Origin of the sequence: Xylanibacter rodentium, assembly GCF_013166575.1 — a bacterium.
GTDB classification, from domain to species: Bacteria; Bacteroidota; Bacteroidia; order Bacteroidales; family Bacteroidaceae; genus Prevotella; species Prevotella rodentium.
The window spans coordinates 1-57,671 of sequence record NZ_JABKKE010000002.1 but is presented as its reverse complement, the minus strand read 5'-3'; the positions used below and the strand labels follow the sequence as shown (position 1 = coordinate 57,671).

Annotated in this window: 48 protein-coding genes and 1 tRNA gene (1 of these 49 running past the window's edge); 35 read left to right on the top strand and 14 right to left on the bottom strand. The window is 45.4% G+C overall.

The window, feature by feature from the left end; genetic code table 11:
* The 17 genes from HPS55_RS01960 to HPS55_RS01890 form a co-directional block, all read left to right on the top strand.
* Positions 1 to 797, top strand: the 3' portion of a protein-coding gene (locus HPS55_RS01960) for a tyrosine-type recombinase/integrase (RefSeq protein ID WP_172176664.1). 532 nt of this gene lie to the left of the window's left edge; the window shows 797 of its 1,329 coding nt (coding positions 533–1,329); the start codon falls outside the window, past its left edge; it ends in the stop codon at positions 795 to 797.
* Positions 798 to 926: 129 nt separating this feature from the next.
* Complete coding sequence (locus HPS55_RS01955; protein ID WP_172176662.1) at positions 927 to 1,544, top strand: DUF6088 family protein; 618 nt, start codon at positions 927 to 929, stop codon at positions 1,542 to 1,544.
* Positions 1,541 to 2,554, top strand: coding sequence for a nucleotidyl transferase AbiEii/AbiGii toxin family protein (locus HPS55_RS01950; RefSeq protein WP_172176660.1), 1,014 nt, complete (start codon positions 1,541 to 1,543; stop codon positions 2,552 to 2,554). Before HPS55_RS01955 ends, HPS55_RS01950 begins: the two co-directional genes overlap by 4 nt.
* The gene (locus tag HPS55_RS01945; protein WP_172176658.1) at positions 2,551 to 3,360 is read left to right on the top strand and encodes a hypothetical protein; all 810 of its coding nucleotides are present in this window, start codon (positions 2,551 to 2,553) and stop codon (positions 3,358 to 3,360) included. Before HPS55_RS01950 ends, HPS55_RS01945 begins: the two co-directional genes overlap by 4 nt.
* 284 nt (positions 3,361 to 3,644) lie before the next feature.
* The gene (locus tag HPS55_RS01940; protein WP_172176656.1) at positions 3,645 to 4,052 is read left to right on the top strand and encodes a helix-turn-helix domain-containing protein; all 408 of its coding nucleotides are present in this window, start codon (positions 3,645 to 3,647) and stop codon (positions 4,050 to 4,052) included.
* Complete coding sequence (locus HPS55_RS01935; RefSeq protein ID WP_172323493.1) at positions 4,049 to 4,558, top strand: helix-turn-helix domain-containing protein; 510 nt, start codon at positions 4,049 to 4,051, stop codon at positions 4,556 to 4,558. Before HPS55_RS01940 ends, HPS55_RS01935 begins: the two co-directional genes overlap by 4 nt.
* Positions 4,479 to 5,195, top strand: coding sequence for a P-loop NTPase family protein (locus HPS55_RS01930; protein WP_253945832.1), 717 nt, complete (start codon positions 4,479 to 4,481; stop codon positions 5,193 to 5,195). Before HPS55_RS01935 ends, HPS55_RS01930 begins: the two co-directional genes overlap by 80 nt.
* 185 nt (positions 5,196 to 5,380) lie before the next feature.
* Positions 5,381 to 6,463 (top strand): MobV family relaxase, encoded by a 1,083-nt coding sequence (mobV, locus tag HPS55_RS14170; protein WP_253945831.1) that lies wholly within the window; start codon positions 5,381 to 5,383, stop codon positions 6,461 to 6,463.
* 132 nt (positions 6,464 to 6,595) lie between these two features.
* The gene (locus HPS55_RS14165; protein WP_253945830.1) at positions 6,596 to 6,973 is read left to right on the top strand and encodes a hypothetical protein; all 378 of its coding nucleotides are present in this window, start codon (positions 6,596 to 6,598) and stop codon (positions 6,971 to 6,973) included.
* Complete coding sequence (locus HPS55_RS14160) at positions 6,882 to 7,418, top strand: hypothetical protein (protein ID WP_253945829.1); 537 nt, start codon at positions 6,882 to 6,884, stop codon at positions 7,416 to 7,418. The genes HPS55_RS14165 and HPS55_RS14160 overlap by 92 nt, the downstream gene beginning before the upstream one ends.
* 368 nt (positions 7,419 to 7,786) lie before the next feature.
* Positions 7,787 to 11,125, top strand: coding sequence for a WG repeat-containing protein (locus HPS55_RS01920; RefSeq protein WP_172176904.1), 3,339 nt, complete (start codon positions 7,787 to 7,789; stop codon positions 11,123 to 11,125).
* Between the two features lie 11 nt (positions 11,126 to 11,136).
* Positions 11,137 to 11,925 (top strand): phospholipase D-like domain-containing protein, encoded by a 789-nt coding sequence (locus tag HPS55_RS01915; protein ID WP_172176654.1) that lies wholly within the window; start codon positions 11,137 to 11,139, stop codon positions 11,923 to 11,925.
* A 49-nt stretch (positions 11,926 to 11,974) separates the two neighbouring features.
* Positions 11,975 to 13,531, top strand: a complete 1,557-nt coding sequence (locus tag HPS55_RS01910) for an RNA-binding domain-containing protein (protein ID WP_172176652.1) — start codon at positions 11,975 to 11,977, stop codon at positions 13,529 to 13,531.
* Between the two features lie 7 nt (positions 13,532 to 13,538).
* Positions 13,539 to 13,832 carry a helix-turn-helix domain-containing protein gene (locus HPS55_RS01905; RefSeq protein WP_172176650.1) on the top strand — a complete coding sequence of 98 codons (294 nt, stop codon included), beginning with the start codon at positions 13,539 to 13,541 and terminating at the stop codon, positions 13,830 to 13,832.
* 661 nt (positions 13,833 to 14,493) lie between these two features.
* Positions 14,494 to 15,324 (top strand): IS5 family transposase, encoded by an 831-nt coding sequence (locus HPS55_RS01900; protein WP_172176648.1) that lies wholly within the window; start codon positions 14,494 to 14,496, stop codon positions 15,322 to 15,324.
* A 261-nt stretch (positions 15,325 to 15,585) separates the two neighbouring features.
* Positions 15,586 to 17,607, top strand: a complete 2,022-nt coding sequence (locus HPS55_RS01895; protein ID WP_172176646.1) for a beta-galactosidase — start codon at positions 15,586 to 15,588, stop codon at positions 17,605 to 17,607.
* A complete protein-coding gene (locus tag HPS55_RS01890; RefSeq protein ID WP_172176644.1) occupies positions 17,607 to 20,444 on the top strand; it encodes a sugar-binding domain-containing protein in 2,838 nt (945 codons plus the stop codon). Before HPS55_RS01895 ends, HPS55_RS01890 begins: the two co-directional genes overlap by 1 nt.
* Positions 20,445 to 20,540: 96 nt before the next feature.
* On the opposite strand, the gene HPS55_RS01885 is transcribed toward HPS55_RS01890, so the two are convergent.
* The 5 genes from HPS55_RS01885 to HPS55_RS01865 all read right to left on the bottom strand — a co-directional run bounded on the left by HPS55_RS01885 (position 20,541) and on the right by HPS55_RS01865 (position 30,067).
* Positions 20,541 to 24,233 carry an Omp28-related outer membrane protein gene (locus HPS55_RS01885; RefSeq protein ID WP_172176642.1) on the bottom strand — a complete coding sequence of 1,231 codons (3,693 nt, stop codon included), beginning with the start codon at positions 24,231 to 24,233 and terminating at the stop codon, positions 20,541 to 20,543.
* 93 nt (positions 24,234 to 24,326) lie between these two features.
* On the bottom strand, positions 24,327 to 27,410 hold the full coding sequence (locus HPS55_RS01880; protein ID WP_172176640.1) for a hypothetical protein: 3,084 nt from the start codon (positions 27,408 to 27,410) through the stop codon (positions 24,327 to 24,329).
* Positions 27,411 to 27,773: 363 nt separating this feature from the next.
* Complete coding sequence (locus tag HPS55_RS01875) at positions 27,774 to 28,772, bottom strand: M48 family metallopeptidase (protein ID WP_172176638.1); 999 nt, start codon at positions 28,770 to 28,772, stop codon at positions 27,774 to 27,776.
* A 30-nt stretch (positions 28,773 to 28,802) separates the two neighbouring features.
* Positions 28,803 to 29,366, bottom strand: coding sequence for a LemA family protein (locus tag HPS55_RS01870; protein WP_172176636.1), 564 nt, complete (start codon positions 29,364 to 29,366; stop codon positions 28,803 to 28,805).
* Between the two features lie 260 nt (positions 29,367 to 29,626).
* On the bottom strand, positions 29,627 to 30,067 hold the full coding sequence (locus tag HPS55_RS01865; protein WP_172176634.1) for a lytic transglycosylase domain-containing protein: 441 nt from the start codon (positions 30,065 to 30,067) through the stop codon (positions 29,627 to 29,629).
* Positions 30,068 to 30,646: 579 nt separating this feature from the next.
* On the opposite strand from HPS55_RS01865, the gene HPS55_RS01860 reads away from it, so the two are divergent.
* Complete coding sequence (locus HPS55_RS01860; protein ID WP_172176632.1) at positions 30,647 to 31,192, top strand: hypothetical protein; 546 nt, start codon at positions 30,647 to 30,649, stop codon at positions 31,190 to 31,192.
* A gap of 51 nt (positions 31,193 to 31,243) precedes the next feature.
* Here the strand turns inward: HPS55_RS01860 and HPS55_RS01855 are convergent, their stop codons facing one another.
* Both HPS55_RS01855 and HPS55_RS01850 read right to left on the bottom strand, forming a co-directional pair.
* Positions 31,244 to 33,772 carry a glycosyl hydrolase 115 family protein gene (locus HPS55_RS01855; protein WP_172176630.1) on the bottom strand — a complete coding sequence of 843 codons (2,529 nt, stop codon included), beginning with the start codon at positions 33,770 to 33,772 and terminating at the stop codon, positions 31,244 to 31,246.
* Between the two features lie 314 nt (positions 33,773 to 34,086).
* Positions 34,087 to 34,159, bottom strand: a tRNA-Phe gene (locus HPS55_RS01850).
* A gap of 818 nt (positions 34,160 to 34,977) precedes the next feature.
* Here HPS55_RS01850 and HPS55_RS01845 point away from each other — a divergent pair.
* The 11 genes from HPS55_RS01845 to HPS55_RS01795 all read left to right on the top strand — a co-directional run bounded on the left by HPS55_RS01845 (position 34,978) and on the right by HPS55_RS01795 (position 46,621).
* Positions 34,978 to 35,328, top strand: a complete 351-nt coding sequence (locus HPS55_RS01845) for an NADH-quinone oxidoreductase subunit A (protein ID WP_172176628.1) — start codon at positions 34,978 to 34,980, stop codon at positions 35,326 to 35,328.
* On the top strand, positions 35,319 to 35,933 hold the full coding sequence (locus HPS55_RS01840) for an NADH-quinone oxidoreductase subunit B (RefSeq protein WP_172176626.1): 615 nt from the start codon (positions 35,319 to 35,321) through the stop codon (positions 35,931 to 35,933). The genes HPS55_RS01845 and HPS55_RS01840 overlap by 10 nt, the downstream gene beginning before the upstream one ends.
* A gap of 18 nt (positions 35,934 to 35,951) precedes the next feature.
* Positions 35,952 to 37,520, top strand: coding sequence for an NADH-quinone oxidoreductase subunit D (locus tag HPS55_RS01835; RefSeq protein ID WP_172176624.1), 1,569 nt, complete (start codon positions 35,952 to 35,954; stop codon positions 37,518 to 37,520).
* A gap of 6 nt (positions 37,521 to 37,526) precedes the next feature.
* A complete protein-coding gene (gene nuoH, locus HPS55_RS01830; RefSeq protein ID WP_172176622.1) occupies positions 37,527 to 38,615 on the top strand; it encodes an NADH-quinone oxidoreductase subunit NuoH in 1,089 nt (362 codons plus the stop codon).
* Positions 38,616 to 38,648: 33 nt separating this feature from the next.
* Positions 38,649 to 39,176, top strand: coding sequence for a NuoI/complex I 23 kDa subunit family protein (locus tag HPS55_RS01825; RefSeq protein WP_172176620.1), 528 nt, complete (start codon positions 38,649 to 38,651; stop codon positions 39,174 to 39,176).
* A 17-nt stretch (positions 39,177 to 39,193) separates the two neighbouring features.
* Positions 39,194 to 39,718, top strand: coding sequence for an NADH-quinone oxidoreductase subunit J family protein (locus HPS55_RS01820; RefSeq protein ID WP_172176618.1), 525 nt, complete (start codon positions 39,194 to 39,196; stop codon positions 39,716 to 39,718).
* 3 nt (positions 39,719 to 39,721) lie between these two features.
* Positions 39,722 to 40,030 carry an NADH-quinone oxidoreductase subunit NuoK gene (gene nuoK / locus HPS55_RS01815; RefSeq protein ID WP_172176616.1) on the top strand — a complete coding sequence of 103 codons (309 nt, stop codon included), beginning with the start codon at positions 39,722 to 39,724 and terminating at the stop codon, positions 40,028 to 40,030.
* Between the two features lie 8 nt (positions 40,031 to 40,038).
* Complete coding sequence (nuoL, locus tag HPS55_RS01810) at positions 40,039 to 42,030, top strand: NADH-quinone oxidoreductase subunit L (protein ID WP_172176614.1); 1,992 nt, start codon at positions 40,039 to 40,041, stop codon at positions 42,028 to 42,030.
* A gap of 9 nt (positions 42,031 to 42,039) precedes the next feature.
* Positions 42,040 to 43,530, top strand: coding sequence for a complex I subunit 4 family protein (locus HPS55_RS01805; protein WP_172176612.1), 1,491 nt, complete (start codon positions 42,040 to 42,042; stop codon positions 43,528 to 43,530).
* A gap of 14 nt (positions 43,531 to 43,544) precedes the next feature.
* Positions 43,545 to 44,975, top strand: a complete 1,431-nt coding sequence (locus HPS55_RS01800) for an NADH-quinone oxidoreductase subunit N (protein ID WP_172176610.1) — start codon at positions 43,545 to 43,547, stop codon at positions 44,973 to 44,975.
* Positions 44,976 to 45,088: 113 nt separating this feature from the next.
* Positions 45,089 to 46,621: a ComEC/Rec2 family competence protein gene (locus HPS55_RS01795; protein WP_172176608.1), complete on the top strand. Its 1,533-nt coding sequence runs from the start codon at positions 45,089 to 45,091 to the stop codon at positions 46,619 to 46,621.
* A gap of 36 nt (positions 46,622 to 46,657) precedes the next feature.
* Here the strand turns inward: HPS55_RS01795 and HPS55_RS01790 are convergent, their stop codons facing one another.
* Positions 46,658 to 47,083, bottom strand: a complete 426-nt coding sequence (locus tag HPS55_RS01790; protein WP_172176606.1) for a GNAT family N-acetyltransferase — start codon at positions 47,081 to 47,083, stop codon at positions 46,658 to 46,660.
* A gap of 457 nt (positions 47,084 to 47,540) precedes the next feature.
* On the opposite strand from HPS55_RS01790, the gene HPS55_RS01785 reads away from it, so the two are divergent.
* The 3 genes from HPS55_RS01785 to HPS55_RS01775 all read left to right on the top strand — a co-directional run bounded on the left by HPS55_RS01785 (position 47,541) and on the right by HPS55_RS01775 (position 49,937).
* On the top strand, positions 47,541 to 48,221 hold the full coding sequence (locus HPS55_RS01785; protein ID WP_172176604.1) for a zinc ribbon domain-containing protein: 681 nt from the start codon (positions 47,541 to 47,543) through the stop codon (positions 48,219 to 48,221).
* Positions 48,222 to 48,320: 99 nt separating this feature from the next.
* On the top strand, positions 48,321 to 48,926 hold the full coding sequence (locus HPS55_RS01780; RefSeq protein WP_172176602.1) for a DJ-1/PfpI family protein: 606 nt from the start codon (positions 48,321 to 48,323) through the stop codon (positions 48,924 to 48,926).
* Between the two features lie 441 nt (positions 48,927 to 49,367).
* Positions 49,368 to 49,937: a YdeI/OmpD-associated family protein gene (locus HPS55_RS01775; RefSeq protein WP_172176600.1), complete on the top strand. Its 570-nt coding sequence runs from the start codon at positions 49,368 to 49,370 to the stop codon at positions 49,935 to 49,937.
* A 15-nt stretch (positions 49,938 to 49,952) separates the two neighbouring features.
* Here the strand turns inward: HPS55_RS01775 and HPS55_RS01770 are convergent, their stop codons facing one another.
* Entirely contained in the window at positions 49,953 to 50,318 is a 366-nt protein-coding gene (locus HPS55_RS01770; RefSeq protein ID WP_172176598.1) for a winged helix-turn-helix transcriptional regulator, read from the bottom strand.
* A gap of 136 nt (positions 50,319 to 50,454) precedes the next feature.
* Between HPS55_RS01770 and HPS55_RS01765 the strand changes: the two genes are divergently transcribed.
* The gene (locus tag HPS55_RS01765; RefSeq protein ID WP_172176596.1) at positions 50,455 to 51,348 is read left to right on the top strand and encodes a radical SAM protein; all 894 of its coding nucleotides are present in this window, start codon (positions 50,455 to 50,457) and stop codon (positions 51,346 to 51,348) included.
* 99 nt (positions 51,349 to 51,447) lie between these two features.
* On the opposite strand, the gene HPS55_RS01760 is transcribed toward HPS55_RS01765, so the two are convergent.
* Both HPS55_RS01760 and HPS55_RS01755 read right to left on the bottom strand, forming a co-directional pair.
* On the bottom strand, positions 51,448 to 53,529 hold the full coding sequence (locus HPS55_RS01760) for a DUF262 domain-containing protein (RefSeq protein WP_172176594.1): 2,082 nt from the start codon (positions 53,527 to 53,529) through the stop codon (positions 51,448 to 51,450).
* A 369-nt stretch (positions 53,530 to 53,898) separates the two neighbouring features.
* Positions 53,899 to 54,348 (bottom strand): cupin domain-containing protein, encoded by a 450-nt coding sequence (locus HPS55_RS01755; RefSeq protein ID WP_172176592.1) that lies wholly within the window; start codon positions 54,346 to 54,348, stop codon positions 53,899 to 53,901.
* Between the two features lie 232 nt (positions 54,349 to 54,580).
* Here HPS55_RS01755 and HPS55_RS01750 point away from each other — a divergent pair, with 232 nt between their 5' ends.
* Together HPS55_RS01750 and HPS55_RS01745 are read left to right on the top strand one after the other, a co-directional pair.
* Positions 54,581 to 54,964: a winged helix-turn-helix transcriptional regulator gene (locus HPS55_RS01750; protein ID WP_172176903.1), complete on the top strand. Its 384-nt coding sequence runs from the start codon at positions 54,581 to 54,583 to the stop codon at positions 54,962 to 54,964.
* 22 nt (positions 54,965 to 54,986) lie between these two features.
* Positions 54,987 to 55,676, top strand: coding sequence for an SIMPL domain-containing protein (locus HPS55_RS01745; protein WP_172176590.1), 690 nt, complete (start codon positions 54,987 to 54,989; stop codon positions 55,674 to 55,676).
* 20 nt (positions 55,677 to 55,696) lie between these two features.
* Here the strand turns inward: HPS55_RS01745 and HPS55_RS01740 are convergent, their stop codons facing one another.
* The 3 genes from HPS55_RS01740 to HPS55_RS01730 form a co-directional block, all read right to left on the bottom strand.
* Positions 55,697 to 56,023 carry a DMT family transporter gene (locus HPS55_RS01740; protein ID WP_172176588.1) on the bottom strand — a complete coding sequence of 109 codons (327 nt, stop codon included), beginning with the start codon at positions 56,021 to 56,023 and terminating at the stop codon, positions 55,697 to 55,699.
* Positions 56,024 to 56,041: 18 nt separating this feature from the next.
* Positions 56,042 to 56,746, bottom strand: coding sequence for a DUF4893 domain-containing protein (locus HPS55_RS01735; protein ID WP_172176586.1), 705 nt, complete (start codon positions 56,744 to 56,746; stop codon positions 56,042 to 56,044).
* Between the two features lie 281 nt (positions 56,747 to 57,027).
* Positions 57,028 to 57,671, bottom strand: a 644-nt coding sequence (locus tag HPS55_RS01730; RefSeq protein WP_172324649.1) for a transposase, incomplete at its 5' end; no start/stop codon positions are given.

Sequence of the window (57,671 nt, the reverse complement as noted above, 5' to 3'; positions counted from 1 at the left end):
AATATCTGGTAAACGAGGCTGAATATTATGAGCATTACCCTCAAATCTTCGATGACATAGAGGAGCGTTTCAAGCCACGCCAACTAACGGAAAACTCCATCAATACTATATTCAGAAGAATACGCACGGTCGTGAACTGGTGTTTGAAGCATAATATCACGACAAACGACCCTTTCGCCACCTTTGAGATGCCTAAGGTGCTGGACAGCCCTCCATTCTATCTGACACTTGAAGAGCGTGACAAAGTCTACTATGCCGACCTCAGTAACGAAACGCCATCCACACAAGTATATCGTGACATATTCATGTTTCATTGTCTCATCGGCTGCCGTGTGGGAGACCTTGAAAAGATGACACGTGCCAACATCGTTGATGGTGCAGTGGAATACATTGCGGAAAAGACAAAGAACCACAAACCACGCACCATCCGAGTACCGCTCAATGACAAGGCGAAAGCAATTCTCGCCAAATATGCCGACCTTGAAACGAGGCTATTGCCGAAGATAAACCAGAACATATACAACCGTCAGATTAAGAAAATTCTGAAACTGCTCGGCATTGACCGCATGGTGACTGTTATTGACAACAAGACGCGTGAGCCTATACAGAAACCAATCTGCGATATTGCGACAAGCCACACTGCAAGAAAGACGTTCATCGGCAACCTATACAAGAAGGTGAAAGATTCAAATCTTGTTGCATCTCTTTCGGGACACACAGATGGCAGTCGAGCCTTTGCACGTTACAGAGAAATCGACAACGAGATGAAACGTGAGCTGGTGAAATTGATAGACTGACCTATTGCGAGTTTGCCAAAATTGCGTTTCAAAAACGGATACTCAATAAAAACGTTGGCGTTTAGAAGAAAATACTATACCTTTGCAGACGAACAAGAACCAAAAATATAATAAAAAGGTTTCAAAAATATGGTACAGACATCAAGCCAAAGCACTGTAAATAAGATAGAAATGAGGCTTAGAGGAAAAGGACGTGGTTCGATAGTCTTCCAACAAGACTATGCAGACTGCGGAACACCATCAGCCGTGAAGTCAACATTCCATCGAATGTACACCGACGGAATGTTGGTGCGGTTGGCTCATGGCATTTATTATTACCCCAAAGAGGACAAGGAATATGGACTTGGCATTATCTATCCATCTGTTGAAGACATTGCCCAGGCTATAGCCAAACGAGACAAGGCGAAGATTGTACCTATGGGAGCATATGCCCTGAATCGTCTCGGATTGTCCACGCAGATGCCCATGAATGTCGTGTTCCTGACCAACGGTGCACCACGTAGGATAAAGATCGGGAACGGGCGTGGCATCCTGTTCAAGCATTCTTCTTCGGGCAAGAACTTTGCCTATAAATCAGAGCTGATGATGCTTGTTGTAACAGCCATGCGCACCATAGGCGAAGAAAAAATAACCGACGAGGAACGCAACGTGCTTGTCGAGCACGCAAAGAATGTAAACGACAACGATTTCAACCATGATATAAAACTTGCCCCTGCATGGGTGCGCAAAATACTAATTGCACGATGAAATTCATAGACATACCAGAAGATAGACAACGTGAAGCTATCAATACCGTAGCGTTGCAGACCGGATTGCCGCCGTCAAGTATCGAAAAGGACTGGTGGGTAACGCAGGTGTTGAAAGCCCTTCATACTTTGCCATATGCAGAACATATTGCTTTCAAAGGAGGTACAAGTCTTAGCAAATGCTGGAACTTGATAGCCAGATTCTCGGAAGACGTGGATATTGCACTCAGCAGAGAATTCCTTGGCTTTAGCGGTGAATTGTCGAAGACTCAAATCAGCGACAGACTGCGTCGCGCTGCCTGTTCTTTCGTAAGAGAGAAGATGCAGCATGATGTAAGGAAGGCTTTAGTGGATTTGGGCATACGAACAGATGCTTTTTCTGTGAATGTTATAATCACACCAGTTACGACAACTGACCCAGAGGTGATAACTATAACCTATCATAGTTTGTATGAAGCATCACCATATATCAAAAATACGGTAAAGATAGAAATTAGCGGCAGATCGATGATGGAGCCTATTGAGAAAAAAGCCATCAACGCTGCTATTGACACCCATTTCAGCAAAGCTCCATTTGCAGAAAAGCCATTTGAGGTGAACGCTGTCATCCCCGAGCGTACTTTCCTCGAAAAGGTGTTCTTGTTGCACGAAGAGTTCAGAAAGAACGAGGTCAGAGTGGAGCGTATGTCTCGCCATATATATGATTTGGCAATGATGATGGATTCTGAGAGCCAAATTGCCGACCGTGCAATCCACAACGAAGCCCTGTATAAGGCGGTACTTGAACATCGCAGAAAGTTCATCGGACTTAAAGGATTCAACTATGATGAGCTTTATCCTGCCACATTATGTATCGTGTCCAACGAGGAAATTGCAAGACTATGGCAAGATGACTACAAGTTCATGTGTGAGCACATGATTTTCGGACAGGTGCCTTCTTTTGAGGAACTGATAAGCAAGTTGTCAATGCTCAACGAGCAAATTAGACAGTTAAATTACCGAAAGGCATGAACATAAACGAACTCGGCGAGGATCTTGAACAGCAGTTCGGCAAACCTCGCAACATAACAGAAGAGAACGTTAGGTTCATGCTTTCGCTCATAAATGAAGAGTTTGATGGAACGAAAGTGAACGAGAATGTCGAAAAGCCAAGTCTTGAAGCCTTCGGCATGACCATTCTTGCTGTTATGTCATATCAAACTACACCTTGGGAAGAATTGGCAAAGAAACCTTCAATCCGCAAGACACTCAAATATATTGCCATTAGAGGAAACAGCCATTATGACGAGATGGAGGCATTGACCAAGGAACTGATACGGAAGCACTTTGATGGCATAACCCAAAAGATGGTATTAGGGTTCTTGAAGATTATTCGTGGGGTGTCGAATGAGGAACGTCCGACCAAACTTATTGAATATACTCCATTCGCAGCACAATACTATGCTATCCATCATGGACTTCACCAGCTTATCAGAGGTGAACATCCAGATGATGCAGCCGTCATTATCCATTGTGCAATAGAGGACGGCATATTGTTCCCAACAATTCCTCGCAGTCTGCTGGTCGATGAGTTCAATCTGAAGAAAAGTAGTTTCGACAAGTATTTCAGTAAGTATCACATAAACTTGGAATACGAGTCCGATGCTGTCAGGAAACAGGTTGAGGAGAAAATCAAGTATCACAGAAGGTCTTTACGAAATGCCATAGGCTACAATGTCACCGATAAAAGCCATGTACACTTCTACGACCGCAAATTAGGACGCAAGAACTTCCTTTCTATAATTATTGCATATTGTCGCAGCATATTTCGTTTCTGACAATCTGCTACCATTTACAATCCTTAGCCAAGCGTAAAACAGCATTTGGCTAAGGATTTTTGATGTTGTCACGTTAATTCCATTAACAAAGAGTAGTCAATAGTAGTCGCATCCTACTGCCTATTCAAATCTCATCGAGAGCCGTCAAAAGCCATATACCTTTGCACCGTCAATCCGACAAACCAGCGGATTGGCGGTGTTTCTTTTTTATCACGCTGCGAGAAAGAGCATCCTGGTTTACGAGCAAAACAGCGTATGTATAACGAATATCAAAAGAAAAAAATATGGTTGACATCATGTCATTGACAAAGATGGGAGGACAGGTAGCACTAACCGTTACTCCCGAAGACCTTCACCATTTTGCAAATGCTCTCTTGGCGCAGTCACGCAAGGAATGGGAGGAACAAGCTGCGTCTGCTCGCAAGGAAGAATCTGAGGAAACCTTTCTTACAACAGAGGAGGTTTGCAAAATTTTCAATGTATGTCCTGCTACCCTATGGCAGTGGCATCGCACTGGCTACTTGCAACACATCAAATTTGGCAACAAGAACATGTACCCAGCCTCGTCAGTCAAAGCTATTACACACGCTCGCTCTATGAACGAAACTGTTGCTAGCTATTGTAAACGGAAGAGTAAAGTGGACAAGAACTTGCCTAATGCTTATGACAACGATAGTAAAGAGAGCGTATGACGTATATCGAATACATGAACCAGCTTTGGCGTTCTGCTTTGTTGTCGCCATTGCCAGCGAGTGAGATAGCCTTGTTTTCCTACCTTGTGAACGAGAGCAACAAGCGGTATTGGAAAATGCCGTTTGCGTGCTCCACAACAAGAATATGTGAAGACTTGCGCCTATCAAGGCAAACTGTCATCACGGCACGGAAGCATCTATCCGAGCGCAAACTTATCGCTTTTACAGAAGGCAAGTCCCGCCATCTACCGTCCAATTATACACTGCTTGAATGGACAGAAAACTTGACAGTAGGCTTGACGGATAACTTGACGCATGGTTTGACACAGGACTTGACACATATTAAAGATAAAGACAAACACCAAAGAAAAGATTCTTTTATAAAGGGAAGGTGTGAGATTTTTGACAGTAAAAACGGAGGTGTATATGGAAATAGCAAACGAAAAGAGAATCGCAGGACTTGTCCAGTTCCTGAGGAAGGGACGGACTATGACGGGGCGTTTTAGACTGCCTATGTCGGATGAGCAGGCATACGAATATCTTCTGGCTGCATATATCATGGAAGTACAGCTCCGCTATCGCAGGTTTATCTATAATGGTTTTGTTGAAGAGCAACTCAAACAGGTAGCCAATTGCCTGACTGCAAACACTGCAAAGTTCGGAATCGTTCTATGTGGCGGATGCGGCAACGGCAAGACCACTATGCTCAAGGCATTGCAGAACCTTGTCAGAAGATTGGAAATCCTCAAACCGAACCTATCGCCTAATGCTGGACATAGTTCTGATAACTACTATAGTTTTACCATTGTCAATGCCATGCAGATTGTGCAAATCCGCAAGACGGACTATAATAAGTTTTGCAAATTGGCGGAAGCTGATATATTAGGTATAGACGATATTGGTACTGAACCTGCTGAAGTGCAGGACTATGGCAATTTCATGTATCCCATCAAGGAACTCTTGGCTATGCGGTACGACGCACAACTGTTCACGGTCTTCACCACAAACCTTGAGCCCAAGGAAATCCGTCAGCGATATGGTGACCGAATTGCCGACCGACTCAATGAGATGATGACAAAGGTGGTCTATCGTAATCTAACCTACCGGACGGAAAACGCACAGATGGCGGATAGTCAAGGATAGAGGCTGTCTTTCGTGAGGGAGCCGACTTTTTGCAAAAGTCCATGAACATAATAGGGACTTTTAGATTCACCTGCTGACGCTGTTCACTTAAAAAGTCCTTCTATTATGCTCAGGCTCCGCCCGAGACCTGCTGCCATTATACCGAGTTACGCCTTTTACAATGTACAACAAGACTGAAATACAATATGCAAAGCAACATACCACGTGCCGCTATCCATGTCGGCAAAGACAAGAAATCTTTCTCCGCCCAAGTGGGTAACGAGGCGGAACGCAGAGGTTGGGACGAGAATGTCTATCGGTTGAAGAATGCCGACAAGGACAAGAACAACCATTATAATTTCTCTCGCAAGAATCTCAATTTTGAAATCGTCAGAGGCGGAAAGTTTGTTCCGCTTGGATCCAACCCTATTCCACTCCACAATCGCATTCAGATGCGTCTTGATGAATTGGGCTTCAAGCCATACATGGATGCCAGGCATCCCGACCAAGTATCAAAGAATAGTCCGAACTGCACTGTCGGCATGATATTCAGTGGCGACCACGACGTGCTGTACAACCTCGCATTTGGCAACCAAAAGATTGACACCGCCAATTCTGTTGCAGTTCATAGCCACATCGTATTGCAACAAGGCATCTATCAATGGGCAAAGGACACCTACGACTTTGCCTGTCGCAAATGGGGCGAGGAGAACATCATTAGTTTTGCCGTCCATTGTGACGAAACGAGCATCCATGCCCATGTACAGACTATTCCTGTGGAGAAAGTCAAGAAACGTGGACGCATAGGCAGCAAGTATGTCAACAAAAACAATCCCGACATAGTGCTTTCAACTAAGGAATGGAGAGCATTACCCAAAGAGGAGCGAGACAACTATACCAAGCAGACTGCCTCAAAGGACTTTGTTGAGCGTGTGTCTTATGCCAAGGTGTGGGGAGAGACGAGAAAAGCAAAGTCGGAATATCTCTCGCAAATACATACTGACTACCACAATGAGGTTGGCTGCAAGTATGGTCTTGCACGCGGCATCCCTTACAATGAATTGTCCGAGGAGGAAAAACGAGGACGAAGGCATAAGAATAAAGTCGTTCTTGAAGCCGAGCGACAGGCGAAAGCTGCTCTTGACAAGGTGGAGAAATACGCTGTTCTTGCCACTATTGACAAGCAAGAGCTCACCTTCCCTCTTCTCAATATCAAGACACCTGTTCAAGAGGCAATGGATGCCGTTAAGAAAGAACTTGCCATTCCTATTCCTGCACTTATCGGATAAAAGACTTGGCAAGAGGAACGGACAACAAGCATCAATGATGCTATCAAGGCTCTTGTCGTTGCCATCAACGCTGAACGTGACAAGCAGAATAATGGTATACGGGCATCTGTCAACAAAACTTACACTTACTATATGCAGCAACTCAACAAACTGATTATTGAGAATAAGGCATTGAGGAATGAGAATGATACACTAAAGGCCGAAAATACGGAGGTGAAACAACGCATATCGCAATTTGACGAGAACGCAGTCAGACGAGTAACCGCTCAAAAGGATGCCGTTATTGAAAGTCTCAATACCCAATTGTCCTCTAAAAGTGAAGATGTTGCAAAGCTCAAAACAGATTACAATACTCTATGGGAGAAATACAAAATCTTGGTTCTTCAATGGAACGACTTGACAAAGCAGCCTGAAATAATTGAAGCTGTTAAACGTGTGGAAGAACGCAAGGAACAAGAAACGGAGGCAAAACGTGAAGAACAGACAAGACAGATACCAAGGTGTACTTGACCGATTCATCAACGAAGGTCATGAACAACTCAAAGCCTTTTCGCAATCAAGCAGAATAGATTTCGATGAGAAAGAAGCTAAAGCTGTCTATTATGGTATTATGGCTACTGCCGCAAAATCCAACATTGCGCTTCGCTCTCCACAAGGAGCAATATTTGCCGTTGAAAGATTTCTCGCGAGCATGGATTGGAATGGTTGTGGCAACTATCGGAGAGGATGTGTCGCACACTGGACAAAACTCTTTGCTACCGATGAGGTTGTTTATACCGAACCCATCATTCAGAACTTCCTTTCGTTCATTGATCACATATCGTGCAGCGCAGATACATACGTTTCACTCGGTGGCTCCAATGGTTGTGCAGACCAACTCACTAATTGGGACGGAACACAGAAGTTGGGGTTAGGAGCATCACCTAAAAAGAAGTCACAAGGTTTATCCAGATAATGACAATGAGAGGCGATTTGTAGTATGGGTTACTGCAAATCGCCTCAAATTACAGAAATGTGATACCAAAATAAAGATTTCCAATTATTTGTTCTTTCATCTGAATAAGATTCTTTATCTTTGTGGTCAATAATTGACAATTCTATCAAAAGAAAGTCTATTGGTTTAATCTAACCTCTGAGCAATAACATTGGAAGATAACACCAAACAGCCTTTAACGGCTGACGCTTCATTGTATAATGGGCAGCCTACCGACATAGGCTTATCGTGTCCAAGTGCAAGACTTACCTCTTGTACGCCCTCCATCTAAAAGAACAAAGGTGGGGTGTCGGTAGAGAATGTGATTTTTTAGTTTTCGAATATTGTATATGAAAAGTTTTAAAGAAAATAACAAATATGGATTTATGGACGATGACAATAATGTCGTTGTTCCTCCTGTTTACGATGCTGTCCCATATACTATTGGACATAGAAATATCATAAGGAAAGGTGAAGTTTGTGGTGTTGTTTCGGAAAAAGGAGATAATATTATAGACTTCAAGTATGATGGCATTCAACTTTTATTAGATGGCTTATATGCTGTAAGAAAGAATGATAGTCAAGCAGATTGGGAGTGTTTTGTTATTGATGAATCTGAAAACATCATTATAAAAAATGGGTTCAAAAGCATTTATAGAGTAGGTCAATATATCCAGTGTTTTAAAAGTGCCTCATACGAGTTCAGCACTTATTCTTCAAGTGCTAATAGATATACTTATAAATGGCAAAAAGACGGTTCTGTTTATGACAAACTTGGCAATTTCGTTAGAGAAGGAAAGTTAATAGACGATTTAGATGACATTATTCTTTTTGAACAAGAATCTACTATTGTACCCTATGACGTAAGGGAACAAAAAGTTTTGTCGGAAAAGTTCGAAGAATTTCATCTTTTAACAAGAAATAGATATATTGTTAGAAAGTCTCTCGAAGATGGAGACTGGGCATTTGGTGTCATCGATAAACTTGAAAAAGTTATAGTTCCATTTAAATTCAAATATATAAAAGAGTATGGTAATTGTTTCATACAATGCTTTATTTCTGCTACCTGTGAAAAAGAATGGAAGCAAGACTTAAATCATAGGTATAGCTATGAAGATTTGAGTGGCGAAGTTTGGTTCAATTCAGATGGATTGATGATTAATAAAGGTAAAGCAAATTACCTTGGAAAATCCATACTTGCTGTTATGTCAGAAAGTGGTAAATGGGGAGTAAAAGATAACAATAATATTCGAATTGTTAATTACATTTACGATAAAATAGACTATATTTCAAGCAACATTGTGATAGCTAAAGACGGAAATATTGGCCTTCTAGGTCAAAATGGGGAATTAATTCTTAGCCCCTCATACAAAAAGATAGAATGTGTAAATATTCAAAATGGTAAATATATAGAAGGATGGAATAATGAGGTTTTTGGTTGTTATTGTCATGAGTACACTTATGACACAGAAGGTTGTGCTTTTACATATAAAGGAGAAAAATGGGATCGATTATTTCACAAAGAGGTTTCTATAGATAAGAGAGGTTTTATAAGAAAATCAGGTGAAGAATATTTTACTACTGAAAAAATATTGATTTTATCCACCAATGAGTATTCAGAACTTTTCTCAATTGAAAAGGGGGGCATACCCAATTCAAGGTTTGAAGAAATCAACCAATTGACTGACCTATCATATTGTGTTAAACAGAACGGTTTATATGGTATATATCGTGTTGACGAAGAAAGGTTGATTATACCTTGTGCATATTCAAGGGTAATATTTGAAGGACTTCATTTAGTTTTTTTATGCAAGGATAATAGATGGGGAGCAAAAAGTCTTGTCCTGAAATCTCATTTTATGCACTTACTATTTAATGCTGATTTCTCTCCCAAATTTATAGAAATAAAACTTTTAAACAATTCTGAGCGACTATTCTCGGTAAAAACAGAAGAAAAAAAATCAGATGGAGAAATTGAATGTTTCTATTCCATAGCAGACAGTCAAGGAAACTTATTGGAAAGAATATCTGCATTAGGCCATTTTGATAAACATTTTGAATGGTATAATTCAAATAAAATATTAACCCAGTTAGGAAGTAAATATGGTTTCATCTCTTTATCTGGCTTTTTCTCGATTCCTTTTAAATATGATGAAATAGAATTAAGAAAAGATGGTTGTTTTAACGTTCGCATTGATAAATCTTGGGGAGTAATGACAATAGATGGTTATGAGTTTATTCCTGTCAAGTACTCTGAAAAAATTGCAGACAATTTCAAAGATTTAATAGTTCAAGACTCTATTTCTGGAGGTCTTGGCATATTGAATGAGCATGGAAAAGAATGCATTCCAACTTTATATGAACATTTGCAACTAACTGACAATCAGAATATAATATTTTTCGGATATGGCGGTTGTGAAAGCGATTGTAATAATTTTTTTAGCCCCATTTCGTATGCTTCATGGGGATGCCTTAGTAATAATGGAAAGATATTAATCACTCCCCATTATGATTGTTTTAAATTTTATTATAACTTGTTTATCCTTGCAGGGCGTGATGGGCATATGTTAGGAGAAGGTCAGCATGGATGTAGCTATCATGAGACAGAGTATAGTGGATTATATGATCTGTATAATTTTGACGGAAAATTAATTTTGGGAGGTTTTACGGATTTTTCTTATGACAATGATAGGAAATTATATCAGTTTAGGTTTGGAGGACAATGGAAGACAGATTGTGAAGATTATGATGAATATGGTAATTCCATATTTTACTATTCGTTTCATTTTGAAAAAGGAAATAGTCGATGGTTAATACTTGACAACAATCTTACGTCTATTGTCAAAGACAAACAAGGTAGGAGAAAAGTTTTTAATGAAGGTTTTATCGGTACAATTACGAGAAAGGAGGAAAAAGGGAGGGTCGTGAACTATTGGAATATGCCACTGGAACTTTTTTCTATTAATCGTCCTTGTTTCTCACATAATCTCATGATATGTGATAACGATAATTATCAAGTTGCGATTAGGTTAGAAGATGGTTCTATATCTTATGAGCATAATAAAATTCATGTTATATCAAATGATTTATTTTTCTTCATGGATGTTTATGAAATTGGAAGGGGTGTAGGATTATCAAAATTTGCAATAAACAAAGAAGGGGAGTTAACAGAAAAGATAATAATAGACCCTATAGATGAGGGAAATTGTATTTTGACTACACCTATAGAAGGGTATGTCTTTGGTATTTATGAATATGACAATAATCTGTGCGGAGTAAGGTTGTATGATATAAACGATGCAGAAAAAAAACCTTTAACAGCTATCGAGTCTATTGAAGAAAGTAAGTTAATCAATTATATATCAAGAGGATTTCTTCTTATTTCTATAGACAATTCCGCATCAGGTTTGTCAAGAATGATAATGCCTCAACGTTCCATCTTTGACAAATCTTTTGTAGATATTATATCCCCAAAAGAGTCTGAGCTATTTTATAAACCCTTTGAGAAGAAATATTGGTTTACAGATGATTGCCATTTATATGATAATACCGATAATGAAGATTGTCTTGATGGCGATTTTGGCGATAGCTACGACTTCATGAAGGATAGTTGGGATGCTATGACGGATGGTATGTATGGAGATATGCCTGATGGTTTTGACGGAGATTTTGACTTTTTAGGAAAATAAAAGAGAATACAATGAATATTACAGAATATGCTATTCAAGAATTAGCAAAAAACATCAAAGATTTAAAGACTGGCAAAGAATGGGTTGCTCTATTTGATAAATATGGGGCAAAGGATGTGTATGATGAAATTGGTTTACCAGACATTGGCAAAAGGAATTTACAGAGGCCTTCTAAAGTAGAATATATCAAAGCGCGGTTTACCAAGTTCAACAATACCACTTGTCTTGGAGATATAATTGTACAAATTGTATCAGAATATCCTGATATTATAGATTGCGTTAACGACCAAATAAAGTTAGAAGGATACAATGTTATTTATCAAGATAATCAATATATATTATTAGGCGATATCAAAAAAGATAATCATAACAATAAACAAGCAGAAATCAATGCTCATTTTTTAGATATTCAAAACAACATATTATCTGAATTAGATAAAGCAAGAGTTTCTATAATTGTTGTTATGGCATGGTTTACCAATGAATTAATTGCAGAAAAACTTATTGAGAAACGTCAAGAAGGATTGGACGTAAAAGTTGCAATATATGACGATGGGGTCAATAATAAATATGGAGTTAATTTAAAAGAAGTTCCCCTGTATCGTATAAGATCAAAACATGGAGGAATTATGCATAATAAATTTTGTGTTATAGACAACCAAATTGTAATAACAGGCTCATATAATTGGACAAATAATGCAGAATTCAGAAATGAAGAGAATATTTCTATAATAGAAGATAATAGCACTGCATCTGATTATTCCGTAAAATTTAGAGATTTAATAACTCCAAGAGATTGAAATCGTCTACGTTTTCAAAGAATAATAAAGTGGTTCTTAATATAGTAAAATGGCACTCGCAATAAACATAAACGACCTGCTTAACAAGCAGAAGATTGAATCTAACCGCATTGAGTTTAAGAAAGGTTGGAATCCGGGAAGTATTTATCATAGTATATGTGCTTTTGCCAATGACTTTGATGACCTTGGTGGTGGATATATCATCGTTGGTGTAGATACTGACGATAAGACAGGAATGGCAATTCGTCCTGTAGAAGGAGTTCCATTGGAAAAGATTGATGGCATATTGCAGGAGATGGTTGCGTACAATAACAAAATGGCTCCATACTATTTGCCTCGTACCTCCGTGGAAGAGGTGGACAGCAAACAAGTAATTGTAATTTGGTGTCCAGCTGGTAGTTACCGTCCATATTCTGTACCTGTAAATGTAACTGCAAAAGGTACGAAAGAATATTTTTATATCCGTAGTGGCACAAGTAGCATTGAGGCAAGAGGTGAAGTTCTCGTTGAATTGCGAGAGTTGGCTAATCGTGTGCCTTTTGATGAACGAGGCAATAGCGACATCCAGTTGGAAGATATTTCTCTGGTGCTTCTTCGTGATTATCTTGTCAAAGTGGGTAGCAAACTGGCTGATGATGTGATAACGACTCCGCTTTCCACCATACTTGACCAAATGGAACTGTACACAGGACCAAAAGAAAACCGTTTGCTTCGCAATGTGGCAGCCATGATGTTCTGCGAGAATCCAAGCAAGTTCTTCCCTTACACTCAGATTGATGTAGTGACATTCCCTAACGGAAAGAAGAATGATCCAAACAATTTCACAGAAGTTACATTCAAAGGCAGTGTTCCGCAGATGATAAAACAGACAATGGATTACATCAAGAGCAATGTACTCAAAGAGCATGTGCGTAAGATTTCCGGTAGGCAGGAGGCAGAACGTTTTTGGAACTATCCATACGATGCTATTGAGGAAGCAGTTGTAAACTCTGTATATCACAGAGATTTCTTGCAGCATGAACCAATAGAGATTACCATTGAACCAAGCGGAATCTCTATACTCAATTGTCCTGGACCTGACAGAAGTATCTCCAAGGAGGATATAGAAAAGGGCGATATGCTAAAAAGCCGTCGCTATCGCAACCGTCGTTTGGGTGATTTCTTAAAAGAGCTTGACCTTACAGAGGGTCGCTCAACTGGTGTTCCAACAATACAAACAAAGTTAGCAGAGAATGGTTCACCACGTGCCATCTTTGAAACTACAGATGACCGCTTGACGTTCTTGGTTACTATTCCTGTTCATGAAGGATGTCGTGAAAGTTCGGAAACGAATAGCAACAGTTCGGAAACAGACATACTTGGTTCGGAAAGAGGTTCGGAAACAAAAACGAAAAGTTCGGAAAGAAGTTCGGAAACAAAGGACTTGATTATAGATATTATAAAACAAGACCCACATATAACAGCCGCTGAAATCGCAATGCAATTGAATATGTCTTCACGAGGAGTTGAGAAGCAAATACGTAAACTTCGTGAATTAGGCAAAATTAAACGAACAGGTGGTAGATTTGGAGGCTATTGGGAAATCGTAATATTAGACAAAGAATAAAACGGATATGTTATTAGGAAACAAGATAAGGTCTCTAAGAGACGAACAAGGGATATTGCAGCGTCAAGTGGCTGCATACTTAGAAATAGACACCCCCATGTTCAGCAAGATTGAACGTGGGGATAGGCGAGCAAAGAGAAGTCAAGTAATTCAAATGGCAACATACTTCAAAGTGGATGAAAAGGAAATGCTCACCCTTTGGCTTGCTGATAAAATTCTAAGCGATTTAGAGGGTGAAGAGGATTTGAAACTTACAGCCATTGAAACAGCAAAAGATGAGTTACTGGATGTTAATCGCTAATTTGCAGCAAACTATTCATCTTCTGATATAAACAACGCAAGATTGATTTTTTGCAGATAATGGGAACTTTATGGTATCATTTACGCTTAATGCCATAAAGTTTCTTTTGATTTACAGATACTTATAAAACATATACTGGTTCAAAGCGTGGAGTCAGTCTGTTACCCGTTCCACGATTCGTAGGCTTTCGCATTGCCCTGTCAGTCGAAACGAGCAACGCCGAAAGCCCCACTATGTGTAAGTATATAAATACCCATTCTTGGCAACGAATGCAAAATGCAAACACAGCCAATGAGGGCTGTATACAATACACCCATGAGATGTCCTTTGTCGCTTTGTTCTTGACTGACAGATGAGTTTGCGAAGTTCACGAATCGTCAAAACCAAAGCGTCAGATACGCCTTTTATTATGTATATGTCTGCCCAACCTCTGCCCATCGGGGCTTTCGGTATGTAGACGTTACAAAGGTAACACTTTTGTCTTAGCTTCTGTTTTGTTTGACTGACAAAACATGATTTTATGGTTTGATTTAACATTAATTAAATGAAGTTGTTTAAACTTATTTTGAGATGTTAATGATTCTGTAAAATAATTAAAATACAGCGCATTCCTCAAAGTACGCACTATATTATAGTTACCACACTCTAATATACCGTACCAATGACAAAATACGCTGTACTCGACAAAGATACAATAAAATCTGAAATTATGCCACATCTTTCTGTTGCAAAGAAGGGATTTATCACCAAATTCGATCTTGTGGAGATTGTCAACGCCATCCTCTACAAGTTGAAAAGTGGTTGCCAGTGGCGGCTTCTTCCAATGGGCCATCTCTTCAGCGGTGAGATTCCGAGCTGGAACACAGTCTTCCATCATTACCGCAAATGGAGTACTAATGATGAATGGCAGGCGGTATATTCCAGGATTCTCAGCAAAGGGAAGAAGAGCCTTGATCTGTCGCTTTCCCATATTGACGGGTCCCATACTCCTGCATATCGTGGCGGTGAAAAGGTTGAGTATCAGGGAAGGAAGAAGAGAAGCACGACAAATGCCCTCTTTTTTACCGACAATCAGGGAATACCGTTGGAGATGTCCGAACCTCAGTCCGGCAATCATGCCGACCTCTATGATATAGAGAACAGAATAGATGAGATTGTCGGGCAGCTCAAGGCCTCCGACATTCCGGTGGATGGTCTTTTCTGCGATCTCGATGCCGGCTTCGATGGCAAGGAACTCAGACGAGCCCTTGATTCTCATGGAATCATATCCAATGTCTGCCCGAATCCAAGAAACGGATGGGAAAAGACAGAGAAAAGGCTTTTCGATGAGAAAATGTATAGGGAAAGATGGAAAATAGAAAGAACAAATGCATGGATGGATGGTTTCAAAGCGGTTCTGACACGCTTCGACACCACCGTTTCCAGCTGGAAAGGATGGAATTTCATTGCATTTATCGTTATTTTTCTTAAAAAATTTCACAAATCAAATTAGTTTAAACAACTTCATATAAATATGTCAAAGGAATCCTCTTTTGTTTTATTTTTTTGCTGAAAGTTTGTATTATCAAAGATTCTTTTTCGTGTTGCGCCATTCCCACTGCCTGATATGAACGTACCGTCCGTCCCCGACAAAAGAAATATCCATCTAATTTTGTGTGTTTATCCATCTTATAATGTGGTTTTTATGTGTATCTTTGCAAAGAATAACCGCATATTACTGATAACAATATAACTACTTAAAGAAACAAACAAAATGAAACTTACGAGAATTATGACCATCGCCTGTGCAGCCATGCTCAGCACGACGACGGTGAAGGCGCAGGTTCCCGATGTGCGTTGGGACTCGCGCAGTCTGATAATCGACGGCCGGAGAGTGGTGCCCGTTATGGGCGAGATACACTACTCGCGCATACCCGTGGACGAGTGGGAGAGGGAAGTAAAGAAGATGAAGGACGGCGGAGTTACCATCGTGGCCAACTACGTGTTCTGGAATCATGTGGAGGAGCAGGAGGGCATATTCAATTGGAGCGGACAGCGTGATCTGCGCCGCTTTCTCGAGGTGTGCCGCGCGGCTGAAATGCCTGTGGTGCTGCGAATAGGGCCGTTCTGTCACGGTGAGGCGCGTTGCGGCGGCATACCTGACTGGGTGTTTACAAAGGGCTGCAAGACGCGCGACAACAACGCCGTTTTCATGAAATACACGGCCGCGCTCTACCGCCAGATATTCGCTCAGGTGCAGGGCCTGCAGTGGAAAGACGGCGGACCGGTCATTGCCGTGCAGTTTGACAACGAGCAGCGCAATGGCAACTACCTGATGGCGCTGAAGCGTATGGCACAGCCCATAGGCTACGACCTGCCGTTCTATACCCGCACCGGATGGCCCGAGCTGAACCGTCCTGTGCCTTTCGGCGAGATGCTGCCGCTCTATGGAGACTATGCCGACGGATTTTGGGACCGTTCGACCAAAGAAACGTCCGGCAACTACTACAAGGCTTTCAATTTCAAGGCGTTCCGCAGTAGCACCGCCATCGCCACCGAGCAGCTCGGCGAACAGCGCGAGCGGCTCACCAAGGGCGACGAGCAGTATCCTTACTTCACTTGCGAACTGGGTGGAGGAATGATGACTTCTTATCACCGCCGTCCTTATATCTATCCCGAAGATGCCTATTCGCTGGCCATTGTCAAATTGGGCAGCGGCAGCAACCTGCTGGGCTACTACATGTATCATGGCGGAACTAATCCCGAGGGTATCGGCTATCTCAACGAGAACCAACGCACACCGGGCACCAACCACAACGATCTTCCCGTGAAGACCTACGACTTTCAGGCTCCGCTGGGCGAGTTCGGTCAGCGTTATCCACACTATTACACTCTGCGCAAGCTGCACCTCTTCATGAACGACTATGCCGAGACTCTGGCTCCGATGGATGCCTCGTTTCCCGCACCGCAGGATATCAGGAAGGGCGACGACTCGCAGTTGCGATGGGCGTACCGCTCGCTGGGTGACAGCGGTTTCGTTTTTGTCAACAACTACGAGCGCCTGCAGAACCTCACAGCCAAGAGCGGTGTGCAGTTCGACGTGTGCGGTGTGAAGTTCCCCAAGCGCCCGATGACCATCCCGGCCGGTACGGCCTGCATCTTCCCCGTCAACATCGACGGCATACGTTACGCCACGGCGCAGCTTTTGGCCCGCCGCGACGGCAAGATATATATGGAGCAGATACCGGGCGTGCCTACGGAAATATGCGTTGACGGCCGCGTGCTTCGCAATGTCAAAGCCCGAGGACTGCAACGTCCCGTCTACGGCAATATCTATCTGCTCGACTCTGAGACTGCCGGCCGCCTGTTCCTTGACGAGGAGCCCTCCGCACCGGCACCGCAGAACGTGACATACAGGAAGGAAAAGGAGGCCGGGCCGCTGCGCGAGATAACAATAGGCGTGCAGAAGGTGGCCGAAGAGCCCACCGATGCCGACTTTGACAACGCCGCCGTGTACGCCATAGACATACCGGCCGAGCGCGACGGACGCATGCTCAACATAGAGTATCGCGGCGATGTGGCCCGATTGTATGCCGACGGACGGCTGGTGGCCGACAACTTCTACAACGGCCGGCCGTTCCTCTACGGCCTGTGGCGTCTGTCCGAGGGCTGCCGTCGCCTGGAGATGCGTGTGCTTCCGCTTCAGAAGAACATGCCGGTGTACTTCCCGCGCGAGGCAAAAGTGGACAAGGAAGGTGAGGAAGTGATGAGTATAAAGGCAGAAAACATATGGTAATGAGAAAGAGAATACTGACTATGATGCTGCCCGCCATGGTTGGTGCGGCAGCATACGGACAGACTGTCAGTCTGTCGGGTGAGTGGGATTTCAACATGGGCGACAAGCAGGAGTATGGTGACAAAATTACGCTGCCCGGCTCGATGCTCACCAACGGCAAGGGCAACGATGTGACGGTGCGCACGAAGTGGGTAAGCAGTCTGTACGATTCGTCGTACTTTTTCAACCCCGCCATGGAGAAATATCGTGTGGAGGGGCAGATGAAATTTCCGTTCTTTCTCACTCCGTCGAAGCATTATGTGGGCACGGCATGGTATCGCCGTACGGTAGACGTGCCCCGCGGCTGGCGCGGACGCAGCGTGACACTGCATCTGGAGCGCCCGCACATAGAGACCACTGTTTACGTCAACGGCAAGGTAGCGGGCCGCGACTCGTCGCTGAGCGTGCCACATGAGTTTGACATCACGCCGTATATCGACTTCGGTGGCAGCAACGAGATTGCCATACGTATATATAATGGTATAGAGAACGTGTGTGTTGGGCAGGACTCGCACAGCGTGACCGACCAGACGCAGGGATGTTGGAACGGTATTGTGGGCCGCATGGAACTTGTGGCCCGTCCCGTTCGGCACATCGGCAACGTGCAGGTGTTCCCCAACATCGGTGACAAGAGCATACGCGTGCAGGTGGCGCTGACGGGACGCGGCAAGGGTAAGCCGGTGGATTTCCTGCTTGACGGACGTCGCGTGAAGCGCGTGAAACTTGCCGGCGACACTGCTACGGTGGTGATACCGATGGGCGACGATGTGAAGCTGTGGGACGAGTTCGAGCCTAATCTCTACACGCTGCAGACGGTGATGGACGGCGACACTGTGTCGACAACGTTCGGTATGCGCGAGATAAGCATAAGCGGACGCCAATTCTACATGAACGGACGCAAGATATGGATGCGCGGCACGGTGGGCAACTGCTGTTTTCCGCTGACGGGCTATCCGCCCACCGACGAAGAGTCATGGCTGAGGATATTCCGCAAGTGCAAGGAGTACGGTCTTAACATGATGAGATTCCACTCCTACTGTCCGCCAGAGGCTGCTTTTGCGGCGGCCGACAAGGTGGGATTCTATCTGCAGCCCGAGGGGCCGTCTTGGCCCAACCACGGCGTGAGGCTGGGACGAGGAATGACCATCGACCGCTATCTGATGGAGGAGACGCAGCGTATGGTGCGCGAATATGGCAACCATCCGTCGTTCTGCATGCTGGCGGCAGGCAACGAGCCGGCGGGCGACTGGGTGAAGTGGACTAACCGTTTTGTGGCCGACTGGCAGAAGACGGGCGACCGCCGCCGTGTGTATTGCGGTGCTTCGGTGGGCGGCGGCTGGGCATGGGACAGCGGAAGTGAGTATCATGTCAAGGGTGGAGCGCGTGGACTTGACTGGGATCGGCGTGCACCGCAGTCTGCGGATGACTATTATGACCAGCTGTTGCAGCCGCGCAACTTCAAGCCGAAAAGCAATGACGACGTGAACGACACGCCCATATTGGCCCACGAGCAGGGACAGTGGTGCGCTTTTCCCGATTTCCGCGAGATAGAACAGTACACCGGAGCATATCGTGCAGGCAATTTCGAGATATTCCGTGACCTGCTGCGCGACGGCGGAATGGCTTCCCAGGCGGAGAAATTCCTCATGGCGAGCGGCCGTTTGCAGACTTTGGCGTACAAATATGAGATAGAGCGCAACCTACGAACACGCGACTATGCGGGCTTCCAGTTGCTCGGGCTCAACGATTACAGCGGTCAGGGCACGGCGCTTGTCGGTGTGCTCAACGTGTTCTGGCGCGATAAGGGCTATTGTACGGCTGAGGAGTGGAGACGCTTCTGTGCTCCCGTGGTACCGTTGGCACGCTTCCCCAAGTTTGTGTATACCAACGACGAGATACTCGATGTGCCGGTAGAGCTGTACAATGCCTATCGTGAGACACTGCGCGGCACAAAGGCCGAATATTCCATCACGATGGACGGAAAGCGAATTGCCGGCGGAGTGCTTGCCGGTGGTGACATACCTGTGGGCAAGAACAATGAACTTGGCGCCGTTCATTTTGATCTCGCTGCACTCACGGCTCCCTCAAAACTCATGCTCACCGTAACGGTGAAGGGCGGCAACGGACCAAAAGCCGAGAACTGCTGGGACTTTTGGGTGTATCCCGCCAAGGTGGAAATGCCCGCGACCGACGGCATACACATTACAGACACGCTTGATGACAAGGCTGTGGAGGTGTTGAAGAAGGGTGGGCGGGTGCTCATCTTGGCTGCGGGAAAGGTGCGTATGGGCAGCGATGTGAAGCAGACTTATCTGCCTGTATTCTGGAACACGAGCTGGTTTAAGATGCGTCCGCCGCATACTACGGGTGCCACGATTGATACCCGTCATCCGCTGTTCAAGAACTTCCCTACGGACAACTGGACCAATATCAACTGGTGGGAATTGGTGAACAAGGCTCAGGTCATGAATCTGCGTGAGTTCCCCTTCGGTTATCAACCGCCCGTGCAGCCTATTGACACATGGCACGTGAGTCGAAAGTTGGGAATGATGATAGAAGCTAATGTGCTGGGTGGTCGTCTGCTGATGACGACAATGGACATCAGCAATGACCTTGACCGTAGAGTGGTGGCCCGCTGCATGCGTCGTGCGATAGTGGAATATATGTCGGGAGAAGACTTCCGCCCGACGTTGACACTGGACTCACGGATAATAACGGATTTGTTTGAGAAGCAGGCACCGGCGGTGATTATGTTTACCAAGGATTCGCCGGACGAATTGAAGCCTGTGTTGAAATAGTATGATAAACTGACCATCTGCCGACAAGCATATAAAAAAATGACTCCGAAATATCCGGAGTCATTTTTTTATATGCTTGTCGGCAGATGGGAAATATTATTTCACTACCACCTTGCGTATGCTGCCATCGCCCATACGTATGATGTTGAGGCCTTTGACAGGAGCTGTGATAATCTGTCCGGCAGCGTTGTAACGTATCTTTTCTGTGGCATCCGTACCGGAGGTTGTTATGCCTTCTATACCTGAGGCTTTGGCAATCTTGGACTTGGCCACATTGATTACTGCGCCGGTATTGGCATTGATCATCATGCAGATTACATTGCTGTTGTAAATCTCATTGACTGCTGGTTTGGCAAATTCAATGTTGGCAGTGTAAGTCTCGTTGCTGGCAATGGTTGACGGAATGTAGCCAGTTGTGCCATAGTATGAACCAACCTGTGCACGTGCCACATCGTTATGCGTATATACAACATACTCTTGGCCGAGCGTGCCGCCCTTGCCCCATTCTCCAAGGCCGTCGGCATCGTCGTTGTAGTGATAATTATGTTGGAAACCAGGCAGGCCATCCTCTGTCACGATGATAAACAGACCGATATTCTGTTTGCTGATGTTCATTGCAAATTTGGCTGAGGCTGTTGCCTTTACCTTTTGAGTGGCCTCGTCGAAGTATGCAATGACGTCAAGGTTGGCATCGGCATCGGTGTCGAACTCTTTCTGTACGAGGTCAAACCAACAGTCGCCAAGCGGTGATGTAAAGCTGTAGGATGTACGTCCTGCCGTGATGCTGGCGTATGTGGGTGAACCTATTGTTTCACCGCGTTGTACCTTGGCCGACGGTGCTCCTGCCAATCCTAAGAACTGGTTGACATATGAAGACATACCGCTTTCATATATGTCGCCTGTGTATACGTGGTAGCCGGCAAGGATGACACGATCGCCATAGACACGTTCCAAGTTCTCCCATGCAAGGTGTCCGCGGGGGCAGTTGCCACAATCCTGACCGGTCATTTCTTCCACTATTACGCGTTTTGTCGGTTGGAATGCAAGGTCTTTGATAGCATAGCTGATGGTGTCAAATTTTTCGTCGAGTTGTACGCGGATGTAGAAAACGTTGATCTCACCAATGGTGAGGGGTAGGTTTTTGGCAAACGCGAAATCGTAACGGTCACCTTTCTTCAGTGACAGGCCGTTCTCGGATATCTCGTCGACAACATTCTTTTCAGAATCGAGCAACTTTATATTAGCCGTGGTGTATGTTTCGGTCTCGGAATTGGCCGTCACACGGCCTTCTATCTTATGGCTGTTTTGGCCGACTACGGTTGTTGCTGATGTCAGTGCGGTGAGGAATCCGTTGTCGCGGACAACTTTGATGTTGTCAACGAATACGATGCTTTGGTCCTCGTTTTCGTTGATGAAGGCCACGTAGATATTTTTGCCTGCATACTTGTCAAGTTTGAATGAATATGTGGTCCATTCATTTGACAGGTTGTCTTCGCTATTGCCCGGGGAAAGAATCTCGTCCATTATAACATTGCCATCGGCACGGAACTCATCGGCATTGTCCTTTGAGAAATAGTTGAGCACTTTGTCGCTTGCGTAGACGATAACCTTAAGTTTGTCTTGCTTGTACTTGCGGAAGCCTTGGCCGTTGAATTCGAGTCGGCATTTGGCATCGGGGATGTATATCTGGGGAGTGACCATCCAGTCGTCGGACTTTCCGGCAGGGCTGTATGCGGATGTGGAGGCAGCTGAGTAATCGTCTGACTCCCTGCTTTCGCGTACGGGAACCCAAGGTTGAGGTGTATTGTTGTAATAGAAATCGTAGTCTTTCATTTCTTCATTGGGTATGTTTCCGTCCCCGTCGTAAAGCATCATACCCCCGACTCCGTTTGCGAAATCTTCCTTGTATATCAACGTGTCGTCTGCTACTACGATGCGCTCATAAATGCCTTCGTACATTATTTCGTAGCGTTCATTGGCATTGCCGCCGTTGACATCGGTCACGGAACCGGCGTTGAGTACGACTTTGTAGTTGGTATTGAGATAGAGATACTGTGTTGTCTCGGGATATATGAGCATCTGGTTGTCCTTTACGGCCACACTAAGCGGTGAAACGATGTCATCGCTGCCGTCACGGTAGAGGGTGGCCGCAGCATTTTCGGTCAACGATATGTTGGTATCGAACGTAAGGAGTATCGGATTTGTAGTCACGTTGAGTTGTGACAGGGCGCTGCCGGATTCAGGAACGGCAGTGACTACTTTCACAGGCTCTGTACCACGGCCTGTATATGTAATTACTATCTCATCGTTGAGGCGTGTCTCGTCTGCACTCAGAGCTATTGTTCCGGCTGGTATCGTGAGAGTATATTTCTTTCCTGCTGTGAGATTGAGGGTGCGGAAAGCTATGCGGGCTGTCTTTGATGATGACGGTGAGACAGCGAATGTTATTATTCGCCCTACAGAGGCTCCGCTGTCATCAGTGAACTTGATGTCACTTGTTTTGCCAAGAATCTTTATGTCACGGGAAAATTTTATGCTTACATCCTTCATCTGTGAGAATGAAGCTCCGTTGGCCGGGGTGACAGTGTAGTTGTTGAGCAGGTTTACTCTTCCTGCTGCATCGGTTAGTGTCTCGTCAAGTTCAAGAATGTAACTTTTGTAAGGGTCCGGAAAGGCTGTTATTACTTTGCCGTCGGCCGATACACTCATTATGGTACCAGTGTTGTCGAGACCGGTTTTGCCATAGAAGTCGATACCGTAACTCTGGCTCATAAGTTCATCGAGCGCATACCAGAACTTGCCGGCACGTATATATACGGAACGTATGGGAGTGCTGCTCGGGGTGGCGGAATATATGGTTCCTGTATTGTCTATAGTGATACTTCCATAATCTCTGGCCTCCAATTCATTGAACATTTCAAATTCGTTCGTTTCCATATTGTAACGGCATGGTACGGAATATTCATCGTTGGGATTGGTGGCATTTTGGATAAATGCTGTACCGCCAAACCATTTGCCGTTAGGACTTAGTGTGCCTTCTACGCCAAGCAGTCCTTCAGTCCACGGTGTACCGTCTGTGTTGAAGCCCATCGTTGTGTAGCTTTCATTCTGACGGTCGTAAATGAAATGCAGAGTATTCCATGTGTAGCTGAAGTCTACAATACCGGTTATGTAGCGGCTGTCGGAAGATATGGCGTCGTAACGTATCATTCTTGCTTTTTCACCGGCGGAACCGACAGTGGGGTACCCGGGAGTCTCGGTGATCTGCATTGTGGTGAGGTCCCAAAGCATGGGATATTCTCCATAGTTTTCCGCATTGCCGGAGTAACTGAACATACGGCCGACGGCATAATGTCCGTCGGGTGTTACGGCGGAGGCAAAACCTGTTGTCCATCCTTTAGGTATAGGCAGATATTTCCAACCACCGGCCTTGGTCCATATGGCGGGTTGGTCATGATATGCTCCTACGACAGTGCCATCGTCGGCCACATCATTGGCCTGGCATTGCAGCGGGATGGTCTCGTCACCGTCGAGTCCAAGTATGTCAGACTCTTTAGTCTTAACGTTTGTACGTCGGGCGTTGGTGTAGCGCGAGGCGTCTGTAGGGCTTGTTCCGTAAGATACAGCCCATTGTCCGTTGTCGGACAATGAGTAGATCATAGACTGGTCTTTAAAATCGTAAAGAGTCATTTTGGGCTCTGTCACATTCTGTGCATGTAATGTTACGCAGGCGAATGATGAGATTCCAATGACAGCCAAAAGAAATGTTTTCAGCTTGTTTTTTCTCATTGTTTCTTCTTTTTAGTTGGTATTTCATTTAACCGACAATGGCTCACACGAAAATGTGAGCCGTTGTCGGATGTCATTGTGACAATTTAGGTCTTATCTTATGAACACTTTTTTACCATTGATTATGTACATGCCTTTTGCCAGCTTGTTTACTGCTGATGCATCGGCGTCTTTCATCAACAATGTTCCTTTGAGAGTGTATACGTCAACCTTTCCGCCCTCATTGTTGACGAGTTCTGTGATTCCGGCCAGATTGATTGTATATATGAATACAAAGTCTTCCTTGTTGAGGTCTGTCTCGTCGTCACCTATAATCGAGCCGGCAGGAATAGTGAGTGTGTATATTCCGTCAGCCGTGATGGCTCCGTTGTCAAGAATGATGACGAACTTGTTCATTTCCGGGATACCCCAGTCGAAATCGTTGTGTACGGGATAGCTGTTACCGGTATTGTCGGTCAATGTGGGGTTGGCAGTAAAGTTACAACTGCTTCTGTCCGTTACCGTTACTATGAGTTTTGACGGAATCTCGCTTACCAATCCGGCAGTAGGGCTTATTTCTATTCCGAACGGCTCAACCGGTTCCTTTATTTCGTATACTATGCTTGTTGCCTTACTTAAGTTACTGTCGAACTGCTCACCAAGAACGAAGAAACCGGCAGGAACATTTACATCGTAGACTCCAATAGCAGTGACAGGCTCGGGAAGTGTGATGTGGCATGAGAGTATTGGAGCCCAATAGTCATCCGGATCTTCATCCAACACGACGTCATCACCGCTGAACTCTGCTATCTTCTCACGTGTTGTTCTGTTATATATGGTGATTTTCTCACTGTTGTTCCAGTTGATGCTGATACTGCCTTCATAACCGAAAGTGACGGTGCTGAGACTCTCGAGCACTGATTCGTTTGCCGGTGTTACTGTAAAGTCCGGGGCAAGGCTCTCACTGACAAAATCAATCTGGAACCACGTATTGTCTTCTGTCCCCATTATTATACCCAGTCCGTTCTCAGTCTTGTTTACTGCACGCCCTTCGTCATCTTTTGCAAAGACATTCACGCTGAACTCTCCATATTGTGACATTACATATTCAGGTATTGTGACTGTCCATGCAGTACGGTCGGCCGAGGGTTCAACGGTGCAATCTGCCGATGTCCCCATGCCAAGGTTTACCACGGCATTTAACGTTACAGGAGCGCTGAACTCGATGGTACGGTAATTGTCATTGGCAGAAGCAAGTCTGATAGGCTGGCTTATATCAGTCTTCATCACAACATCGCTGTAAATGTAGGCTTGTTTTGTACCGTGTATGATGAACATTGCTTCACCTACATTAGGCTCGGCACCACTGTTTTTGTCGGCTTCATTCTTCCATGCCTGAAGCGTGAAAGTGTAGTCTTTGCCGGCTGTCAAGCCTTCTCCTCTCCATTCTATGGTAAAGCCGTCTACCAACTTGCCTGTCATGGTTGTATCTACATATCCAGCTCTGATATATTCCATATCAGGATTGTCAACGCCTCTGATTTCCCATTCTACATAACCAATCTCATTGTCTTTGTTGGTTTTGATTACAGATTTGCTGCCTCTTGTCAGTACACCGATATTACCGTTTATCATATTGACTTCGACAATATTGCCTTCATTCTCTTCATACATCCATATGGCACTTGTAATGTCGAATTTGCTTTCAGTTATGCCTGTTGTTGTGAATGTTTTTGTGAAATAGCTTAGTGCGGCCGGATCGATACTGGTGGTAATACCGTCGGGGCGTTCCACGTCTTTGAGAGATATGGCGATGTCGCTACCGGCATCGGCTGCGATGTTGGGAACGGGGATTGTTATTGTTGTTTCGTTTCCATTGTTGTCAACTTTAATCTCGCTGAGGGTCATTGTCTTGACCTTTTCAGTACCGCTTTCGGTATATTTGAATTCTACTCCGTTGAATGTTATCTGACCGTCGTTTTCGCTCATCCATAGTTCTATGCTTTTGGTGTCTGAATCTATGACGTCTTTGTTTGTCGGATTGCCGGTTGCGTCAAGTAGTGCCCAGTCTGTATCAACGGTATAGTTTATTTCAGATAGTTTGTAGTTGAATGCGAACGATCCGAGTACACCGGAGCCCGAGCCATAGGCATAGTTTCCGTCCATATCCTTTACGTGTGATATGGATAGTGTTATTCCGTCGTAAACAGTGCCGGAAGTCACCATGTCCTGTGCACGGCGCAGCTTGTCCTTGAGATTAACCATTAAAATGTTGCTTCCAAGTGGAAGTATGGGGAGTGATTCTGTGTAGTATTCGCCGTCGGCATCTTGGTCCATATTTCCATATGTAAGGGTTGCGGTTGGTTTGTTGCCTTCCGAAAAGTTCACTTCGTCACTGAATTCCAGTGTTACGATGCCTTGGTTGTCATCGGATGTATAGAATGACTTGAATGTGGTTACGGCAGGAGTGCTCATTGGGGTGTTGGTACTGCTTACAAGTTGCAGGGGTTTCTTGCCTGCTGTGTATGTAATGTCCAACTCTCCATTGCCGTTGTATAATTTGCTTGGAGAAATGGTTGGGGCCACGCCTTTGAACTTGAAGCTGATCTCATTTCCTTCTTTGACCTTACCTTCATCATACATTTGGTTCAGCCAGTCTTTTACGTCTACAGATACATATACTCCATTTACATTGGCTGACATTGTCTTTGAGGATGTGCCAGCATTGACAGTAACAGAAGCTATTTGGACTTTTTGGTTGAATGTCAGTTCTACGCTTCCTTTGCCTGCATTGAAAACAGAACCGGCCTCAGGTGATATTTCACGCAGAACCAATGGTTCAGCCTCTGTGTTGAATTTGGCTGTAACCGTACCTCCGACCATTACAAAACTGTTTCCTATATAATAGGTAACACCTGCTTTACAGTTAAAGTAGTATGCCGTCTCACTGTAGCTTCCGTTGAATGTAATGTTTGCCGACTCGTCAATCTGACTGAAACTCTCGTCGGTATATAGGGCATAGCTGTCTTTTGTATATAATGAGAAGATCCCGTCAGCCGGGGCCGTGAATTTGGCATAGAAAGACTGGTATGCTTTCAATGTCAGTGTTGTGCCGTTTTCAAGCACGTACGGATCTTCTTTTGATCCCGAACCCACAACATCGGCTATGGCCTGTCCGATGCCCATAAATGAAAACATAATGAGCATTAGGATGTTGAGTGCCCAATTTTTTGTTAGTAAAAATTTTGTTTGCATGTTGTTATGATTTTTTATGTGTAAAAATATTGCTGAATTAAATGTCTATAATTAGTTTCTGAGGCGGTGCAAAATTACCTAATTATTTGATTAATGATATGTACTTTTTATAATTTTAACGTTTTTTACACTTGTATTGTCAAACAAATAACTATTCAGCGGAAATGTCGTTGGATAGTTATCGTGGTATTTTATAGCAACACATAATAAATATAACGTGTCGAAAGCACTGAAAAGTATGTGCTTCCGGCACGTCTCTAATGCTATAGTGGTTTTGATACAATTATGTATCTTCATGCGGTTGGTTCAGAACTGTTCCAGTATCTTTATTCTGCTTTCTGTGCTGGGATGAGTACTGAAAAGTGAGTTGGCAAAGCTCATCACTCCTTGCGCCATATTTTTGGGATGTATGATATACATCTGTGCTATATCGTCGCGGCCGATATGTCCGAGGCCGGGATTGCCCGAAATTTTACGCAGAGCCGATGCCAGTGCAAGAGGGTTGCCGCATAGTTCAGCACCTCCTGCGTCAGCCATGTACTCGCGTTTGCGCGATATGGCAAAGCGGGTGAGAAGTGTAAAGAAATACGCAACACCACTGCATAAGGCTCCTATAAGCATAATCGCCAGTATCGATAGTCCGCCTCCTTTTTCTTCGTTGCGGCTGTTGCTGCCAAACCACATGGCATGATACATCATGTTGACAACCATGCTCATTATGGCCGAGATGATACCAACGAAGATGATGCTGACGATGAGCAGACGGGTATCGCGGTTACGTATGTGTGTGAGCTCATGAGCCAATACGCCGGTCAGTTCATCGTCGTTGAGTAGTCGTAGCAGTCCCGTTGTCACGGTCACGGTATAGCTGCCACGGTCTATGCCGCTGGCAAAAGCATTTAGCTGCGGGTCATCGATGATGTTGATTTGCGGCATGTCCATGCCACATGTCATGCAAAGATTCTCCACAATATTATATACTCTGGGGTTGTCTCGCCTTGCGAGCGGTTGGGCTCCTGTCGCCTGCCTAATCATCGATGTGTTAGAGAAATAGGCTATGAGAAACCATATGATTACTCCGCCCGCTACCCATGGGACGGCACTAAGGAAGTATCCGTTGACAATGTCGGCATTGAATACGTTGACCATATTGCCGTGTGCGTCATAATAATATGTACCGAAATAATTTACAAGCGCGAGAAAAACCCAAATCGTTCCCAGTATAATCAATGGGAACAGTAGCAACAGCACAATGCTCATCATGTTGTTGCGTCTTACCTGGGTATGCATTCCTACGTATTTCATAATCTACGATCAGAACTTATATAATATCGCTTAGAAGTTGATTTCGGGTGCTTTGTCCATCGCGGCTCTGTCTGCCTGCGGTATTTCGAACATGGGCTCTCGGTGGAATCCGAACATGCCTGCAAATATATTTGACGGGAAAGTCTGTACGGCATTGTTGAGTTCTTTAGTCGTCGAATTGAAGAAACGGCGTGAAGCGGCCAACTTATTTTCTATGTCGGATATCTCGCCTTGCAGTTGCAGGAAGTTCTGATTGGCTTTCAGGTCGGGATATGCCTCGAGTGAGACTTTCAGTCCGGACAGGGCGCTGCTCAACATATTTTCGGCTTGTATCTTGTCGTTGATGGATGTGGCACCCATTGCTGCCGAGCGGGCCTCGGTGACACGTGTGAGGAGTTCTTTCTCATGCGAGGCATAGCCTTTGACCGTGGCTACGAGCTGCGGAATAAGGTCATGGCGCTGTTTCAGCTGGACGTCAATGTTGGCGAATGCGTTTTCGCGGTTGTTTCTCAGTTTCACAAGATTGTTGTATATACCAACGCACCAAAGCACGAGGATTGCTACAACGATAAGAATGATAATGCCTGTTGTCATAATTTGTAATTTTTTGATTTCGTAATTGATTAAATATACTGCAAAAATAACGCTAAAGTCTGAACAAAAGGCTGTTTTTAAGATTTTATCAGTATCTTTGTGTTGTTTTCACTACGTCAGGCTCTGTTTGTCATTCGGCAGTAATGGCTATATCACCGTGAACCTTGCAATATCGTCACTTGATCTTGTTGACGATTGTATAGTTTGTTGCAGCAAATTTTAAATAATCCGATACCCTCTTTGTTTTTGACTACTCAACGTTAGGCTTGCTTCATCCTGCTCACCACCTTTTTGTAATAACGCTGCGTGCGCTTTACACTATACCTCATACCTCCGTTCCATGAGCGGATGGCTTTCTCTACATTGTTTGTAGGGTTGTGGTATGATTGAATGATAAGAAACATTTCTTTCGATTTTTCTACACTGAATCTGTCGCGCAGCGTAAATCTCTTCTTCATCTTTCTGCGTTGCAGTATGAGATTGCACTCTTTTACAAGTATAGGGGTAATCTGCATCGCTCCGCATGAATTGCCGCTTACGGCGTTTGGGTTTCCGTCGCTTTCAACCGATATTATCGCTTCTATGACCGGCGACCAGTCGAAAGATTCCTTACCTTCATTCGCGTTATTTCCGGCAAATGCCGTGGAATGAACTGTTGTGAATAATAAACCTAAACATACAATCTTTGCTGTTTTACTCATTATAATTTGTTTTATGGAGCTTGGATGTTATTGCGCTTAAGGTATTGCCAAATCCCTTCCGGTGTTTCGGGCATACTGCCAGCCATCCCCGATACGACTATTGATAACACAATCAATGCTCGCGTCAAACTCCTGTTTATGTCATATATCATCTTCTGTTCTATCACCATGGACTGGTCTCAAAACTGTTTAATCATGTCCGTTTGGCTTTACGAGAACGTGGATGCATGGCACGTCTCCCCACGAGACGTTGTAATGCCATCTGTTATTTATCGGGTGCAAAATTACATAAATTTATCCAACCGGCCAAAGAAAATATAGAAAAAGTATCAAAACCAACTTTTTACACGTTATTGATAATCAATATTTTAACACTCTTTTGTGTAAACATTATTGTTCTCACACAATTGTTTGGCTTGTATTGAAACTGCGATATGCAGGGCGTTTTGGTGACATTTGCATTATTGTAATTTGAGTTAAATGATTACCTTTGTATACGATAAACTGTATATCGGCAATAGAAATAAGTTTCAGTGACTTCGATTTATATTGTGGATGTGAAATTATAGAGTAACCTTTATGAAGAAAGGATTTTCAGATAAGATGGAGATTGCGCTGATATTAGCGGGATTGTTTGTTTGTGCACTTGCATATGTGCTTTTCGAAAAGACGGTTATGTCAGTTTGGATGCTTGTTTTTGTGTTTTGCATTGGTGCGGTGGTAATGTCGCCGCTGTTGGGCCGGCGATGGTCGTGGGTGGACGACTGCGACAGCGGCGGCTGGTTTACGGTGGTGTGGCATACTATTTACACCGGATTGATGTCGGTATCGCTATTTGTCATAGCTAACTATTACGTGCCGTTTCCCGGTTGTTGTGTGTATAGTGAGGAGGTTTATGTAGAGAAGAAGACGATGGAGCCGCACCGCAAGACACACCGTGTGGGCAAGCACCGATATGTGTCTGACGGTGTATACTATGAATATTGTCTTGAAGTGGTATTTAACGACGGTACCCGCTCTACAGTATCAGTGCCGCACGCTACTTATTACCATGCAAGGCAAGGTGGCAAAGTAGAGTTAAAGTTGAGGAAAGGAATTTTCGGGTTTGTAGTGCTCTCTCTTTAACGTGACAAAAGGGAGCTGCCTTCAAGAGATTGGGCGGCTCCCTTTTTCGTGTTAAATAGGATTTTGCGGACTGACCCCTACATAGGTCTTTTTCAGTCCTCCCCAATCTATTATGATGCGCTGTATCATCTGCCCCGGATCGCCCATGAATAATGACAAAGTATGTCTGTCGCGGTTTCTGTCTATGGCAAACCTCATGCGGCACTCGGCGCCGTTCCTCATTACCTGGTCTTTCCATCGGCGTGAGTATTCGGCAAATTTGTTGTTGTATATCTGCTTCTCGCCTCCGTCGACAGATACTCCCAGTGCGTTGCCACGACCGGCGTGCAGCGGCCAGAACGGAACGGTACTGATGATTACATCTACTGAGTCCTTGTCGGTTTTTGGGAATGTGTATTCCACAGCAGCCTTTGTCGATGATTCTATATCTACAGGGGCTTCGCAGGGTTGGCCTACCTGAACCACCTGCCAGTCGTATCCGATACCTTTTATGATGTTTACTTTGCCGGTCTTGTTTGTATATTGGGCCAGATTTACCACATGGCAATTTTCCAATTCGTTGTTTGCCTTGTTTGGTTTCAACAGTCCTGAGGGCTCTTTCTCTCCGGCCACGTCTGTATATGTCACCTCCGGCTTTTTATGATACAGTGCTGTATATCCGGGAGGTATGGTCATCATGCCTTTCCATTTGCCGTTGAGCATGGTGTTGTATCTTTTGTTCAGCGAGCTGATGCTGTCGTAGGCTATTTGTGTCTCACGTGCGGCCCAGTTGGCCTCGGCTGTCAGTCCGTCAGCGTGCAGTTCGTGGTTAAGCTGGGCCATGAGGAACTTTCGGTTCATTTGATACGAGGCCTGTACCGGATATTGTATCAACTGGAAAAACGATTCCCTTGTGGTTGTGCCGGAGGGTAGAGCCTGTGCAATGGCTTCTACACGGTCTGCCAGGTTTTGGTAATCGGCCAACCTCTGTTGGGCATCGTTGTAATTGGCGAAAGAGAACTCGGTGTCACGCAATCCGGTGTGCTCGTCGTCGTCCCATTCATACTCGAATCCCATATACTCCGGTTTGCGGCTCCATGCCAATCTGTAGTATTCGTCAAGGATGTGCTGAAACTCGTCTTTATATATGTTGCCGAATATTCCGGCGAGCATTTCGGCCTGATGGTTGTTTACGCTGGCGATGTCGAAAGCATCGAAATTCCATGCCATGTCCATGAACGTCTGTATGCCAATCTCCATCGGTTTTATGTCGCCTACATTCAGCAGCCAGTATCTGTCGGCACCTGTATCATACGATTTCTTCAACTCCTCATACATCAGTACGGGGGCGGTGGTGTTCAGCCACAGATAGTCGTGTGGGGCTCCAAGATATGACAGATGATAGTAGACACCTGCTCGGCCGCTGCGTTTCCGCTCGTTTTCATCGGACACACGTTTCATGTATCCGTAATTGTCGTCAACCCATACCAGTGTTACGTCTTCTGGCACGCGCAGTCCGTGTTCGTATATGTCCATTGTCTCCTTGTAGGGAACGAATATCTGCGGTACTTCCGTAATCGTTTTTCCAGTGTGTCGGCTTATCATTTCGCGTTGGTCGGCCGTAACCTGCTGGATTATCGACACCCGCTCGTCTATTGGAAGATTGCCGCGCATGCCTTCGTCGTGCACTCCGCGCATGGCCAGTGTATATATATTGTCAAACTGTGCCGCTTCACCGAGGCGTGCTTCCCATTTGCCTGCTATGGTAGCCTTGTTGGTCTTGTAGTTCCATTCTCCGTCACGTTTCGAGTCCCATTCGCTCTTCGCGGCATTGTTAAGCAGAAGAGGCTCGCAGTGTGACGTGGTTATCATAACTCCGAAAGAGTCGGCTACCAGTTTGCTTTCCGGATGCGAGTAGAATGCGCCTGTGCACGAGTGCATTGCAGGGGCAAGCATGTTGCCTTTCAACCGGATTATCAGTTCGCACACTTTGGCATAGGTGCGGGGTCCGATGTCTTTCAGTTCTTTTTCGTAATTCGTGGCTGACCATGGTTTAAGTCCCCAGTCTTCGTCGTTGATGAATATTCCGCGATATTTCACCGAGGGTTCACCTGATGTGTGGTAACCGAAGTCTACCGTTGCCGTTTCCTTATGCGCAACAGGCACGTCGGCCCACCAATACCATGGTGACACGCCAATTTGTCTCGACACTTCATATATGCCGTAGGCTGTGCCGCGTTTGTCGCTTCCGGCTATGACGAGACACGGATTATTGTCATTGGTTACGGTGATTACATAGCTCTCCCACTTGTTTTTCAGATCTTCTTCCTTAAGCACTCCTGATTTTATCAGCGATGTTATCTGGCGGCTCACGCCATAGGTTCCTACAATTACTTTTGCACCTTTGTGTTTGCCGGTGGTCGTCGTTGGCTTTTTCCCTGTCACTCGCTCTATGTCATCCTGTAGTCCGGCAATGGCTTTTATCACAGCCATAGGTTCGTTCTTGTCATGGCATATAACGGCATTATCTATACGAAATGTATTGCCTTTGGTAATACATGCTGGCAACAGCATGATAAGCAAAAGTAGCTTCGTTTTCATTTTGTTTATGTTGTTTTTAGGTTTGGTTTATTTTCATTTAATATAGCGGGTACATTGGATGTTTGTTATATAGATGGGGCAAAGATATGCAAAAATCCGGTTCGAAACTTTTCTTTTTGTCTCACATGGTTTTCTATATGCTGAAACCTTATTGAATACCATATTATATATTTACAGAATACGAATATATGCAAGCAAGAATAAAATGCCGGCAAAGGTTCCCGTCAGGCCGTGAGTGCCGATGTATAAAGACAGATGTTGATAAAAAAAGAAAACCCTGCAGCTTGCGCTAACAGGGCTAATGAAAGGAGGAGTGGTGCCACCAGGAATCGAACCGGGGACACAAGGATTTTCAGTCCTTTGCTCTACCAACTGAGCTATGGCACCAGCATTGAATATGCATTGTTTTTAATGCGGTGCAAAGGTACAATAAATATTTTTAATAAAAGAAAAAATCGTATTAAATATCTTTTGTTGTTAACGTTTTTTATGTATAATAATCGTGTTTGTGGCATTGTCTGAATCCTATCAAGGAGGCCATACAGCAAAACAAGCAATTGGTAATATTATGATAAATCTGACATATTATACCCTTTATAATCTTATGTGATGCGGGTTTCTGAAATTAAAATAAATAAGGTATATCATGTATTTGGAAACAACAATTGTATACTTCTTGATTTTATTTATGACAGGAATCTTGTTATGTCAGAAATGATATTGTGTATAATGTCTGTCGAAAAAGCACATCTTATGCATACCAGTATACACGAAACGTATTATTGAGGTGTTGCTGTTGCTCGGATATGAAATCAGTCTATAAATGCGATTTCAGGTCTGCACCTTTGTCGTGAAGTAGGTACAAGGCCGTTGTACTGCCGGTTCAGCGCTGTTGTACTGTTGGTACAACGGCCTTGTACTGCCGGTACAACGGCCTTGTACTTGAGTGAGAGCGTAATTGATGTATTATAAAATCCGGTGACCATAAATTCAGAATGGAGACATTGAAAGATTTACGTGAGTGCATACAGGCATTGTGCTTCCGTATTGAATGTTTGTGGAAGCTATGCCGTCACAGTGAAATTGCGGGCGAAATATTTTTATATTCCACATTTTTTTGCTTTTGGTAATACTCTTTGCGATAATTTTATTACCTTTGCACTGCTTTTCCAAAGCGTACAAATTTGTAATATTATAATATTTTTATGTATTTTATCTTGTTACTTACCGTTCTTGTAACGGCTATTGTACTGGTAGCAGCGGCCTATGTAATCGCGAAACTCATCGGTCCACGCTCATACAACAAGGTAAAAGGTGAGCCATTCGAGTGCGGTATACCGACTCGTGGTTCGTCTTGGTTACCTATGTCGGTGGGCTACTACCTGTTTGCTATTCTATTCCTCATGTTCGATGTGGAAACAGTATTCCTGTATCCCTGGGCAGTGGTAGTAAAGGAGTTCGGTGCCATGGCATTGCTTAGCATCGGTTTCTTCCTGTTGGTACTTGTATTTGGCTTGGCGTATGCCTGGCGGAAAGGAGCATTGGAATGGAAGTAAGAAAGCCGCATATCAAGAGTATTCCTTACGCAGAGTTTAAGGACAACGAGTCTCTCGAGAAGATTGTAAACGAGCTTCACGAGGGAGGTGTGGATGTGTTTGTGGGTTCGCTCGACCAGGCTATCAACTGGGGCCGCAGCAACTCGCTATGGTCGCTCACCTTTGCCACAAGTTGTTGTGGTATCGAGTTTATGGCCGTGGGATGTGCCCGCTACGACTTCGCCCGTTTCGGATTCGAGGTTACGCGCAACTCTCCGCGCCAGGCCGATCTTATCATGTGTGCCGGTACAATCACGCACAAGATGGCACCCGTGCTGAAACGTCTGTATGACGAGATGGCCGAGCCGAAGTATGTAGTGGCTGTGGGCGGATGCGCCATATCGGGCGGACCGTTCAAGGGCAGCTATCACGTGGTGAAGGGCATCGAGGAGATTATTCCGGTAGATGTGTTTGTGCCGGGCTGTCCTCCGCGTCCCGAGGCTATCCTCTACGGTATGATGCAGTTGCAGCGCAAGGTGAAGATTGAGAAATTCTTCGGCGGCCGCAACCGCAAGGAGAAGAAGCCTGTCGTTGTGACAAACGTGCCTGAAGACTTTAACAAATAAAAGAAGGAAGACGACGTTATGAAATTAGAAAACATACAATTCGAATTGAACGTGTTTGCCGCTGAGATGGCAAAACTGAAGAACGAAAAGCATTTCGACTTCCTTGTGACAATAGTAGGTGAGGACTTCGGTGAGGAAGGTCTTGGGTGTATCTATATATTGGAGAACACCAAGACCCACGAGCGTATGAGCGTGAAGGCTGTCAACGCTGACCGCAACGAGCCTTACATCCCCACGGTGATGCACTTGTGGAAGAGCGCCGAGATACTGGAGCGTGAGGTTTACGACTTCTTCGGTATCAAGTTCCTCGGACATAAGGACATGCGCCGCATCTATCTGCGTTCGGACTTTGAGGGTTATCCGTTCCGTAAGGATTACGACATGAGCGCCGATAACAACCGCTATGTACTGACCGACGACCCCGAGCCGGATTATACTTTCGAGTACAATCTCGACAAGGACGGCAGGCTGGTGGCGACAAAGCGGCCGCTGTTCGGCGACGAAGACTATGTAATCAACATCGGACCGCAGCACCCCGCCACCCACGGTGTGCTCCGCCTGCAGACGGTGCTTGACGGTGAGACAATCAAGAAGATTTATCCCCATTGCGGATACATACACCGCGGTATAGAGAAGATGTGCGAGAGCTACACCTATCCGCAGACTTTGGCTTTGACCGACCGTATGGATTATCTGAGCGCCATGATGAACCGCCATGCGCTGTGCTCAGTTATAGAGGAAGCTATGGGTGTGGAGATAACCGACCGTATAAAGTACATCCGCACGATTATGGACGAGCTCCAGCGTTTGGACAGCCACCTGCTGTTCTATGGCTGTTGCGCTCAGGACCTCGGTGCCCTTACCGCATTTATATATGGTATGCGCGACCGCGAGCAGGTGCTCAACGTGATGGAGGAGACTACGGGCGGACGGCTGATTCAGAACTATTACCGAATCGGCGGATGCCAGGCCGACATCGACCCCAACTTCGTGCAGAACGTGAAGAAGCTGTGTGCTTATATGAAGCCTATGTTCAAGGAGTACCGTGACATATTCACCGGCAACGTGATTCTGCAGAACCGTTTCAAGAATGTGGGCAGACTGTCGATGGAAGACGCAATCAGCTACGGATGTACCGGCGGTACGGGTCGTGCTGCGGGATGGCATAACGACGTGCGCAAGAACCATCCTTACGATATGTACGGAAAGGTGGACTTTGACGAGATTACTTATCAGAATGGCGACTGCTTCGACCGATATATGGTTCGTATGGACGAAATGGAGCAGAGCATCCGCATCATCGAACAACTCATCGACAATATTCCTGCCGGTGACTTCTATATCAAGCAGAAGCCTATTATCCGCGTGCCCGAGGGACAGTGGTACACATCGTGCGAGGGTAGTCGTGGAGAAATCGGTGTATATCTCGACTCTAAGGGCGACAAGAGCCCTTACCGCCTGAAGTTCCGTCCGATGGGTCTGCCGTTGGTATCGGCCTTGGACGACCTGCTGCGTGGCGAGAAGATAGCCGACCTTATAGCCGTGGGCGCCACATTAGATTATGTAATTCCTGATATTGACAGATAATAAGTTATGTTTGATTTTAGTATAGTAACAACTTGGTTCGACAGCCTTCTGCGCGAAACTCTCGGCTTGGGGGACTTCTTGTCGATACTTATAGAGTGCGTGCTCGTGGGCGTGTTCATACTTGCCGCCTATGCCATGCTGGCCATCGTGCTCATTTTCATGGAACGCAAGGTGTGTGCCTACTTCCAGTGCCGTCTGGGCCCGATGCGTGTCGGCCCGTGGGGTGTATTCCAGGTGTTTGCCGACGTGCTGAAGATGCTTCAGAAGGAGATATTCTTTGTCGACAAGGCTGACAAGCTGCTCTATCTCGTGGCCCCGTTCCTTGTGCTCATTGCTTCTGTAGGAACATTCTCGTTCATGCCATGGAACAAGGGCGCAGGTATTCTTGACTTCAATGTCGGTATATTCCTGCTCACGGCAATTTCCAGTATAGGCGTTGTCGGCGTGTTCCTTGCAGGATGGGGCTCGAACAACAAGTATAGCGTGGTGTCGGCAATGCGTGGTGCCGTTCAGATGATATCTTACGAGATGTCACTCTGTCTGTGTCTGATTACGGCCGTAGTGCTTACCGGTACAATGCAGATCAGCGGTATCGTTGAAGCACAGTCCGGACCTTTCGGATGGCTCGTGTTCCAAGGTCATATCCCTGCAATTATCGCTTTCATCGTGTTCTTGGTGGCCGGTAACGCCGAGGCCAACCGCGGCCCGTTCGACCTGCCTGAGGCCGAGAGTGAGCTTACCGCCGGTTACCACACCGAATATTCGGGTATGGGCTTCGGATTCTTCTATCTGGCCGAGTATCTCAACATGTTTGTCATCGCCGGTGTTGCCACGACGGTATTCCTTGGCGGATGGATGCCTATTCATATCGGTGTGGCTGGGGTTGACTCCTTCATGGACTGTATTCCAGGTATAGTGTGGTTCCTTGGCAAGGCATTCCTGCTTGTTTGGGTGTTGCTCTGGATCCGCTGGTCATTCCCGCGTCTGCGTATCGACCAGATTCTGAAACTTGAGTGGAAGTATCTCATGCCGTTGTCACTGATAAATCTTGTGCTGATGACCGTCATCGTAGCATTGGGATGGTATATCAAATAATAGAAACGGCTGAATCATCAAATTCATTAGACAATGGAAAATAACAATTCATATTTCGGAGGAGCAGTGAAAGGCGTCAAGTCGCTGCTCACCGGTCTGGGGGTCACGATGAAGGAGTACTTCATCCCGAAGGTGACCGAACAGTATCCGGAAAACCGCAAGACCACGCTGCACGTGTCTGAGCGCCACCGCGGACGCCTTGTAATGCCGCACGACGCCGAAGGCAACCATAAGTGCATTGCCTGTACGCTGTGCGAAAAGGCATGTCCCAACGGCACTATCAAGATAACGGCCGAGATGCGTGAGACAGAGGACGGCAAGAAAAAGAAGTTCCTGACCGACTATCAGTATGATTTGGGCGACTGCATGTTCTGCCAGCTCTGTGTAAACGTTTGTCCTCAGGATGCTATCAAGTTTACAAACGATTTTGAGAACTCCACATTCGAGCGCGGTTCGCTTGTGCTGCACCTCGACAAGGAATTGCAATACGAGTCGTCGCTGCCCAACATTATTGACGGTGGCGCTCCTATTGAAATCGGAAAGTGGAACACTAAAAAATAATGGGAGGACGTTGTATTATGGCTAATTTAATAATGTTTATAATTCTTGCCGTTGTCATACTCGGTTCGGCCGTTATGTGTGTCACAACGACTCGCATCATGCGGGCAGCCACTTTTATGCTGTTCGTTCTCTTTGGTGTGGCAGGGCTTTACTTCCTGCTCGACTACACTTATCTCGGTGCGGCACAAATCAGCGTTTACGCCGGTGGCGTGACGATGATTTACGTGTTTGCCATACAGCTTGTAGGCAAGCGCACGTTGCAGGGTCTGGTAGAGCGTGTCAAGACGAGCCGCGCTGTCTGCGGTGCTCTTGTGGCGCTTGTCAGTTTTGCCGTTGTGGCTCTTGTGTTGCTGAAGAATGAGTTCGTCAGCAAGGCTTGCTGCTCGGCAGACGGCGGCGAAGTGCCCATGGAGGTTATCGGTCAGTCTCTGCTCGGCAGCGAGAAATACCAGTATGTTCTCCCCTTCGAGTTCATCTCGGTGTTCCTGCTCGCATGTATTATCGGAGGCATTGTTGTATCAAGAAAAGAGGAGGAGAAGTAAATTATGGTACCAATAGAATATTATTTCGTGCTTAGCGCACTGCTGTTCTTCATCGGCGTGTTCGGTTTCGTTACCCGTCGCAATCTGATAGCCATGCTTATCTCAATCGAACTTGTGCTGAACGCCGTCGATCTCAATTTCGCTGCATTCAACCGTATGCTCTTCCCCGGAGAGCTGGAGGGCTTCTTCATGACGTTGTTCTCTATCGGTGTCAGTGCCGCTGAGAGTGCTGTGGCCATCGCGATTATTATCAATGTTTACCGTAATTTCCATAGCGATCAGGTGAACAGTATTGAAAACATGAAATTTTAATGTGAGTTATGGATTATAGTTTTGTATTTCTGATACTCCTTCTGCCGCTGTTCTCATTCATCGTATTGGGATTGGCCGGTATGAAGATGCCGCATAAGACAGCCGGTCTTATAGGTACCACATCATTGGGTATCGTGACCGCATTGTCTTATTACACCGCTTTCTGCTATTTCACGGCAGAGCGCGGCGCTGACGGCGCTTTTGCAACGTTGGTGCCATATAATTTCACATGGTTGCCGCTGGGTCAGCTCAACTTCGACCTCGGTATCATGCTTGATCCCATTTCGGTGATGATGCTTATCGTGATAAGCACTGTCAGCCTGATGGTGCATATCTATTCGTTCGGCTATATGCACGGTGAGAAAGGATTCCAGCGCTATTATGCCTATCTGAGCCTCTTCACCATGTCGATGCTCGGACTTGTTGTTGCCACAAACATCTTCCAGATGTATCTATTTTGGGAGCTCGTGGGTGTAAGCTCATATCTGCTTATCGGATTCTACTATCCTCTCCAGCCCGCTGTTTCGGCATCGAAGAAGGCTTTCATCGTTACTCGTTTTGCCGATATGTTCTTCCTTATCGGTATCCTTATCTTCGGTTACTATACGGGTTCGTTCAGCTTCTCGTTTGCCGGTGATGTGGTGATGGCTGACGGCACGGCACCGTTTATCCCCGTTGACGTGATGAAGGCCGTGGCTGCCGGTGGATTCATTCTGCCCACAGCCCTCGTGCTGATGTTCATCGGAGGTGCCGGTAAGAGTGCTATGTTCCCGTTGCACATCTGGCTGCCGGATGCCATGGAAGGCCCGACACCTGTCAGCGCCCTTATACACGCCGCTACGATGGTTGTGGCCGGTGTGTTCCAGATTGCGCGTCTGTTCCCATTGTGGGTTGAGTATGCTCCCGGTCAGATGAGCATTGTGGTATGGGTAGGTGTGTTCACCGCTTTCTATGCTGCTGCCGTTGCATGCGCACAGAGCGACATCAAGCGCGTGCTTGCCTTCTCGACCATATCACAGATAGCTTTCATGATGGTTGCGCTCGGTGTTTGTATGCCCGGTCATCACGGTGAGGTGCTTGACAATCATGCGCAGCTCGGTTTCATGGCATCCATGTTCCACCTGTTCACACACGCCATGTTCAAGGCTTGCCTGTTCCTTGGAGCAGGATGTATCATCCATGCCGTTCATTCCAACGAGATGTCTACCATGGGCGGACTCCGCAAGTATATGCCCGTCACTCATATCACATTCCTCATCTCATGTCTTGCCATTGCGGGAATACCGTTCTTCTCGGGATTCAGCTCTAAGGACGAGATTATCACAGCCTGCTTTGCTTACAGTCCCGTTGTTGGTTGGATTATGACAGGTGTGGCTGCCATGACGGCATTCTATATGTTCCGTCTATACTACGGAATATTCTGGGGTACGGAGAATAAGGAACTTCATGCTCATCACACTCCTCATGAGGCACCGCTCAACATGACCTTGCCACTCATCGTGCTCTGTGTGATTACCGTTGGAGTGGGGGTTTATACCACTATAGCCGGATTTGCCGGTTGGGGTGGCAGTTTCGGTAGTTTCGTAACGGCTTCAGGTGCGGAATATAACATCCACTTTGATCTTCAGGTGGCAGCTACGAGCACTATTATCGCTATCATCAGCATTGCTCTTGCCACATATATATATAAAGGTGAGAAGCAGCCCATTGCCGATAAGCTCTATCGTACATTCCCCAAACTTCATCGTGCCGCTTACAAGCGTTTCTACATGGATGAGGTCTATATGTTTGTGACTCACAAGATTATCTTCCGTTGTGTAAGTACACCTATTGCCTGGTTTGACCGCCACGTAATCGACGGAACGTTCGATTTTCTTGCATGGGGAGCCAACGAGGCCGGAGAGACTATCCGCCCGTGGCAGAGTGGCGACGTGCGCAAGTATGCCGTATGGTTTATTACCGGCACAGTGGCCTTAACATTAGTATTACTTTGCATATAATCAGAAAAGATGAATATTTTAAGTCTATTCGTAGTAATACCCGTCCTGATGTTGCTCGGCCTTTGGATAGCCCGCAATCTCAATCAGGTGCGTGGAGTGATGGTGGTCGGCTCTTCATGCCTGCTGGCCCTGTCTGTATGGCTGGTGTTCGCGTTCCTTGATATGCGTGCGACTATGCCTGCCGAGGAATTTCCCATGCTTTTTGCAGAAAGCATTCCTTGGTTCAAGCCCTTGAATATAGCCTATTCGGTTGGTGTTGACGGTATTTCTGTCGTCATGTTGCTTCTGTCAAGCATCATTGTGTTTACCGGAACTTTCGCGTCATGGCAGCTCAAGCCTATGACAAAGGAGTACTTCCTTTGGTTCACACTGCTCTCTACCGGTGTTTACGGCTTCTTCATCTGCACCGATATGTTCACTATGTTCATGTTCTATGAGGTTGCTCTCATCCCGATGTATCTTCTCATCGGTGTGTGGGGTAGCGGAAACAAGGAGTATGCTGCCATGAAGCTCACTTTGATGCTTATGGGAGGCTCGGCCTTGCTTATCATCGGAATCCTCGGAATCTACTATTTCAGCGGTGCAACGACAATGAACGTCCAGGAGATTGCTGCCATGCACAATATTCCCGTTGACGTACAGAAGATATTCTTCCCGTTCATCTTCATCGGATTCGGCGTGCTTGGCGCGCTCTTCCCTTTCCACACATGGTCGCCCGACGGTCACGCTTCGGCTCCTACAGCCGTTTCGATGCTCCATGCCGGAGTGCTCATGAAACTCGGAGGTTACGGATGTTTCCGTGTGGCCATGTATCTGTTGCCCGATGCGGCTCAGGAGTTGGCTTGGGTGTTCCTTATTCTCACTACAATATCTGTGGTTTACGGAGCGCTCTCAGCCTGCGTTCAGACTGACCTGAAGTATATCAATGCATATTCGTCTGTGTCTCACTGTGGTCTGGTGCTCTTCGCACTGCTTATGATGACAAAGACAGCCTGTACCGGTGCAATCCTTCAGATGCTTTCCCACGGACTTATGACGGCCCTTTTCTTCGCACTCATCGGTATGATATACGGCCGTACACACACACGTGACATACGCAAGTTGGGTGGATTGATGAAGATTATGCCTTTCTTAAGCGTAGGTTATGTAATTGCCGGTCTTGCCAATCTTGGTTTGCCGGGTTTTTCTGGCTTCATCGCTGAGATGACCATATTTGTGGGTTCGTTTGAGAATGCCGACATGTTCCACCGTGTGGCAACCATCATCGCATGTACTTCGATTGTGGTTACGGCGGTCTACATCCTGCGTACCGTAGGTAGGATTCTGTTTGGCAATGTTGCCGACCCGCATTATCTTGAACTCACCGACGCTACATGGGACGAGCGCTTCTCCGTATGCTGCCTTATCTTCTGTGTGGCCGGTCTCGGTTCGTTCCCGCTTTGGGCAAGCAACGTCATCACTGATGGTGTGGCTCCGATTCTCAGCGTAATTAACTTTTAAAACTATCAGTACAAATGGATTACAGTCAATTCTTTAATATGCTGCCGGAAGCCACATTGATGGCTGTCCTGGTAATAGTATTCATTGCTGATTTCGCACTGCATGGCAACGGAAAGAAGAACACCGTGCTGTATACAATAACGGGTACGCTCATGTTCGCTCAGGCAGTACCGTGCCTGCTCGCCGATGCCACTACGGCTTTTGGCGGACTTTATGTCACGAGCAATTCCGTAAACGTGATGAAACTTATTCTCACCGCCGGAACCCTTATAGTGATGATAATGGCCCAGCCATGGCTCAATCGTGACGATGTAAAGAACAAGGCCGGAGAGTTCTATATGCTCGTTGTATCGACTCTTCTCGGTATGTATATGATGATGTCTTCCGGACATTTCCTCATGTTCTTCCTCGGTCTTGAGATGGCATCGGTTCCCATGGCATGTCTCGTGGCTTTCGACAAGATGAAGAAAAATTCGGCCGAAAGTGCTGCCAAGTTCATTCTTACGGCAACATTCTCAAGCGGTGTGATGCTCTACGGCATTTCGTTCATCTATGGTGCTGTCGGCACACTTTATTTCGATGACGTGACAACACGGTTGTCCACATCGTCTCTCACCATAATGGGTCTTGTTTTCTTCTTCAGCGGTCTCGGTTTCAAGATTTCTCTTGTTCCGTTCCACTTTTGGACAGCCGACACCTATCAGGGAGCGCCTACAGCCGTAACCGGTTATCTCAGTGTTATATCAAAAGGAGCTGCCTCGTTCACGCTGATGGTCATCCTGATGAAGGTTTTCGCACCCATGATTGAGTATTGGGAGTATCTGCTCTATATAGTTATCGTGCTCAGCATTACCATAGCCAACCTGTTTGCCATCCGTCAGAAAGAGCTCAAGCGGTTCATGGCTTTCAGTTCTATCTCACAGGCCGGCTACATCATGCTTGCCGTTATTGGCAACAGCGCAACAGGTGTGGCCGCACTGACATACTATGTGTTGGTATATGTGGTTGCCAATATGAGTGTGTTCACGGTTATCAATGCCGTTGAGCAGAATTGTGGTGGCACGACCAGGATGGACAGTTATAACGGACTTTACAAGACCAATCCCAAACTCGCTTTTCTGATGACGCTTGCCTTGTTCTCACTTGCCGGTATTCCGCCGTTTGCAGGTATGTTCAGCAAGTTCTTCGTCTTTATGGCTGCTGCCGAGCAGGGATCGTTCCTTGCATATTTTGTTGTGTTCATAGCATTGATTAACACAGTGGTCAGCCTTTACTATTATCTGTTGATAGTCAAGGCCATGTACATCAACAACGACGAGTCGTCGCTGCCTGCTTTCCGCAGTGACTGCAACACTCGTCTGGCTCTTGCCCTTTGCACTGCCGGTATCGTGGCATTCGGTGTTTTCAGTTGCATATATGAGTGGATTGCCGCTGCGGCCCACTGAAATATGACATAGTTTAAGCGCAAAGACGCGGAGATACAAAGATTTTCATAACGAAACCGTTGTATCTTCGCGTCTTCGTATTTTCAATCAAAAAATGTCTTATGTGAAATACCATGAACAATAAAGGCATATTCCGGATATATCCGCTTGTTCCTGTTGCGCTATGTCTTGTTTCGGGCATCATATCGGGACAGTGGCTCATCGCTTATGCCGATTCCACTATCTGGATTGCTGCTGTTGTCGTGTTGTCCGCAATATCCGTATTGCTTTTCAGGTTCCCTGTCTTTCAGAGTTATGCTATCCTTGTTACTTCATTTTTTATAGGCTGTGCACTGATAAGTGTTGCAGAAAGGAACTATAGGGTGCAGTTGCCTTGTGGTGCAATTCAATATGAAGCGGTTGTCGTGACAGAGCCTGTCGAACGTGGAAAGACTGTCCGTTTTGACATGATCATATCTTCCGGTCCGTTAAGTGGGCGAACAGTCAGGGCGTCATTATTGAAAGATACTGTCACAGGCCGCTATGCGGCACTTGGTGTCGGTGATGGTCTGACGGCATATTCGGTCATGAAACCGCCAAAGAATTTCGTTGATTCAAACTTTGATTATGTCACTTATCTCAAAGCCCATGATGTCACAGCGCAGACATTCATTTTTTATCGCAATTGGCGAAAGGCATCCGTCAGTATGAGCCGCCTTACCGTTTGGCAGCGTTCGCGCCTGTCGTTTATGCGCATGAGACATAAAATAATGGAAAAATATCGCAATATAGGACTTGATGGAGACAACTTTGCCGTTGTATCAGCCATGACCCTTGGACATCGTTCAGATATTTCTTCCGAACTGCGTGCAACATATTCTACAGCGGGAGTGTCTCATGTTCTTGCTCTTTCGGGTATGCATCTCAGCATAATATATCTGCTCTTTTCTTTGCTTTTTGTCGGACTTCGTTTTGCCGTTTTGCGCGAGGCATTGCTTGTTGTCTCCATCTGGTTTTATGTCTTTATGGTTGGTATGCCGCCGTCAGTGGTGCGCTCGGCTATCATGATAAGCGTGTATTCAATAGTGGGACTCACCGGACGTGACCGCATGTCGCTCAACGTCCTTGCTTTTGCCGCCCTGCTCATGCTCGTGGCAAATCCTTTCTGTCTTTATGATGTAGGTTTCCAATTGTCTTTCATATCAGTTGCTGCCATTCTTATAGCCAACCGCAACATAGCCAATATCGTTTCACGCTCTTTCTTGCAGCGTCATCGCATTTTGAATTGGCTTTGGAATCTTCTTGTTATGTCATGCTCTGCCCAGCTTGCTACAGCACCGCTTGTAGCCTATTATTTCGGAACGGTTCCAACTTATTTTCTTATTGCCAATATTGTAGTTGTTCCTGTCGTTACTATAATTCTCTATCTTTCGGCTCTGACACTTGCCCTTTTCTTTATTCCCGTAATACAGAAGATGGCAGTCATGCTACTTGTTTTCACTGTAGGCAGTCTTAATACTTTCTTGAAAATGGTTTCATCATTGCCAGGAGCCGTTATAACGGGTGTTCATATCAATGCGGTTCAACTTTTGGCCGTTTACGTTGTTATCATTTCATTGTGCCTTTTGTGTCACCGGATATTTTTTAAAAGGCGGGCATCTTTTTAACAAAGCCCAAAGTCGGAGAGTGAGAGAGAGTGCAGTTTATATTCGCATGTGAAGTAACGGATAATCTTTCCCGTCACCGTCTTGTGGCGAACGGCCGACTATGCGGAACCCCATACGGATGTAAAAGCCCGTTGCCAGATGGTTTTGTTCGTTTACGTCAACTTTGTTGGCGCCAAGTTCTTCTACAGCGAATGCTACAAGTTGACTTCCGATGCCTTTTCCACGGAAGTCGTTGTCCACGAACAACATTTCTATATTACCGTCGGCAATACCGATAAATCCGGCCGTAATCCCGTCTGTGGTTTTATATAAATAACTGTTGACTTGCCCGAAGTAAGTCATTATCCGGGCCTTATAATACTCAAAATCCTCTGCCGACAGGAAATCGTGGGTGGCTCTTACGGCACTTTCCCATATCTCAGCCATACGTGGCCAGTCTGTGTTTGTAGATGCTGTTATCATTCTTTTATTCTAAATACATCCGTATTCCATACTGCCGTTGGAAGAGCATTTCTGTTTGCTTGCGGTAGTTGTTCATTATTGCTCTTTCTATTGTTTGTATATAATGTTGATTGTTTGGCAAATGTACATATAAATCGTGAGATTATACACCGGCAGGATGAAAAAATGCTTTTTTCTTTAGAGGAAAGTTTTGATATATTTGCAATTTACTTTTATGAACTTATGTGAGACCTCAAAAAAATGAAAATCAAGCTCATGTCTGTTTAAAATTGAGAGTTAAAACTCCATAAACTTCAATCGGATGATAATGAGATGTTGCAGATTATCATTAACTTTGTATTTGAAAGGATACGTCTATTCACTGCATTTGCAAGAAGCGTTGTACTCATGCGGTCCGCGCTTCTGCTATTTTAATAACAAGCTCTTCCGGATTGTGAGGGCAAATAGAAAATTATATATGGAACAAAAATTCTGTCAGAGTTGCGGTATGCCACTCACGGACGAGAACAAAGGCACAAATGCCGACAACAGCAGAAGTGAGGACTACTGCATGTATTGTTACAAGGAAGGGAAATTCACGCAAGATTTCAACATGAACCAGATGATTGAGTTTTGCGCACAGTTTACCGATCAGATGAATCAGGCTACCGGCTGGAATCTTACTCCAGAGCAGGCTAAAGAACAGATGCGACAGTTCTTTCCGCATCTGAAACGTTGGAAGCAAAAAGACGAAAGAACACTTGTCGAGAAAGCTACGGCATTGCTTGCACAATGTCAGGAGGTGACATTGGCATCAGTCAATGCCGATGGTTTTCCGCGTCCCGTGCCAATGTCGAAAGGAAGCACGGCCGGATGCAACGAGGTGTGGATGGCTACGGGAGCAGATTCGGTGAAGACATCCGACTTCGGATTGAATCCGAAAGCCGGATTGTGCTATTCTTTACATGGTGACAGTGTTGCCCTGCGGGGAACGGTTGAAATAGTCACTGATGACAGAATCCGTAAGGAAATGTGGCAGGACTGGTATATCAATCATTTTCCCGGCGGACCGGCAGACCCGAACTACGTGCTTCTTCATTTCGTCGGAACGGAAGCTACCGTATGGATAAACGGTGAGTTTGCACACGAAACGATATAGAATGAATGTAATGGTCTTTTCAGTTCCTGATAAGCATGTGCTTTGTCAGGAGCTGAATATACGTAATAAGCATTCGGTAAATTGAAATCAAAAAAAGATATGAGCAACGAGATTTTATATATTCTTTTGCCTGACTATGCGGCACACGAAGAGGTGTATCTTTCACAGGCCATCGCCTCTGACGAAATGGCTTTGAAAGCGAATCCGAAGTATGTAAACAAGACTGTGGCTCCTACATTGGAGCCGGTAAAATCAATTGGAGGCTTCCGTACCATGCCAGATTATTCGTTTGCCACGATGCCCGACGATTATGCCGCACTGATACTTATCGGTGGTTTCGGTTGGGCAACGCTTGTGGCTGACAGGGTTGTACCAATCATAAGAAAAGCCATTGAGAATGGTAAGCCGATAGGTGCTATATGCAACGCAGCATCCTTTTTGGCGAAGCACGGTTTCCTCAACAATATCAAGCACACGGGTAACGGTGTGGAACAGCTGAAACTGTGGGGTGGCGAGAATTATAACAATGCCACCGGATATGTCCATGCACAAGCGGTTTGTGACAACCGTATAGTGACGGCCAACGGCTCGGCAACACTTGAATTTGCCAAAGAGCTGTTATTGCTTCTTGAAAACGATACGCCGGAGCGCATAGAAATGTATTATCAGTTCAACAAGCAGGGCTTTTGTGCGTTGTTCTCCTGATATTAATGCAATGGAAGACCGTAGTTCTGTCATAATCTGGATTGTTGTCACAATATCCGTGATGTTCGTTCTGCCGTTTGCTGTGGCCCGGTTTGCGTCGGAGTGTGCCGGTATGGCATTGTGTATTATTTTGTTTTTCATAGTCAATCCTTGTTATTCTCTTGTTCTTGGATATAAAAGTGGAAATGATATACGCCGGATGGGGATTCTCCCATTGTTTTCTTCAATATTTTTTCTTGTCGGAACATGGCTGTTCTTCGACATTCAAGAACCTTGGTTTATAGTTTATGCCATTGTCTATCTACTGATCGGATATACGGCAATGGCAGTAAGCCGATATGTCAGTAAACCGAGCAAACAAAAAAATAGGAAAACTAAGTAAAAAAGGTGGGAAAGAAATAGAACCTCAAACGAGAAAATTCAATTAGAATTATGCCATATATGGTACCACGAAATATTCTTGACCTCACAAGCCGCGCAGACTTCCGTGAATGGTTGACGAAGAATAGCGCTACAGAAAAGGAGTGCTGGATAGCGGTGAAGCGCGGCAAGACACCGCCTGAAGATGCCTTGTGGTATCTCGATGCCGTTGAGGAGGCTCTGTGTTTCGGATGGATTGATTCGACGGTAAAGAATGTCGGTGGCGTGACGCTCCAGCGATTCGGTCCACGTAACAGACATGGCCAATGGACCGAACTCAATAAGGAACGGTGTAGGAGACTCGAAAAACTTGGCATGATGACCGAAGCAGGCCGCGCAGCCTGCCCCGACCTCAAAGCGGAATTTGTTATCATGCCTGAAATTATCTACGCTTTCAAGGCTGATACGATTGCATGGCAGAATTTCTGTAGTTTTCCGGGGCTTTATCAGCGTGTCAGAATCGACAACATCCAGCGGAACAAATCTTTTAAAGAGCTATTCGAGAGCCGCTTGCAGAAACTAATCGAGGCAAGTAGGCGCGGAAAGATGATAGGCGATTGGCATGACTGCGGTCGCCTGCTTGAGTATTAACCATATAATTCGGATTCACTTTTCCTTATTTGCCTCTGCCTTCCTCCGATTTTCCATAATCCGGTCGAAATAGGTTTGTCCCCAAGCTATCAGGACTTCTATATTAGGGAGAAGTGACTTGCCTAAATCCGAGATTGTATATTCCACGTGAGGAGGAACATCCGGAAACAGCCGGCGGTCGATTATACCGTCAGTCGTAAGCTGCCTGAGAACTTGCGACAATACCTTTTCCGAAACAGACGGGATACTTCTGTACAATTCGTTGAAACGAACGGGGCCGCTCTCGTAAATCTTCACGAGAACTACCAATGCCCACTTGTTGCCTATCCATTCAAGTATCGGGGCAGCCTTGCAGTATCCGTAGTCTAACTTTTTTGCCATATTCGGGTGTTTATAAGAGTCTGATAATGAGCAATACTAACTTTTCTGTAAGGGTCAGACCTTTTGGTAAGTTATTGTTTCATATACGATAATTGTATAATTTTGCGCTTGCAAATATACAAAAAACAGTTAGAATATGGAATATCCGCAATTACATTTTACCGGTCAGGTATGGCGTCCGCCCTATGAGGCAAGTTCACAATTATTGCAAATAACGTCTGGCTGTACATGGCATAAGTGCAAGTTTTGCAGTCTGTATCATGGTACTCCTTTCCGTATGTCTCCCTTGTCCGAGGTGGAGGAAGATCTCCGTGTCATAAGCCATTGGCAACCCCGTGCCCGCCGTGTTTACCTTACTGGGGCGAATCCGTTTGCCCTGAGTTACAACAGGCTAATGGACATAGCCGTCCTGCTCAGGAAGTATCTTCCTCATATGGTGTCTTTTGGAATGTTCGCAAGAGTTACTGACATAGCTCCGAAGAGCGTTGAGGAGTTGAAAAAACTGAGACATATGAAGCTCGACAGCATCAACATAGGAATGGAAACGGCTCACGACCCTACACTTGAGAAGATGAATAAAGGCTACCGGGCATCTGACATTATTTCCCAGCTCTCAAAACTCGATGAGGCGGGAATACGCTATAACCTGTTTTATCTCAACGGACTTGGCGGAAAAGGATGTGGGGTCGAGAGTGCCGTGGCAACGGCAGATGTTGTCAACAGACTGCATCCGTGTATAATAAATATTGTCTCATTGACAATATTCCCTGAATCAAGTCTGTATCAGGATGTGATTGACGGTAAGTATGAGGAAGAACCGGAAATAGAACGACTGATAGAGATGCGTACATTGGTTGACCGGTTGAAAATCAGAGTAAACATCTTGGGGCATCATGTTTCCAACACGGTTCCCGTGACTGGAGCACTGCCTTATGACAAGGCGGCTGTTCTTAGGGAATTTGACAAGGCGATGGCGCAGTTTTCCGAAGCGGAACTGAAGGACTACCGCAACGGAATATGGCATCTGTGAAGATGCCATATTCCGTTGATTGTTGTGCATCATGATTAATATTTCGTTTGTGAAACCGGCATATTCAGCGACATCGTTTTATAAAGTCCACTGTATCATTCATTCTTCATCATCCCCTTCCGTATCCGGACGAAATTCGAAAACCAGTTCGGAAGCGGGGATATTGCATTCAGCAAACAGCCCGTGAAGTATATTTATTTTTGACATAGTATTGTTGTCTGTCCATACGTACATATCGGGAGCAAGTTTTTTTCTCCATGATTCCGGTGTGCATGAGAATCCATACTTTTCGTTTGCGCACATCCATTCCATTGTCGAACGTTTTTCCAACAAGACATGCCCGCACACTCCGAATAGCATCTCTTTCCATGTATTCACTGTATAGCGCACGCCGTTAAGGATATATGCCTGCAATTTCTTTCCTGTGAATTCAAAGTCGTCGTCGTCCAGTGATGCCGTTTCCTGTTCACGTCTGGCCGGTTCAAAATTCGTCGAAGGCATCGGCCACAGTCTAAGGAATACTCCGAGCAAATCCTGTTGGCGTTGTTTCAGCTCCGTTTCTGTCCATTGTCCGCATGTCTTTACATAGTTGTTCAGACGGAAAGCACTGTCTTTGAAGCCTTTTTCCATGTTTCTTTTTTCGAGAAAAGAGAGGTTGCTGTATTGCGAGTTGTAACCCGTCAGGGTGAGATTTGCCATTGTGTGAAGATATTGCTGATGTATTCTTTCCCATTCATCGCCCAATGCCGCTTTCCATTTGTCCGAAAGAGTCTGCGGCATGATGTGTTCTATAGTTATGTTTTTCTCCGTCAGTTCTTTCACCACGTCATGCCGTTCGTTGTTGTCTCTGTTCTCCATGCGTTCAAGGATGAACATGCGCGTATTTGCCGGCATCTTGTATATCTGCCTGGTTGCAAAGTCGCTTCTTACTTCATCGTCCGTCGGAAAAACGGATGAGCGTCCTTTTTTCAGCAGAACATAAGTCAGTATATCGGTGTATGAGGCGATTGGGGCATTCCCGGCTTTGTCCATATTGTTGAGAACGTCTCTGTGCAGAGTGGCAAAGACTTTGTTCAGTACGTTGGATGGAAGGTTGCAGATGATGCGTCGTGCCCAGTAAGCCTCTATCACATCGATAACATTATATATTTCATCTTCCTTCATTTCCGTAGCCGCGGCATGGTCAAAGAAAGCCATGAAGAACGGGTTGGCAATGGCAGAATCCAATGTCCGCAACTGTTTCAGTTTGCGGTTAAGCCTGTCGGAACCTACATTGGCATTGTCTATCTGGTTGTATATTCGGGCGTAGCGGTGCATGTCGGCCAGCAGTTCGGCACGGTCTGTGGAAAATCCTTCCGCATATTCCTTAAATATGAAGTATATCTTGTCTATTCGTCCTATCTTGCCTTGTTTCATTGTAAGATAGTCGCGTACGAACGAAGACGGATTGTATCTGGTGTATTCTTCAATCGGATTCCAAAAACGGTTGTACAGCTCATCCTGTTCTGCGGGGGCAAGCGACATCAACAGGTAGTTGCGTATTTTGTCGGCTTCACTGAGGTCAAGACCTGTAGAATTGAGACTTTCGAAAATAAGCTGCGGGTCGTCGTCTTCGTCAAGACGTATGTTTATCACTTCAAGTTTCTTGATTGTGTCAAAGAGTTCGTCGGCAGTCATTCCGGAACGAATTACCTTGTCGAAGAAGAAATCGTAGTTGCGTGTTACATTGGATTCCCTGATATACTGTTCTTTGGGCTTGTACAGCAGTGCGTCGAAAGCCTGCATGTCTTTCTTTATGGGCTTCAATTTCACTTTGCGTTCGTCTTCCTGATATTCATCGACAAGATAACGTTTGAAAATCTTTTCCACAAGTTTTGCGTCAGCAGCCTCTATCAGTCCCTCTCTTTGTGCATTGACAATGGCAATCAGTAACAGCGATACCGTTGTTATACGCTGTTGGCCGTCGATGATATACCGGTCTTCTGTTCCGGCTTGAATGCTTGAAACGATGCTGCCGAAGAAATGGCTTTTCCTTTTACTGTCATGCAGTTTTATCAGGTCCAGGAAAAGCTGTTCGCAGTTTTCCTCTTTCCAGTCGTAGTTGCGCTGATACAACGGGATGATGAAGCGTTTGTCTGATCCGTCAAAGAATTTTATAAGTGGTTGGGCGTCGCCTTTCATGTTGTTTTCTTATTTTAAGTATTGATGATATATTTTGCGTGATTCGTTGCAATTACACTGCAAAGATAAATATAAATTCCAAGATTCATACATCGGTAGGATAAAGATTTGAGTTTTTCTTTAGCGGAAATGTACTTATATGCGAGTTGCCAATAACGAAGTTTTGTAAATAAAACAAAAATATTGTACAAAATAATGTGCTGATTATATAATATGGAAAACCTGTTGGCTGAATCAGTACGAACTCAATTATGCCAACAGGTTTATTTTACGTGTTAATATGATTTATGAGGTCGTGTCAAAATACGGTTCATTATATATTTCGTAGTGAGATATTTAGACACGGTCTCTTTGTTATATATAGGCAATCTACCATGTCACGGCTTCGTTGAGTATCACGCCGTCGGCGGCATCCTCCTCTGTGAACGTTGCGCCACGATACTGCACGCAGAGCATCACGAGTGGGGCTGTGCCGTTGTTGCGCACGCTGCGGCGTCCGTCCGGCGCCACACGCACCACGCTGCCTTCACCGACAGATATAACTTGGCCGTCTACCTGAAATTCACCCTGTCCGCTGAGGAAAAAGTATAGTTCCTCGTGCTTTTTGTGGGTATGCAGGAATCCTGTTTCCGTACCCGGTTGGAATACCTGGAATGAGAAATCTCCACCTGTGGCGCCTATTGCTGCACCACCGAACACCTTGCCCGGTATCTTCACATCCGGTCCGAGTTGCAGTACATAGTCATTCAATTCACTTAATTTGCCAATGTTGGCGGCACTGAAATTTGATGCTGTTGCAATCAGTTCAATCTGTTTCATAATCGTAATCAAAAATTAATTATTGTGACTTATTTGTATTCCGAGTTCCTTATTTCATAATAAATTCTTCCTAAGAAGCAAGTATTCTGCCTTTTATTCGTTAACTTTGCAGTGCTTTACCGCTATCTTTCAACGGTGCAAAGTTACGAACTATTTATCTATTATACAATAGGTTACAAGGAGGTGAGCAAGTTACCAGAAACTCACTCTTGGTGAACGACAACAAGTTATGATGGCAAAAAAACAGAAAAAAAAATCAATCATTGAGATATGCCCTATCCGAAACGTCGTGGCGCGCTTCGGCAACAAGTGGGCACTGCTTGTAATCCTGATATTGAGTGAGAACGGATGCACACGTTTTAACCGGCTCGGCAAACTAATCCCTGACATATCCACAAAGATGCTTGCCGGCACGCTCCATATGCTTGAGGCTGACGGACTGGTCAGGCGCACTGTTTTTCACGAAGTGCCAATACGGGTGGAGTATGAATTGACGTCTACGGGGCAGTCGCTCGTGCCCATTATACGGCAGCTCACCGACTGGGCCTTGAAGAACATGAAGTCGATAGTTAATCACCGCAGGATGTTCGAGGGTGATGGTAATAACAGACAGTGACAATCAATTTTGAAGTAAAAAAATGAAAAGCGTAATAAGACTGATGATGCAATCGGCATTGCTGATGGTGCCGGTATTTTTCTGCGATGCGCAGAATGCCTCTTCTCAATTTATCGAAGTGACAGGAACAGCCACTATCAATATCGTTCCCAACCGTATCACCATAGAGATTGGGATGTTGGAGTATTATAAGCACGCTGTATCCGGAGACAGTACCATTGTCAGACTAAAGGATATAGAAAATAGTGTGCTCAAAACGCTTCGTGGAGTAGGGGTGAATGATTCGCTCGTTGTGGTGTCGGATATAGGTAATTATCGTAACCGTAATGCCTCTTCCGATTTTCTGATGGGTAAGAATCTGTCGGTGACGGTTTCGGACTTCAATCTTATAGAGCGCATATCCGACAAATTGGAGCGTAGTGGCATATCAAGTTTCAACATTATAAAGATAGACAATACAGATATTGAGAGGTATAACCGTATGGGGCTTAAGGCTGCGTTGGATGCCGCTCGCGAAAAGGCCGGATTTATAGCAGACAATGAGGGTTTGAAAATCGTGATGCCGTGCGAGATAGTGGAGAACGGTCCGGGTTATTACGATGTTCCGACATTCAGCAATGTCGCTTTTGACAGTGGTACTGGCATGGAGAAGATGCGTCGCATTGTTCGTCGTTACAGCGTAAAAGTGCGCTATTTGTTTTCGGGGAAGTGATGTCGGAATAAAGCTGCCGTTTAATGTGAAATCATCTTCAGTCCGACAACGGATGCTATCAGCGTGGTTATGAAGAACATACGCCAGAACGTGGCCGGCTCTCCGAAGACGAATATCCCAACCAGCACGGTGCCTACGGCGCCGATACCGGTCCACACCGGGTATGCAGTGCCCAATGGCAGTGTTTGAGTAGCCTTGGCAAGCATTGACATACTTATAATTGTGAAAACGACAAATCCGCTCATCCATGCCCACCATTCGATGCCGGTGACAGCCTTGGCACGGCCGAGACAATAGGTAAACCCGACTTCGCAGAATCCTGCGAAAATCAATACTATCCAGTTCATGAGTATTTGTGTTTCACATTATTTTTTCAGCTCGTATATCTCAAATGTCTGGTTGGACATGACAAACAGCATTATGATTTTGCCCGTACCTATCTTATAGACCATTCCGGCCACTGAGTTCGGACTGTTGTATGTCGTTTGCGGGTCGTTGTTCACCGACCATCCTCCGAGGAACACCATTGTCTCTCGTGTGTTTTCATACACATATCCCGATTTGCGCTGGCTTCCGGTTGTCTTTTCGAAGAACATCTTTCCACCGGAATCCTTGAACCGGCATGTGAAATAAGGGTAAGAAAATATGCCGCTATTGTTTACCTGTATAGATCTTACGCGCCGGTAGTCTTTCAGTTCATGCAAAGAGACAGTCTGGTGCTTGCTTGTCAGCAGATTTCTGACCATTGGCACCTCACGGTTTCCGTAAACATCGTTGTCAAGGCTGGAAAGTATGTTCAAAGCCGTTTCCTTGCCTTGGGTAAGCAGTAGATAGTCGTCGGCATGTATGAGCCGGTTGAGCGCAGGGACAATCACATCGGATGTGTCGGCCTTAACGGTATCTGCCTTTATCTCAATGGTTTCCGTCGCATCCATGCCATCTGCCGTATTTATGTTTACCGCAGTATTCATGTCTTCCGGTATATTGATGCTTGAATAACCGGAGGTCGGACATGCGACAAACAGCATCGCCGCTAATACGATTGTTGCCGTTATGAACTGATGTTTCATTGCTTCATTATAAATTAAAATGTTTCTGCCTGTCGATGTGGATATGCTCTTAACATCGCTTCCCAAGTGCAAAAGTACGAACAATATTTAAAGTGGCCAAATAAGTTGGTCAACAAAATTAAACTACATAATCGTCCTGATATAGGATGGATGCGCCCCGTCGGGGCAACGAGCACATAGCCCGGGGCAGAGCGAAGCGGCACCCCGGGAATCATACATCGACAATCCCCGCGCCCTGCTTTCTATGTAAAAATCCAAATATTTTTCCGATTATTTTTATTTTATATTGAAATTTTGTATTGTATGTCGTACTTGGTGTTTTTTCTGACCAAGGCAGTGACGATATGTATGAGTTTATTCTTGACATTGTTGAGTGCGACCTGCTTCTTTTTCCCCCTTTTCAGGAGCCCGTTGTAGTATAGCGCTATTGCGGGATTGTATCTGACGGCAGCCATTGCCGCCATCGTGAGCATGGCCTTTATCTGCCTGTTTGCCATATAATGCACATGTGGCTGTGAATGTATGCTTGTCCCCGAATCCCTTCCGAATGGCGCTATTCCATAGTAGCATGCGATTTTCCTGGGGTCATATCCGAACTTTCTGAAGTTGTTGGTATATACCATCATGAACACGGCGTTCTGCGTGCCTATTCCCGGCACTGATGTCACGATCCTGAACACTTCGGCCAGCTCCCCGTCGGATTCTATGAGCGATGCAATCTTCTTGTCGATCTTATCTATCTCCTTGTCAAGTTCTGACAGGATACGCCTTCCGCTCTGTGAAATCATCGTCTTCACGGGCGACTTCTCCATGGTGAGCATCTTCTCGTCCATGCGTACCAGAAAACCGCTCCTCTGCCTGACGAGCATCTGTCTGTACAGACTTAGCTCACGCAGCTGTGACAGGGCAGGGCTTAGCGGCTCGT

Coding starts and splice junctions, on each gene's coding strand:
- HPS55_RS01955 (WP_172176662.1), top strand. CDS start 927: ATGGTACAGACATCAAGCCAAAGCACTGTAAATAAGATAGAAATGAGG.
- HPS55_RS01950 (WP_172176660.1), top strand. CDS start 1,541: ATGAAATTCATAGACATACCAGAAGATAGACAACGTGAAGCTATCAAT.
- HPS55_RS01945 (WP_172176658.1), top strand. CDS start 2,551: ATGAACATAAACGAACTCGGCGAGGATCTTGAACAGCAGTTCGGCAAA.
- HPS55_RS01940 (WP_172176656.1), top strand. CDS start 3,645: ATGGTTGACATCATGTCATTGACAAAGATGGGAGGACAGGTAGCACTA.
- HPS55_RS01935 (WP_172323493.1), top strand. CDS start 4,049: ATGACGTATATCGAATACATGAACCAGCTTTGGCGTTCTGCTTTGTTG.
- HPS55_RS01930 (WP_253945832.1), top strand. CDS start 4,479: ATGGAAATAGCAAACGAAAAGAGAATCGCAGGACTTGTCCAGTTCCTG.
- mobV (WP_253945831.1), top strand. CDS start 5,381: ATGCAAAGCAACATACCACGTGCCGCTATCCATGTCGGCAAAGACAAG.
- HPS55_RS14165 (WP_253945830.1), top strand. CDS start 6,596: ATGCAGCAACTCAACAAACTGATTATTGAGAATAAGGCATTGAGGAAT.
- HPS55_RS01920 (WP_172176904.1), top strand. CDS start 7,787: ATGAAAAGTTTTAAAGAAAATAACAAATATGGATTTATGGACGATGAC.
- HPS55_RS01915 (WP_172176654.1), top strand. CDS start 11,137: ATGAATATTACAGAATATGCTATTCAAGAATTAGCAAAAAACATCAAA.
- HPS55_RS01910 (WP_172176652.1), top strand. CDS start 11,975: ATGGCACTCGCAATAAACATAAACGACCTGCTTAACAAGCAGAAGATT.
- HPS55_RS01905 (WP_172176650.1), top strand. CDS start 13,539: ATGTTATTAGGAAACAAGATAAGGTCTCTAAGAGACGAACAAGGGATA.
- HPS55_RS01900 (WP_172176648.1), top strand. CDS start 14,494: ATGACAAAATACGCTGTACTCGACAAAGATACAATAAAATCTGAAATT.
- HPS55_RS01895 (WP_172176646.1), top strand. CDS start 15,586: ATGAAACTTACGAGAATTATGACCATCGCCTGTGCAGCCATGCTCAGC.
- HPS55_RS01890 (WP_172176644.1), top strand. CDS start 17,607: ATGAGAAAGAGAATACTGACTATGATGCTGCCCGCCATGGTTGGTGCG.
- HPS55_RS01885 (WP_172176642.1), bottom strand. CDS start 24,233: ATGAGAAAAAACAAGCTGAAAACATTTCTTTTGGCTGTCATTGGAATC.
- HPS55_RS01880 (WP_172176640.1), bottom strand. CDS start 27,410: ATGTTTTCATTTATGGGCATCGGACAGGCCATAGCCGATGTTGTGGGT.
- HPS55_RS01875 (WP_172176638.1), bottom strand. CDS start 28,772: ATGAAATACGTAGGAATGCATACCCAGGTAAGACGCAACAACATGATG.
- HPS55_RS01870 (WP_172176636.1), bottom strand. CDS start 29,366: ATGACAACAGGCATTATCATTCTTATCGTTGTAGCAATCCTCGTGCTT.
- HPS55_RS01865 (WP_172176634.1), bottom strand. CDS start 30,067: ATGAGTAAAACAGCAAAGATTGTATGTTTAGGTTTATTATTCACAACA.
- HPS55_RS01860 (WP_172176632.1), top strand. CDS start 30,647: ATGAAGAAAGGATTTTCAGATAAGATGGAGATTGCGCTGATATTAGCG.
- HPS55_RS01855 (WP_172176630.1), bottom strand. CDS start 33,772: ATGAAAACGAAGCTACTTTTGCTTATCATGCTGTTGCCAGCATGTATT.
- HPS55_RS01845 (WP_172176628.1), top strand. CDS start 34,978: ATGTATTTTATCTTGTTACTTACCGTTCTTGTAACGGCTATTGTACTG.
- HPS55_RS01840 (WP_172176626.1), top strand. CDS start 35,319: ATGGAAGTAAGAAAGCCGCATATCAAGAGTATTCCTTACGCAGAGTTT.
- HPS55_RS01835 (WP_172176624.1), top strand. CDS start 35,952: ATGAAATTAGAAAACATACAATTCGAATTGAACGTGTTTGCCGCTGAG.
- nuoH (WP_172176622.1), top strand. CDS start 37,527: ATGTTTGATTTTAGTATAGTAACAACTTGGTTCGACAGCCTTCTGCGC.
- HPS55_RS01825 (WP_172176620.1), top strand. CDS start 38,649: ATGGAAAATAACAATTCATATTTCGGAGGAGCAGTGAAAGGCGTCAAG.
- HPS55_RS01820 (WP_172176618.1), top strand. CDS start 39,194: ATGGCTAATTTAATAATGTTTATAATTCTTGCCGTTGTCATACTCGGT.
- nuoK (WP_172176616.1), top strand. CDS start 39,722: ATGGTACCAATAGAATATTATTTCGTGCTTAGCGCACTGCTGTTCTTC.
- nuoL (WP_172176614.1), top strand. CDS start 40,039: ATGGATTATAGTTTTGTATTTCTGATACTCCTTCTGCCGCTGTTCTCA.
- HPS55_RS01805 (WP_172176612.1), top strand. CDS start 42,040: ATGAATATTTTAAGTCTATTCGTAGTAATACCCGTCCTGATGTTGCTC.
- HPS55_RS01800 (WP_172176610.1), top strand. CDS start 43,545: ATGGATTACAGTCAATTCTTTAATATGCTGCCGGAAGCCACATTGATG.
- HPS55_RS01795 (WP_172176608.1), top strand. CDS start 45,089: ATGAACAATAAAGGCATATTCCGGATATATCCGCTTGTTCCTGTTGCG.
- HPS55_RS01790 (WP_172176606.1), bottom strand. CDS start 47,083: ATGATAACAGCATCTACAAACACAGACTGGCCACGTATGGCTGAGATA.
- HPS55_RS01785 (WP_172176604.1), top strand. CDS start 47,541: ATGGAACAAAAATTCTGTCAGAGTTGCGGTATGCCACTCACGGACGAG.
- HPS55_RS01780 (WP_172176602.1), top strand. CDS start 48,321: ATGAGCAACGAGATTTTATATATTCTTTTGCCTGACTATGCGGCACAC.
- HPS55_RS01775 (WP_172176600.1), top strand. CDS start 49,368: ATGGTACCACGAAATATTCTTGACCTCACAAGCCGCGCAGACTTCCGT.
- HPS55_RS01770 (WP_172176598.1), bottom strand. CDS start 50,318: ATGGCAAAAAAGTTAGACTACGGATACTGCAAGGCTGCCCCGATACTT.
- HPS55_RS01765 (WP_172176596.1), top strand. CDS start 50,455: ATGGAATATCCGCAATTACATTTTACCGGTCAGGTATGGCGTCCGCCC.
- HPS55_RS01760 (WP_172176594.1), bottom strand. CDS start 53,529: ATGAAAGGCGACGCCCAACCACTTATAAAATTCTTTGACGGATCAGAC.
- HPS55_RS01755 (WP_172176592.1), bottom strand. CDS start 54,348: ATGAAACAGATTGAACTGATTGCAACAGCATCAAATTTCAGTGCCGCC.
- HPS55_RS01750 (WP_172176903.1), top strand. CDS start 54,581: ATGGCAAAAAAACAGAAAAAAAAATCAATCATTGAGATATGCCCTATC.
- HPS55_RS01745 (WP_172176590.1), top strand. CDS start 54,987: ATGAAAAGCGTAATAAGACTGATGATGCAATCGGCATTGCTGATGGTG.
- HPS55_RS01740 (WP_172176588.1), bottom strand. CDS start 56,023: ATGAACTGGATAGTATTGATTTTCGCAGGATTCTGCGAAGTCGGGTTT.
- HPS55_RS01735 (WP_172176586.1), bottom strand. CDS start 56,746: ATGAAACATCAGTTCATAACGGCAACAATCGTATTAGCGGCGATGCTG.